Raw genomic sequence first — 47,245 nt, forward strand, 5'->3', positions numbered from 1 at the left:
CCGCCCCCGCGGCCCCCATCACGCTCGGCGGTGAGCGGTTGGGCCCCTGGGGGGCCCCCCCCCCCCCGGCGCGGGGGGGGGCCCCCCTACTTCTGCCCGGGCGGGCCCCCCCGGGGGGGTCCCCGGTCTGCGTCCCCCCCCCGGGTGCGTCCCCGTCTCCCGGCCGGACGGTGCGGCCCGGCTGTGGGCGTGCGCCGCACACACCGGTGCGGCGTCGCGTGCGGCTCAGGGGGCGCCCTCCGGTGAGGGCCGGGGCACGGCCCGGAAAAGGCGCCAGCCGCTGCCTTCCACTCGGGAAGGCAGCGGCTGGTTCGCCGACCGCGACTGTCGGTCAGGCGCCGAGCCGGAGCCGCTCCGGCTCCGACTGCGGCAGCGCCTGCGGGGCCTGGCCGTCGTTGGCGGCGCCCGAGTCCACCCGACGCGCGTACTCGTCGAGCAGTTGCTGAGCCTGGTCGTTGGCCTGGCTGAACCGCGCTACCAGGTCCGCGCCGCCGACCAGCACGTCGTGCATGGCCTGCACGGCCGTGCTCTGGACGGGCAGGAAGTTGCCCATCACCGCCCCCCGGGTGGCGGGGGAGTCGGGACTGGCCCGGAGCTGGTCGACGGCGGCCCGCTCGTGCGGGTTCCGGTCGTACCAACCCTCGCTGGCGAGCAGGGCGATCGACGCCTCGGTGGAGGGGACGAACGCCCGCCCGTGGTCATAGACGGCGCGGGCGTTGCGCGGGCTGTTCAGGAACTGCATGAGGGCCAGCGCGCCGTCCCGGGTCCGCTCGTCCAGCCCGTCGCGCAGCCACAGCGACTCGCCGGCGATGACGCTTCCCGAGTAGCCGGCCCGCTCGTTGTACGGCATCGGGCTCGCCTGCACGTGGAACCCGGCCCGCCGGGCCGCCCGGACGATGGGACCGGCCTCGACCGAGGTGCTGATCATCATCGCCGTGTCCCCGGCGGCGAACGTCTCCATGCAGCCCCACCAGTCCGACGACTTGCCGGTGTAGAGGTAGTGGCCGGCCCGGTGCAGGTCCCGCCACCAGGTCGCGTAGGCCAGCATCTCCGGGGACGTGTAGTGCACCTTCTCGCTGCGCCCCGACCTGCCGTTGTCGTGGTCGGCGGTCAGCCCGCCCTGCTGGGCCACAGACTGCTGGAACAGCCAGCCGAAGTTGGGCCAGGTGATCCCGCCACGGCGCGCGCCGTTCCGGCCGGCGACGGCGGCGCAGGCGGCCTCCACCTCCGACCAGGTGGCCGGCGGCTCGGTGATCCCGGCCGCGCGCAGCGCGTCCATGTTGGAGTAGAGCAGGAGAGTGGAGGTGTTACGTGGCATCGACCGCAGCTCGCCGCCGAACGTGTGGTAAGCGCGCATGTTGGCCACGATGTCGTCGAGGACCACCGGCTCGCCGAGGATCTCGTCCCGCCCGCCCACCGCCTCGGTCACCGAGGTGAAGAACGGCCGTCCCTCCGGGTCGCGGAGGTCCTGAACCTCCTGGAGATACGTGTACTGGTACGAGGCGATGTGCGGCGCCGTGCCCTCGCGTGCGGCCCGGGCCATCTCCCGGGGGAAGGCGCCCACGTTGACGGCCTCGACGACGGCCCGGTACTGCGGATGCCTGCGGTTGAACTCCTCCGCCTGTCTCCGGACCGGGTCGACGAGTTGTTGCCACATCGGCCAGCGGTTCAGCCAGAGCTTGATTGTGATCTTGTCGGCTGATTCATGCATCAGTCCTGCCACCTCAGGTCGGCGCCGGGGATATTCATAGGGTTCTCATGCTCTGCGCCGTCAGCAGCTGTCGCATCTCCTCGCTTGCCCCGGACCGTCCGCAGGCGGGCACGCGGGAAGAGGACCTTCCCCGGCACGGCGGGCCAGACTTCAGATCCGGAGGCCGGACCTGAAGTGGAGGACTCCGCCATGACCGCACCCGTTCTCGCGCCGGGCGCGCCGGTGCACCTGCTCGTCCGGCGCCGCGCCGAGGCGGCGCCGGAAGCCACCGCCATCTCGTGGGGAGACGAGGCCGTCTCCGCGCGCGACCTCGACCGGCACGCCGCACGGATCGCCGCCGCGCTGGCCGGCTTCGCCGGTCGCCCGGTCGCCGTACGGGTACCGGCCGGACCGGACCGGTACGCGGCGCTGCTGGGGGTGCTGCGCGCCGGCGCCGTGCTGCTGTGGTCCGGCACCGGGGCGGCCGGCGAGCGCGGTCGCGCCATCCTCGACGCGGTGCGCCCGGCCGCCGTGCTGACCGGCGGTGCCGGCGACGAGCTGAGCGACTGGCACACCGGGCGCACCGGTGTACCGCAGATCGATGTGACAGCCCTGCCCGACGCGACCGCGACCGAGCCGTCCGTTCCGCCCGGGGCCTGGGCCTACCTCGCGCACACCTCGGGTTCCACCGGCCGGCCCAAGGGCGTGCCACAGACGCATGCCGCACTGGCGCAGTTCAGTACCTGGTTCGCCACCGAGTTCGGACTGGCTCCGGGCGTACGGGTGGCGCAGTGGGTGGCCCCGGACCACGACCCCGCGCTGTGCGAGACGTTCGCGACGCTGGTGGCCGGCGCGGTGCTCTGCCCGGTGCCCGACCCGATCCGCGCCCACCCCGGCCGCCTGCTCGCCTGGCTGTCGGCGGAGCGGATCGACGTCCTGCAGACCGTGCCCAGCTTCGCCCGCCAGTTGCTGACCGAGAGCACCGAGCGGTCCCGGGTGCCCCTGCTCCTGCGTCGCCTGCTGCTCATGGGCGAGGCAGTGCCGGAAAGCCTGGTCCAGGGATTCCAGGCCGCGGCGCCCCGGATGGCCCTGGCAAACATCTACGGCCCGACCGAGACGGTCGCCGCCACCTGGCACCGGATTCCACGCGGGTTCCGGGGCACCGTGCCCATCGGGCGGCCGATCCCCGGCCGGGACGTGCTGGTCCTCGACGAGCGGGACCGCGACTGTCCGCCCGGAGTGGTGGGTGAGATCGTGGTCGGCAGTCCGTACGTGACCCCGGGCTATCTCGGCGACGACGCCGGTGGGCCGGCCTTCCGCCCTGTGCCCGGCCGTGGGCCGGGGCCCTGGTACCGGACCGGCGACCTGGGCCTGCGCCGCGACGACGGGCTGCTGGAGTTCCGGGGCCGCCGGGACCAGCAGGTGAAGATCCAGGGGCATCGGCTGGAACTGGCCGAGATCGAGTCGATTCTGCTCGAGCACGGCTCCATCGCCGAGTGCGCCGTGCTCGCCGTGACCGGTGCCGACGGCATCGTCACCAGGCTGACCGCGTACGTCGTGCCGCGGGAGGGGCCGGACCCGGCACGGTGGCGCGCGCACATGCGGCAGCGCTTCGGTGACGTGATGCTGCCGATGACGTTCCGGGTTGTGCCGCACGCGCTGCCGCGCAACGAGACGGGCAAGGTCGACCGCCGCCGGCTGACCGGACTGGACCAGCCGCCGGCCCCGGCCGACGGACAAGACAGCAGCTCAGGAGATGCGTCGCGGTGACCTGAGCGGCCAGAGTCACACCTAACGGCGTTCGGACTCGAGGAGAATCAATGGACACAGTCACCACGCTGCCACGAGCGGAGCTGCTGCGGCGTGCGGCCGAGCTCGGCCCGCTGCTGCGGAACAACGCACAGGCGTCGGAGGAGCAGCGGCGGCTCAGCATCGAGACGCTCGAAGCGCTGGGCGGCTCCGGCCTGCTGCGTATGCGGGTCCCGCGGAGCTACGGCGGCTACGAGTCCGACATGCGGACCGTCGCCGAGGTGCTGGCCGAACTCGCGCGCGGCGACGGCTCCGCGGCCTGGACCGCGTCCGTCTGGCTGATCAGCAGCTGGATGGTCGGGCTGTTCCCCGACTCCGTGCGCGCGGAGGTGTTCGCCGATCCGGACGTGCGGATCAGCGGCATCCTCAGCCCGACCGCCATGGCGACGCCGGTCGACGGTGGCTACCGGGTCAACGGCAAGTGGTCGTTCAACACGGGCTGCCTGCAGAGCGACTGGAACGTCAACGCCGCCGTCCGGCCCACCCCGGACGGCCAGTTCGAGCCCGTCATGGTCCTCGTCCCGATGAGCGAGCTGCAGGTCATCGACGACTGGCACACCACCGGCATGCGCGGCTCGGGCAGCGTCTCCACCGTGGCGGACAACGTCTTCGTGCCCGAGGACCGGGTGCTGCCGATGGGTCCGGTGATCGGCGGGGCGCACCCGCTGCAGCAGGACCCCTCGGCGCCGATGTGGCGGGCCCCGTTCATGCCGATCGCCTGCATGACTGTGGGCGCCGTCGCCTACGGGCTGGCGCAGGCGGCGCGGGACGCGTTCCTCACCCGGCTGCCGGGCCGCAAGATCACCTACACCGACTACGACGAGCAGAGCGCCGCGCCGCTGACCCACCTCCAGGTGGCCGGCGCGACGCTCCGGGTGGACGAGGCCGGCTTCCACATCCTGCGCACCGCCGACCGGATCGACGCGAAGGCGGCCACCGGCGAACCGTGGACGATCGAGGAGCGGGTCCAGGCCCGGCTCGACCTGGGCGCCGCGTGCCTGCGCGCCAAGGAGGCAGTCGACCTGCTGGCCGGTGCGAGCGGCGGAAGCTCGCTCCAGCTCGACGTGCCGATCCAGCGCATCGAGCGCGACATCAAGGCGCTGAACCTGCACGCGATCATGCACCCCGACACCAACTTCGAACTGTACGGGCGGGTGGCCTGCGGGCTCGCCCCCAACACCCAGTACCTCTGATCTCCTGCCAGGAGGAGCGACATGACCACTCAGCAGCAGCCGGCCACCGCGGACATCGCCGAACGGGTCGCGGCCATCTGGACGGATGTCCTGGGCGATCGGTCCGGCACGTTCTTCGAACTCAACGGGCAGTCCATCGCCGCCGTGCAGATCGCCGCGGCGGTCGAGGAGCAGCTCGGTGTCACTCTCGACATCGGGGACCTGTTCGAGGACCCGGATCTGGAGACCCTGACCCGTAACATCCTGGCCCGCGTCGAGGGGTGACTGGGATGGCCGACCTGACCCACGTCACCCCGGCCGCTCCGCTGGACGACGTCGTGGCGATCCTGGAACGCGACGGGGCGGTGATCGTCGAGAACTTCGTCGACGGCGAGACCCTCGCCGGGCTCCGGGCGGACCTCGAGTCCGGCCTCGATGCGGCCGGCTACAGCGAGAGTGGTTACGACGGGCAGAAGACCAAGCGGCTGTCCAGCCTGTTCCACTGGTCGCCGCGTCACATGTCCACGGTGGTCACCCAGCCGCAGTACCTCGGTGCGGCCCGGCGCCTGCTGCAACAGCCCACGCACATGTGGATCGGCAAGGTCCGGATGGAGGTGACGCCGAACATCCAGGTCAGCTTCACCCAGGCGATCCGCATCGACCCGGGGCAGGGCCGGCAGCCGTTGCACCGCGACGACGCGATGCATCTGTGGCGGCATCCGGGCCCGCCGTGCCGGCTGCAGCTGATGCTGGCCATGACGGACTTCACCGCGGCGAACGGCGCGACCCTGGTCATCCCCGGCAGTCACCACTGGGACGACGAGCGGGCCCCGACGTACGCCGAGACGGTCCCGGCCGTCATGCCCGCCGGTTCCGCGCTGCTCTGGCCGGGCGGCGTCTACCACGGCGGCGGCGCCAACACCACTGACTCCTCGCGGATGAGCCTCTCCGTCGCGCTCGACCTGGGTAACCTGCGGCAGGAGGAGAACCAGTACCTCGCGGTCCCGCGGGAGACAGTGCAGACCCTGCCGGAGGAGGTGCAGCGGCTGCTCGGCTGGGACCGCTGCCCGCCGGGTCTCGGCCAGGTCGCGACCCAGGACCCGCATCTGTTGCTGGAGCGGACGCTGGAGGAACTCACCGCCCGGCCGCGCGGTGCGAATCCGTTGATGTAGGGCCGGCCGGGTCCCACCCGAACCGGTGGCGCGCCGGACATGAGCCGGTCCGTGCCGTCACCTGACGCAGCCGGTGCGCTCTGCGAGAGCAGGCGCACCGGCTGCGTCGTGTGATCCCGCCGGAGACGGCCACCGCCCCGGCCGGCCGGGGCCGGCTCACCGGCCCGCCGGCGTACCCGTCACGCTCTCGCCTGCGGTGCGTTCCCGCTCGGCGGCGTACGCGGCTTCGAGGCGCTCGAAGGCGCCGGGGCCGTGCCGCGGCTTCGGCGGCGCGCCCAGGTGGCGTACCCGGAGCTCGTCCATGAGTTCGTCGAGGAACGCCGGGCCCGCGTCGCGCATGAACTGCTGTCGGCTGCGGAGCGCGTCGTCGCCGCGGCGCCAGTCGAGCCCCCAGTCGCCGAGGGCGTAGAGGATCGGCAGGGTCTGGATGCCACTCTCGGTGAGGCTGTAGAGAGCGCGCTGCCCCCGCGCCGCGGTGCCGCGGGTGAGGATCCCCGCCTCGACCAGCCGCACCAGGCGGTCGGCGAGGATGTTCGACGCGATGCCCTCGACCGATCCGGTGAGCAGCGCCCTGAAGTATCGTCGGTCGCCGAAGATGACGTCGCGGAGCACGAGCATCGACCACCTGTCGCCGAGCAACTCGACGGCGGCGTTGATCGGACACCCGGATCGTTGTTGCACGCTTCCTCCTTGACAGGTATGTCGCTCTACATATAGTGGTTGCGGAACGCAACCGCTACCGGGAAGAGGCGATGATGGGCCGCTTCGTGTACTGGATGAACGTGTCCCTCGACCTCCGGATCGAGCAGGTGCCGGGTGACAACGGCGCCGGCGAGTGGCTGCGCATCGACGAGGAGCTGCACCGGGAGTTCAACGCGCGGGCGCGCGCACTCTCGATCATGGTCCAGGGTCGCGTCATGTACGAGATCATGGAGGAGTACTGGCCACGCGCGCGGGGGGACGAGTCGCTGCCGGACTTCCTGCGGGAGTACGGCGAGATCTGGACCGCCGCGCCCAAGGTGCTGGTGTCCCGCACCCGCCGCCACGCCGACCACAGCACCCGGATCATCGGCGGTGACGACGCGATCGAGCAGCTCGCCGACCTCCGCGCCACCACCCTCGGCACTCTCGGGGTGGGCGGCGCGACGCTGGCCACGCAGCTGCTGCGGGCGAGGCTGCTCGATGAGCTGCTGCTCTTCACCCACCCGGCGATCCTCGGCTACGGCCGGCCGCTCTTCGACGACTACGACATGCCCATCGACCTCGACCTGATCGAGCAGCGGTCGTTCAAGCAGGGCGTCACGATGCATCGCTACGCCGTCTGCGACGCGAGCGAGACGAGCCCCTGACAGCGCTCCACCGGGCCCGCCGGTCGGTCAACCGCCCGTTCCACCAGGCTGAACCGTTCTCGTGGCGAGGTCGAGGTCGGCGGCGCGGGCGAGCTGATCCCGGGTCCGGGCGTCGCTGAGAAGCGGCTCGTCGAACTCCCGGGAACCCGAACGGACGGCCGCCAGCACCCGGTCCAGGAACAGGAGCATGCTGTCGGCCGGCGGGAGCCGGTGCGACTCGGACGTGCCCCCGGCGTCCACCCGCACGGTGGGGGAGAGGTCCGGCGGCGCCGAGAACGGGCGCTCGAAGTCCACACCGACGCCGGGGCCCAGCAGATGGAGGGCGTTGCGGTAGCCCGTCGTGAAACCGAACTGTCCGACGAGCGTGCGGTCGCCCGGATAACCGGCCAGCACGCTGTAGGCGAGTTCCAGGCCGTCGGGGGCACGGTCGCCGACGATGACCTGGAGGCGGTCGGGCTCGGCATCCCACAGGACCCGGCCCAGGGACGCGAGGTAGGGGCCGGTGTCCAGCAGGGCTCCGCCACCCCGCGAACGGTCGTGGCGGAAGTCGGTGGCGGGCACCGGCGGGGTGAAGACCGCGACGGCCTTGGTGAACGTCGCGTCCAGCGCGCCCGCCCAGGCGAACATCGGATGGTACGAGTAGCAGGTCGCCTCGGCCAGGACCAGCGACGACCGCCGGGCCAGTGCGACGGCCGACCGCGCCTCGGTCAGGGTCGGGAAGGCGGGCTTGTCGACCACCACGTGGTGTCCCGACCGCAGGGCCCACGCGACGGCCTCGGCGTGCTCGCCGTTGGTCAGGGAGATGTAGACCAGGCCGGGCCTGCGGCCGGTCAGGGTACGCCAGTGCGTGCCGTCCCGGCGGCTCACCACGGTGATCGAATCGAAGGGAAGCGCCGCGGCGGCGGGCAGGACCCGCCGCTGCGCGAAGCGCGACCGGCCGATCAGGAGGAAGTCCACGCGACTCCTAGAGAAGGCAGGCCATCAGGCTGCGGGCCTCGACGTTCACGTAGTAGCCCGCCGACACCAGGCGGTCCAGCAGGCCCAGTGTCATCCAGCGGTGGGTGGGCGGCACGTCCACCTCCTGGCCGGGCCGCAGTTCGATGACCACGTGCCGGGTGTCGGCCCGCAGGAAGCGGCCGCCGTCCTCCGACTGCACCGAGCTGTGCCGGACCTGTGACACCGGAGCGGAGAGATACTCCACCAGCGGGGGAAGATCGGACGGGGTGCGGTAGTAACCGGGGGCCAGCTGGATGCTGGCGGCCAGCTCCAGCCGGTCCGTCAAGCCGGGCTGCACCAACGCCTGGACCAGGAACTCGAGCACGCCGCCCCGGCGCCGGCAGAGGAACGCGACCAGGTTGCCGGGCACCGGCTCCAGCATCGGCTGGGTCCAGCTGGTGACCTCGCGGCTGGTCGCGGTGATCTTGAGGCCGACGACGCGGAAGTAGCCGCCGTCGCGGTGCCGGATGCCCTCGTCGTCGGCGATCCAGCCGTCCAGGCCGGACAGGGCGGTGCGGTGGACGTCGAGCGTGTAGAGCTCCTTCTGGTCGATCAGCCAGGTCATGGCGTCGGCCAGGTCGGCGTCCGAGCGGCTGCGGCGGTGCGAGGCGACCACGGCCGCGTGGAAGTCGTCCTCGGGGTCCGGCCCGTTGCCGGCGTAGGAGATGCAGGCCAGCACCGTACGGGCGTTCATGTTCACGTGGCCGGCGGCCAGCTGTGCCCGAAGTTGCCCGAGGGTGAGCCAGGCGAAGTCGTCGAGGCGCGGCACGTCCACGTCCGGCGGAATCTCGACGATCATGTTGCGGTTCCGCTTGTGCAGGTACCACGACGCGTGTTCGGAGAGCAGCCGGTCGACCAGCACCCGGCCGCGCGAGGGGCGCAGGAAGTGTTCCAGGTACGGCGTGGGTCGCCCACCGTGCACGCGCTGGTAGTTGCTCTGCGTGGCCTGCACGGTCGCGGCGTACTGCACCAGGCTGCTGTTGCCGGGCTCCATCTTGACCTGCATGAGGAAGTGCGGCACGCCGTGGAACCGCTTGACCAGGATGCCCAGGATGCCGATGTCGGGCTGCACGATGATCGGCTGGTGCCAGGCGGGCACGGGACCGAAGTTGGTGCGGACCGCGAGGCCCTCCACGCTGAAGAAGCGACCCGAGGTGTGCGCCAGCCGGTCTGTCAGCCGCCATTCGGGCAGCGCCGACAGCGGCACCTCCGTCACCTCGTACGTGGCGGAGGCAGACCGCTGCTTCAGGAACAGGTCGGCGTCGACAGGCCCGTCGGTGACGAGCGCCGAGGCGAGGAACCCGGGTCGCATCAGATCGGCCCGGACAGCGAGGGCAGTGGGAAGACGAGCTTCCCGCCGGCGGCGACGAACTCCCGCTCCCGTTCGAGGAAGCCCTGCCGGTGCACCCAGGGCAGCACGAACAACTGGTCGGGGCGGCGGGACTTGGCCTCCTCCTCGGAGACGATCGGGATTCCGGTGCCCGGGGTGACCGCGCCGTGCTTCTCCTCGCTGACCTCGCCGATGCACGGCAGGTCGTCGGTGGTCAGGCCGCAGTACTGGAGGATCACGTTGCCCTTTGTCGACGCGCCGTACCCGACGGTGTGCAGGCCGGCCCGGCGCGAGCGGTCGAAGAACGCGCGCACCTGGTCGCGGTGCTCGGCGACGCGGCGGGCGAACGTCTCGTACGGCTGCTCGGTGTCGAGCCGCAGCGCCGCCTCACGCTGCCGGACGCGCTCGATGCCGGCGTGGTCGATCCGGTGCTTCGACGGGTCCTTGACCAGGGTGACGCAGAGGCTGCCGCCGTTCACGTCGGTGATCTCGGCGGTGGTCAGGGTGAGCCCGGCCCGTGCCGCCATCCACTCGATCTGGCGCAGCTGGTAGTACTCCAGGTGCTCGTGGCAGATCGCGTCGTACGCGGGAATCTCCAGCAGCGGCAGCGCGTAGCTCATCTCGATCATCCACACGCCGTCGTCGGCCAGGATGTCGCGCACCTCGGTCATGAAGCCCAGCGGGTCGGGCAGGTCGTAGAACATCGCGATCGCGGTGACGATCTTCGCCTTGCGGTCGCCGTACCGCTCGGTGAAGCCGTCCCTGGTGAAGAAGTCGGAGATCAGGGCGATGTCGTCCGGGTAGTACTGGCGCCACTTCTCGCCGGTCGGATCGACGCCCACCCGGGTGACGTGCGACGGGTACGCCTTGAGCAGGGTCCCGTCGTTGCTACCGATGTCGAGCACCAGGTCGCCCGGACTCAACTCGACCAGGCCGGTAAGGGCGGCCACCTTGCCGTTCAGGTGATTGATCATGAAGGGGCGGATGCTGGAGCGGTAGCCGTAATGCTCGCCGTACATCAGCGACAGGTCGGCGGTGTGCCGCATCTGCAGGAGTCCGCAGCCGCCCAGGTCACACCGCACAAGCTCCAGTGGGGCGATCTGTACGTCCTCGCCGGGCCGGGGGAAGATGCCGGTGAGTGCCTGCATCCCCAGGTCCAGCACCGGCACCAGATTGCGGTTGCCGCAGATCCGGCAGGCCGTGCATTCGGTGACCGTTCCGGTGCCGATGGTCATGATGCCTCCCATGGTGAGTGACGGGCGCTCAGCGGTCGCGGCGCGCCGGCTTGTCCGCTCAGACCGCCACGGCCGGGGTGCGCCGTTCGACCGCCGTGCGGAACAGCGAGGCCACCTGCTCGACCTCGGCGTCGGTGAGTGACTGGTGCAGGGGCAGCAGAAGGGTCGTCGCGGCGGCGGCGTCGGTGCCGGGCAGGCGGGCGTCCGAGCCGTACAGCGGAACGCGGTGCAGCGGTGGATAACGGAATGTCGTGTAGACGCCGTTCTCCAGCAGTTCCTCGGCGATGCCGTCACGCAGCGCCGGATCCACCTGGACCCAGTAGAAGTAGTGCGTGGACCGGTGTTCCTCGGGCGGCTGCGGGCAGAGCCGCACGCCCCGCAGGCCCGCAAGCGCCCGGTCGTAGGCGGCGCAGATGTCGCGGCGGCGCGCCACGAAGCCGGGCAGGCGGCGCAGCTGGACCTGGCCGATGGCCGCGGTCATGTCGTTTCCGATGAGCCGCTGGCCGACCTCGTGGATGGTCTGATCCCACCAGCGGCGCGGGTCGCGGGCCATCGCCGCGAAGGCGCCGCGGTCCTGCATGCCGTGGTAAGCCAGGCGGTGGGCGCGCCGGGCCATCTCCGGATCGCGCAGATAGATCATGCCGCCGTCGCCGGTGGTGATGATTTTGCGTGAGTCGAAGCTCCAGATGCCGACGTCGGCGAAAGTGCCGCACGCCTTCCCCGCCACCTGGGAATAGACCGCGCAGGCGGCGTCCTCGACGAGCGGGATGCCGCGCTCGCGGCACAGCTCGGCGATCCCCACGACCTCCCCCGGGTGACCGCCGTAGTGCAGGATCGTCACCGCCTTCGTGCGCGGGGTGAGGCAGGCGGCGATGTCCGCCACCGACGGGTTCAGGGTGTGCGGGTCGACGTCGCAGAACACCACCCGGGCGCCGGAGGCGGCGATCGTGTTGGCGTTGGCCACGAAGCTCACCGAGGGCACCACGACTTCGTCGCCCGGACCGAACTCGAGCAGCCTGGCGGTCAGCCCCAGCGCCGAGGTGGCCGAGTTGAGGAAAAGCAACGTCTCCGGCGGTACGCCGAGGTGCTCACCGAAGGCGCGCTCGAACTCCCGCGTCCGAGGGCCGTAGCCCAGCCAGTTGCTGTCGAATGCCTCGCCGACCGCCGCGAGCTCCTCGGCACCCACACTCGGCTGAAACACGTTGATCATGCGGCGTCCTTCCGGCCTACGTCCAGCAGGGCCTGCGCCTCGGCGGTGGCCCGGTGGAGCGGGCGGCCGGGTCAGTGCCTTCATGCTCGGCGACCACGGCCGGCGGGTGCATCTTCGTCGGTGCCGTCCGCGGCAGCACGTGAACACCAGGCCGGCACCAGGGCAAGCGAAGAGGTGCGACGGCTATCGCGCCGGTGATGGCATCGATGCGCAACCAGGCGTTCTTTCCCCACACCAATCGGGAGCATCACATGACCACGGTGGAAACCGATGTCCGAGTCGAGTTGAACGGCGAGACGCTCGACGTGCCGCAGGTGCGCCAGGTTGCCGAGGAGCACGTGCCGGTAGTCCTCGGCGAGCGGGTGCTCAGCCGCGCCGCCGCGAGCCGGGAGCAGTTCGAGGAGACCGTCCGCAGCAACGTTCCGGTCTACGGCGTGACGACCGGCTACGGCGAGATGATCTACATGCTCGTCGACACGGCCAAGGAGACCGAGTTGCAGACCAACCTGGTCCGCAGCCACAGCGCCGGCGTCGGTCCGCTGTTCGCCGAGGCCGAGGCACGCGCCGTGGTCGCCGCCCGGCTGAACGCGCTGGCGAAGGGCCACTCCGCGGTTCGTCCCGTGGTGCTCGAGCGCCTCGCGCTCTACCTCAACGAGGGCCTCACCCCCGCCGTACCGGAGATCGGCTCACTCGGCGCCAGCGGAGACCTGGCCCCGCTCGCACACATCGCCAGCACCCTGATCGGCGAGGGCTACCTGCTGCGCGACGGCGACAAGACGCCGACCGGGCCGGTGCTGCGCTCGCTCGGCATCGAGCCGCTGCGGCTGCGCTTCAAGGAGGGCCTCGCCCTCATCAACGGCACCTCGGCGATGACCGGTGTGGGCGCTCTGCTGGCCGAGTACGCGCTGGCCCAGGCCCGACACGCCGAGATCGCCGCCGCACTGGTCATCGAGACGTTGCAGGGTTCGATGAGCCCGTTCCAGCCGGAGGGCCACGACATCGCCCGGCCGCACGCCGGGCAGATCGCGAGCGCCGCCAACATGCGCACGCTGATGGCCGGCAGCAAGCTCACCGTCGAGCACGCCGACCTGCGCAAGCAGGTGGCCGCCAGCAAGGAGAACGGCAACGGCAACGGCGGCAACGTCTACCGCTCCGACGTCTACCTCCAGAAGGCGTACTCGCTGCGGGCCATCCCGCAGGTCATCGGCGCGGTGCGGGACACCCTGTCGCACACCCGGCTCAAGCTCGAGATCGAGCTGAACTCGGCCAACGACAACCCGCTGTTCTTCACCGGCAAGGAGATCTTCCACGGGGCGAACTTCCACGGTCAGCCGGTGGCCTTCGTGATGGACTTCCTGACCATCGCGCTCACCCAGCTCGGCGTCCTCTCCGAGCGGCGCAGCAACCGGCTGCTCAACCGGCACCTCAGCTACGGTCTGCCGGAGTTCCTGGTCAAGGGCGAGCCGGGTCTCAACAGTGGCTTCGCCGGTGCGCAGTACCCGGCCACCGCGCTGGTCGCGGAGAACCGCACGATCAGCCCCGCCAGCACCCAGAGCGTCCCGTCCAACGGCGACAACCAGGACGTGGTCAGCATGGGCCTGATCGCCACCCGTAACGCTCGCCGGGTGCTGCGGAACAACCACATCATCCTGGCCCTGGAGTTCCTCGCCGCCGCGCAGGCCGTGGACGTCTCCGGCCGCCGGGACCGGCTCAGCCCGGCCGCCCGGGTCACCTACGACACGATCCGGTCGCTCGTGCCGACCCTCGACGAGGACCGCTACATGGCCGACGAGCTCGAACTCGTCGCCGCCGAGCTGGAGCGCGGCACGCTGCTCAAGGCCCTCGACGACGCCGGCGTCCGCCTGAACTGACGGGAGAGTCTCATGACCGGCACGCGGACCGCGTATCGCACCTGCCCGCTCTGCGAGGCCGTCTGCGGCCTGCGCCTGACCCTCGACGGTGACCGGGTCACATCGGTGACCGGTGACAAGGACGACCCGTTCTCCAAGGGCTACCTGTGCCCGAAGGGCGCCACCCTGGGCCGCCTCGACGAGGACCCGGACCGGCTTACCGGCCCGATGGTCCGCGAGGGTGAGGCGTGGCGCCGGGCGGACTGGGACGAGGCGTTCGCGATCGTCGCCCGGGGGCTGGAGGGAGTCATCGCCGAGCACGGGCGGGAGGCCCTGTCGCTCTACTACGGCAACCCGACCTTCCACACCATGGCCGGCATCCTCTACCGGGGTCCGCTGGCCATGGCGCTCGGCACCCGCAACGTGTTCTCGGCGAGCACCGTCGACCAGATGCCCAAGCACGTGGCGTCCGGGCTGATGACCGGCGACCCGTGGGCGGTGGCGGTGCCCGACCTCGACCGCACGGACCACCTGCTGATCATCGGAGCCAACCCGGCGGTGTCGAACGGCTCGCTGTGCGCCGCGCCGGACTTCCCGGGGCGGATGCGGCGGCTGCGCGAGCGCGGCGGGCGCATCGTGGTGCTCGACCCGCGCCGCACCCGGACCGCCGAGCTGGCCGACGAGCATGTGTTCGTCCGGCCCGGCAGTGACCCGGCGCTGCTGTTCGCCATGGTGCACACGCTGCTGGACGAGGAACTGGTGACGATCCGGGTGCCGGTGGCCGGCCTCGACCGGCTGCGGGAGCTGGCCGCGCCGTTCACGCCCGAACTGGTGGCCCCGTTCTGCGGCGTCGACGCGGAGACCGTCCGGCGGCTCGCCCGGGAGCTCGCCGCCGCGCCCACCGCCGCCGTCTACGCCCGCATCGGCACCTGTACGGCCGAGTTCGGCACCCTCGCGCAGTGGTTGGTGGACGTGCTCAACGTGCTGACCGGAAACTTCGACCGGGCCGGCGGGGTGATGTACGCGAAGCCGGCCACCGCCGAGGTGCACAAGAGCCCCGAGCCGTTCACCGCGGGGCGTTGGCGCAGCCGGGTGAAGGGCTTCCCCGAGACCCTCGGGGAGTTCCCGGCCGCCACCATGGCCGACGAGATCGAGCAGCCCGGCCCCGGTCAGGTACGGGCTCTCGTCGTCGTCGCCGGCAATCCGGTGCTGTCCACTCCGGACGGCGGACGGCTCGACCGGGCGCTGGAGAGTCTCGACTTCATGGTGGCTGTCGATCCGTACCTGAACGAGACGACCCGGCACGCCCACGTCATCCTGCCGCCGCCGCGCACCCTGCAGATGGCGCACTACGACTTCCTCATCTCCACCATCCAGGTACGCAACTACGCCCGCTACTCCCCGGCGGTGGTGCCACTCGACGCCGGGCAGCGCAGCGAGGCCGAGATCCTGGAGCGGCTCACGCTGATCGCGATGGGACTGGGCGCGCAGGCCGACCCGTCCGGGCTGCCAGAGCAGATGCTGGGCCAGCTCCTGTCGGCGATCCCGGTGACGACCCGCGCCGAACTGGACGGCGAGGACGGCCCGGATCTGCTGCTCGACGCCATGCTGCGGATGGGCCCGTACGGCCTGACCCGCCGGAAGCTGCTCGACCACCCGAACGGGATCGACCTGGGCCCGTTGGAACCCCGGCTGTCCGAGATCCTCAAGACGCCGTCCGGGCGGGTCGAGCTCGCCCCCCAGCCGCTCGCCGAGGACACCGGGCGGTTGCGGGCGGCGATGATCCGCCCGCCCGCGCCCATGGTGCTGATCGGACGCCGGCACCTGCGCTCGAACAACAGCTGGATGCACAATGTGCCGACGCTCACCGGCGGCACCAACCGCTGCACCCTGCAGATCCACCCGGACGACGTGGCCCGGCTCGGCCTCGGCGAGCGGGCACGGGTCAGCTCGGCCTCCGGCGAACTGGAGGTCGAGCTGGAACCGACCGACACGATCATGCCCGGGGTGGTGAGCCTGCCGCACGGGTGGGGGCACCGGCGTACCGGCCAGCGGGTGGCCGCCGGTCGGGCCGGGGTCAATGTGAACGAGCTGACCGGTGGTGCCGTGGACGTGCCCTCCGGCAACGCGGTCTTCAACGGTGTGCCGGTCGCCGTGGCGCCGATCGGCGGCTCAGTAAGCGGCTCAGTAAAGCAATCTGGAAGATCTTAGGCCGCGATCGACGACCATAGACTCCCGCTCACCTAACCGAGTGGGGGGAACAGCGATGAGAAGACGGGCGATCCTGGTCGCGGGCGGATCGGTGGCGGGCGCGGTGATGCTGTCGCGGGGGGCGGCGGCGACCACCAGCGGGCCGGACGCGTCAGCCGCGGCCCACCACCACGCGCACGGTCCGGCCGGAGCCACCGCGCGCAAGGCGACGACGCTCAGCGTCACGCCGTTCCAGACGCGCATGCCGGTGCCGCCGGTCGCGGTGCCGAAGCGGCAGACGGCGGACTGCGACGAGTACGAGGTCCTGGTGCAGCCCGCCCAGCTCGAACTGGTGCCGGGTATCAGCACCGCGGCGCTCACCTACGGCGGCGGCTGGGTGGGCCCGACCATCTACGGCCGCACCGGCCGGCCGGCCAAGGTGACCTTCCGCAACAACCTCGACACGCACACCAACGTGCACCTGCACGGCGGCCACGTGAAGGCGATCGACGACGGGCACCCGATGGACATGATCCTCCCGGGTGCCGCCAGGACCTACTACTACCCGAACAACCAGCGCGGGGCCACGCTCTGGTACCACGACCACGTGCACGGCGACGAGGCCGAGCACACCTACCGCGGGCTGCACGGCTTCTACCTCGTCAACGACCCGGCAGAGAAGGACCTGGGGCTGCCGACCGGCTCGTACGACGTGCCGATCATGTTCACCGACGTCCAGATGGACACCGACGGTTCACTGATCTGGGGCTTCCCGAACGAACGTGACCTCGTCGTGGTCAACGGGAAGGTCAAGCCGTTCTTCCCGGTCGCCGCCCGCAGGTACCGGTTCCGTGTCCTGAACGCGACGAACGAGGGCAAGTACACGTTCAGCATCGACAAGGGGAAGATGTGGCAGGTCGGCTCGGACGGCGGTCTGCTGCCCGCGCCGGTGGCCCGGACCTCGCTGACCCTCAGCTCGGGCGAGCGGGCGGACCTGCTCGTCGACTTCACCGGCCTGCCGGTCGGCACCTCGGTGGTGCTCAGTGACGCCGTCAAGGGACCGGTGCTGCGTTTCGACGTGCGCTCCACCGCCGCCGATCCCAGCCGGTTCCCGCTCCGGCTGCGCCCGCTGCCCACGCTGCCCGTGGCCACCAAGCAGCGTGAGGTTCACCTGGGGTTCGACTTCAGCCAGGAGCCGCCGTACCCGATGGTCAACGGGAGGTCTTACGACCCGAACCGGGTGGACTTCAGCATCAAGCGTGGCACGACCGAGATCTGGACCGTCTACAACGACGACGTCGAGGCCGGCATCGACCACAACTTCCACCTGCATCTGACGCAGTTCCGGGTGCTGGGCCGCACCGGCGCGCCGATGACCGCGGACGACGCGGGGCTCAAGGACACCGTGCTGATCCCGGCCGGAACCTCGGTGCGGCTGCAGGCCACCTTCACCGACTACCTGGGCCGGTACGTCTACCACTGCCACTTCCTCGAGCACTCCAGCATCGGGATGATGGCGCAGATGGAGATCGTGCCCTGAGCCGGGCGGCGCCGGCGCGGCGCTGAGCACCGGCGGAGATGCCGTGCTGGCCACCCCGATGTGACGCTGTCGGCATGACCGTCATCTCGAACGTGGTTGCGCCGTCCGCATCCCCGTCCGCCCCGACCGAGTTGACCGAGTTGACCGAACGAGCCCGGGCCATGGTGCCCGGGCTCGTTCCACGACAGCGTGACGACGGCGGTCGCCGGCTGGTCGGGGGTACGCCCGCCCGGCCGTCCCGGCGTGGCGGAGCACGGCGATGACCGGGCCGCTGACCGGGGACGAGTACGTCGAGAGCCTGCGCGACGGCCGCGAGGTGTTCCTCTACGGCGAGCGGGTCAAGGACGTCACCACCCACCCGGCGTTCCGCAACCCGGTACGCATGACCGCCCGGCTCTACGACGCGCTGCACGATCCGGCCCAGCGCGACGTGCTGACCGCGCCCACGGACACCGGATCGGGCGGCTTCACCCACCCGTTCTTCCGCACCCCGCACACCGTCGACGACATGATCGCCGATCAGCGTGCCATCGCGGCCTGGGCGCGGATGAGCTACGGCTGGATGGGGCGCAGCCCCGACTACAAGGCGTCGTTCCTCGGCACGCTCGGGGCCAACGCCGGCTTCTACGCGCCGTACAGCGACAACGCGGAACGCTGGTACCGGGAGTCCCAGGAGAAGGTGCTCTTCTGGAACCACGCGATCGTGCATCCGCCGGTGGACCGTAACCGGCCGCCGGACCAGGTGGCCGACGTCTACATCCGGGTGGAGCGGGAGACGGGCGAGGGTCTGATCGTCAGCGGCGCCAAGGTGGTCGCCACCGGGTCGGCGCTGAGCCACTACAACTTCATCGCCCACTTCGGCCTGCCGGTGCGAAAGAAGGAGTTCGCGCTGATCGCCACCGTGCCGATGGGCGCGCCCGGCGTGAAGCTGATCTGCCGTCCGTCGTACGGGGCGAACGCCGCCGCGGTCGGCACACCGTTCGACTACCCGCTCTCGTCGCGGCTCGACGAGAACGACACCATCCTCGTGCTCGACCAGGTGCTGGTGCCGTGGGAGAACGTGTTCGTGTACGGGAACCTCGGCAAGGTGCAGATGTTCGCCGGCCAGTCCGGCTTCTCCGAGCGGTTCACCTTCCACGGCTGCACCCGGCTCGCGGTCAAGCTCGAGTTCCTCGCCGGCCTGCTCGCCAAGGCCCTGGAGCTGACCGGCACGAAGGACTTCCGCGGCGTGCAGAGCCGGCTCGGTGAGGTGCTCGCGTGGCGCAACCTGTTCTGGGGGCTGTCGGACGCCGCCGCCCGCAACCCGGTGCAGTGGAAGAACGGCGCGCTGCTGCCCAACCCGCAGTACGGCATGGCGTACCGCTGGTTCATGCAGATCGGTTACCCGCGGGTCAAGGAGATCATCCAGCAGGACGTGGCCAGCGGGCTCATCTACGTCAACTCCAGCGCCGACGACTTCCGCAACCCGGAGATCCGGCCCTACCTCGACCGGTACCTGCGCGGCTCGGACGGCTCGGACGCCGAGCAGCGGGTCAAGGTGATGAAGCTGCTCTGGGACGCGACCGGCACCGAGTTCGGCGGCCGCCACGAGCTCTACGAGCGCAACTACGCCGGCAACCACGAGAACACCCGGGTCGAGCTGTTGCACGCGCAGACGGCGACCGGGCTGGTCGACGGCTACAAGGCCTTCGCCGAGCAGTGCCTCGCCGAGTACGACCTGGACGGGTGGACCGCCCCCGACCTGTGGACGCCGGAACGCTGACGGGACCGGTCCGACGCACGCCGGTGCGGTCCGGCCCCGCGCCCGCCCGGCCCCGCCGTCAACCGGCCAGCCAGCGCAGCACCGGCTGCCCGGACTGCTGCTCGGCCTCCCGGTAGCGGGGCAGGATCGAGTCGGTCACCGCCCCGCCGGTCAGCCTGAACAGCGCCGTCGAGAGACTCAGCTGGCCGAGCCGCGCGGCGCCGACCGACACCGGCACCCCGGCGGCGGCACACACCTCGGCGACGCCGGCGCCGTCGTGGACGGCGTCCAACAGCAACAGATCGAGCGGCGAGACCACATACGACGGCAGCAACGCGCCGCAGAGGTGGTCGAGCAGCCAGGTGATGACCTCGTCGCCCGGCCCGCGTGGCAGGTCGAGCTCGCGATACCGGCCGGTCAGGACCGCCACCTCGGCCTCGGCGATGCGGCGCCGCCCGCCGGCGACCAGCGCGGCCAGCCCGGCGACGCCGAATTCGCGGTAGAGCAGCGTGGCCTGCCGGATGTGCGCGGAGCGCAGCCTCGGCGATGCGGGGCAGTGCCGGTCGTGGACGAGGATCGACCGTAACGCCGTGCGCGGCACGACCGCGGCCGCCGCGTAGCAGAGCCCGAGGACGTCGGCGAGCCCCTGCTCCAGCCCCCGGTCGGATCCGTCCGGCCCGACGTCCGCGGCGGCGTGCACCAGCCTGCGCGCGGCCCGGGTGATGCTCAGGAACGGCCGCAGCCCGGACAGCCGCAGGTAGGCACCGGGCTCGAGCCGGTGCCGGGCGGCCTTCGACGGGCCGATGGAGATGGACGTGCGCTCAGACGCGGCGTACGGATCCGGCAGAACCGACCCGACCGTGACGGTCATTCCGGCCACGTCCAGGCCGGCCGCCGTGAGCCGGTCGCGCAGCGGTCCCGCCGCGGCGAGCACCGCGTGCTCCGTACCGCTGCTGCCGAGGGCCAGCGGCGCGTCCGCCAGCTCGCGGAGCTGGGCGGCGGTGAGCCGGCGGGCGGCGGCGGCGTCGTCCGCGCACTCCCCGCTGTCGCCGTCCAGCGACGCGCCGGCCCGGCGCAGCAGGTCGATCGCCTGCCTGGCCGGCACGACGTCGTCCAGGGGCAGGTGGGGCTCGACACCGGAGAGGAAGGCCTCTACGTTCGCGAAGCGGCAGGGTGCCAGATGGATGCCGGCGAAGAGCCAGTCCCGCATCGTTTGCGTCATCAACGCCTCTTTCAGGTTATTTCCCTTGGATTGTGACAAGATCGGCGCGCGAATCAACTCGCATCGTGCTCTCTGCCGGGCGAGCACGCGCGGCGGAGACCGGTGGCACCGGGTGGTCCTCCAATCGTGCGTTGAACCCGCCGTCTGCGCTGCCCCGACGGCAGGCGCGTTCCCGGGGGACCGGGCACAGAGTTGGGCCCGTCGTGCGGGGGGAAGCACGACGGGCCCGGTTCGGGACGGCGGGGCTCAGCCCGACTGTGCGAGCGTCGGCTGACGCGGCCGGTCGACGGGGGCGCTCCGGGCGAAGGCGCCGCGCAGCACGCGCCACAGCGTCGCGGGGCGCATCAGCGCCTGTGGGGTGTCGACCATGCCCGCGGCCCGCAGGTACGCCGTGGTGACCTTCGGGTCCCGGGTCGCGGCGACCTGCACGAGCCGCAGGTAGCGCTGCACCATCCGCATCTTGAGAGACCGGTGGCCGGGCACGTCCGGGAAGTTCAGGTCGACCGTCGTGGTCATCTCCCACGGCGCGTCGATGCAGTCGCGGGCCAGGTCGCGGAAGTACGCGGCCGGGTCGGGTTCGCCGTGCGCGCTCAGGTGGCGCCGGATCGTCAGGGCGGCGACCGCGGCCACCGTCATGCCCTGCGCGTACACCGGGTTGAAGCTGGTGACCGCGTCGCCGGTGACCAGCAGGCCGGCCGGCAGGCGGGACATCCGCTCGTAGCGCCGGCGCAGCGTGACGGGATAGTGGAAGGGGACGGGCTCGTCGATCGGGCGGGCCGACTTGAGGGCGTCGGCGATGTCCGGGATCGCCAGCGACCGGATGAAGTCGTAGAAGCCCTCCTGGTCGGTCGGCGGGTGGTCGCCGAGCAGGCCGTAGGCGGTCAGTTCGACCTTGCCGTGGTCGGTCTGGGTGAAGATCGCGCCACGCGGCGAGGCGGGGTACGCCACCGGGATGATGGCCAGGTCGCCGTGCCACGGGTCGTCGTCCAGTTCGTAGTGCTGGGTCACGTATCCGAGGTTGATCTTGATGCGCTCCTCGGGGACCCGCTCGTAGCCGAACCGCTCCAGCATGGCCGGGGTCCGCGAGCCGCGGCCGGTGGCGTCGACGACCAGGTCGGCCTCGATCACCTCGTCCCGGTCGTTGTCCAGATCACGCAGCCGGGCGCCGGTGACGCGGGCACGGTCCGGTGTCGTCTCCAGCTCGACGATGTCGCGGCGCTCCAGGAACCGCACGCCGGACAGCTGCTCGACGCGCTCGCGCAGGTGACGTTCCATCAGCGGGGCCGTGGCGGGCACCGCGATGTAGCCGATGTCCTCGCGGACCAGCGGCCGCCCGTTGAAGTACCACCGGCACGAGCCGGCGTAGTCGCCGGTCGGGCAGCCGTCCGCCACGAGTCCCTCGATGAAGCCGGGGAACAGTTCCTCGGTCACCTGGAGGCCGCGGACGTGCATGGCGTTGATGTGCTTGCCCTGCGGGCGGCCGCGACGCGGTCCCCGCTCACCGACCAGCTTGTCCCGGTCGACGATCAGGACCTCGTCGTACCGCTCGGTCAGCACTCGCGCGGCGAACAGGCCGGCGTAGCTGCCGCCGAGCACCAGCGCCCGGCGTGGATTCTTCCCCATGGGTGGCTCCACCCTTTCTCTGTGCGATGCGGCTGCTTGACGGTCAGCCGGGCATCCTGCTCATCGGCGCGGAACCGAGCAGGCCGCCGTGCACGGCGAGGTCTGGCCGGTGATGCGGGCCGAGCGGGACGGCAGGAGGAACAGCACGGCTCGGATACGTCGGCGGGCCACCGAACGGGCCACCCGACCTGGCTGCGGAACACCCTCAGCCATCGGGATGAGCGTCGCAGTCAGACGGGCGGGCTCACATCTCCCCGCTTGCCCTCATCCGGCACGATCCGGCCGGTGGTCGCACGGGCCGCCGCGAACGCCGCCCAGGCGGTCAGCTCGACCAGTTGCGCGTCGTCCGACCGGCACTGTGCGACCAGTTCCGGGGTGACCCGGTAGGACGCGTACGCGGTCAGCAGCGCCACCCGCCCGGCCGGCCGGTCCGCCGCGGGCAGTTGCTGGACCGCCTCGTCCAGCCACGCCCTGGCGCTGATCCCGGGCCCCGCGAAGCCCGGATCAGCCAGCCGGGCCTCGACGAGTTCGCGCACCCGGGCCGGGACGCTCCGTTCGCCGGCTGCGGCGATGGCGGCGCCGGCGCGGTTCAGCGCCTGGGCGATGTGCGGCACGGTCGCGGCCCAGGCGGTGCCCGCCAGCGGGCCGGCCTCGGGCAGCAGGTCCAGCGACGAGCCCGCCGCGACCTCGACCCGGCCGAGCCGGCCCAGCACCGACGCCGCGGTGCGCCGCAGGACCCGTTCGGCCGGCCTCGGCACGGCCGGCAGCGGTGAGTCCCGCAGGAACACGTTGACCATGCGGTTGATGTAGTGGAAGACCAGCACCACCCCGACCAGCTCGGCCCGTTGCTCCGGTGGGAACGGCTCCGGCCCCTCGCCGGTCCGCGCCCAGCGGACCAGGGCGCGCAGTCGGGGCTCGGTCACCTCGTCGGTCCCGCCGGCCGCGATGCGGGCGGAGTCCGGCCCGGCGAGCAGGCCGGTCAGCGCGGCGCCGTGCACGTCCAGGCAGTACGGGCAGCGGTTGGCCACCGAGACGGCCGCGGCGACCGCCTCCTTGTCGGCGCGGCTCGCCCGGCCGGACACCACCAGGGTCTCCCGCAGGATGCTCCAGCAGGCGGCCAGCACCGGTGGCGCCGGGGCGTGCAGCGCCACCGGCGGGGCCAGCATCCCGAAGTCCGTCTCGACCTGGCGGTAGACCAGCGCGACCGGTTCGGGGGCGGTCTCCGGCGGCACCGGCCGGACGTAACGGATGTGGGCCGGCGCGATGCGTCGGGTCGCCGCTCTCAGCAGTCTTCCCATCGTCGTCCTTAGTCGAGTGCGTATGCGATCTCGGTGAGGTAGCGGCCGTAGTCCGAGTGGGGCATCTCGGCGCCCAGCTCGTAGCAGGCCTCGGCGTCGATGAAGCCCATGCGCAGGGCGATCTCCTCGAGGCAGGCCACCCGGACCCCCTGCCGCTCCTGGATCACCTGCACGTACTGGCTGGCGGCGAGCAGGCTGGCGTGCGTGCCGCAGTCCATCCACGTGTAGCCGCGGCTCAGCGGTACGAGCCCGGCCCGGCGCTGCCGCAGGTATTCCTGGTTGACGTCGGTGATCTCCAGTTCCCCGCGATCCGACGGACTCAGGCCGGCGGCGATGCTCACCACGTCGTTGTCATAGAGGTAGAGGCCGGTGATCGCCTGGTTGGAACGCGGCCGCCGGGGCTTCTCGAAGATCGAGACCAGCCGGCCCTCCGTGTCGGTCTCGGCGACGCCGTAGCGCTCGGGATCCGAGACCGAGTAACTGAACAGGGTGCAGCCGTCGACCGAGCGGGCCTCGTGCTGCAGCAGGTTGTAGAAGCCGGCGCCGTGGAAGAGATTGTCGCCGAGGATCAACGCGGACCGGTCGTGTCCTATGTGACCGGCGCCGATGAGGAACGCCTCGGCGATGCCGCGTGGCTCCTTCTGCTCGGCGTAGCTGAGGTTCAGGCCCAGCCGGGATCCGTCGCCCAGCAACTGGCGCATGTGCGGGAGCACATCCGGGTTCGAGATGATCAGGATGTCCCGGATGCCGGCCAGCATGAGTACTGAGAGCGGGTAGTAGAGCATCGGTTTGTCGTAGACGGGCAGCAACTGTTTGGACGTCGCCAGCGTCAGCGGGTACAGCCGCGTACCGGTGCCACCGGCGAGAACAATTCCCTTCACCATCGGGTCCGTTCGTCGAGTCGACATCTGCCGGAAAACCAGTATGTGGCGGGCCGGCAGACCCCCAGGTCTCCTGGAATGCGGTGCGCGCAGAACCCCGGCGAGCGGCCCGGCTGTTCGCACTCTCAGAGGCGCAGCCCGCTGGGAAACGGCGTGATACTCCACTTCACCGGGCCGTTCGGGCTCCGCTCATCCAGGAGGTCGGTAACAGTGACTGTCGATCAGGACACGGATATTCTGGCGGGATTCCGGTCCGATGACGCCAACTTCAAGTTGACGCTGTGGGATCCACGGAACAACGGAGTGCGGTACCTCAAAGCACTGCTGTACAGCGTCAGCGGCCGGCTGAGCCCGCAGGACCGCGAGCGGCTGCGCAAGACCCGGAACCGGGACGTCGGCGATCCGATCACCGTTCGCCACGACGGCGACGAGATCGACATGGACTACCTGCGGGCCGTGCAGGAGGTCGGTTTCCTCGCGGAACGGGTGCGCCTGGCCGGTGCGCGAATCGTCGAGATCGGCGCCGGATACGGCCGTACCTGCCACGCGTTGATGGCCAACCACGACGTCGCGGAGTACCACATCGTGGAGCAGGAGCCCTCGCTGCGGCTGGCCCGCGCCTACCTGCGCGCGGTGCTCGAGCCCGCGCAGTACGCCAAGGTGTCCTTCCACGCGGCCGCGGACGCCGGGCGGACGTTCCCGCGTGACGTCGACCTGGCGATCAACATCGACTCGTTCGCCTGCATGCCGCCGGAGGTGGTCCGCGGCTACCTGGGTCTCGTCGACGAGCGGAGCCAGGCGTTCTACGTGAACGGCCCGGTCGGCAAGTATCTGGACAAGGCGCTGGACGACCACTCGCAGGGCACCGAACAGGTGGCCTCCGCGCTGCGCGCCGGGCTGCTGACCGAGGTGATCGACATCTTCGACAGCGAGGCCGTGCGTAAGCAGTCGCGCCGGTTCGTCTCGGCCTACACGCCGGGGGACCGCTGGGAGTGCGCCGCCGAGGCGAGCACTCCAGTGTGGAGCCACTACTGGCAGGCGCTGTACCGTTCCTCCAGCGCGCGGCAGGCCGCGTAGCCCGGGAGCAGGCCGGCGTCCAGCGCTTCGGCGAGACTGGGCGCCGCCTGGTCCCGCGGCGAGAGGATGGGATCGATGTCGGCCGGGATCGGGAGCGCGAGCTGCGGGTCGAACGGCGCGAGCGCGAGTTCGTTCTCCGGCCGGTACTCCAGCGACAGCAGGTAGTTCATCACGGTGTCGTCCTCGAGTGCGACGAAGAGATGACCGACCCCGAACGGCAGGTACAGCGCCGGACACCGCTCCTGGTCAAGCTCCACGGCGTCGTACCGCCCGAACGTCGGCGAGCCCACCCGGAGGTCGACGATGATGTCGAGGGCGCGGCCGTGCAGGCAGTAGACGTACTTCGCCGTGCCGGGCGGGGTGACTGTGTAGTGCAGGCCGCGTACCGCGCCGCGGCGCGAGACGCTGAAGTTGACCTGGGCCACCGGAAACAGGGGACGTCCGAATGCCGACGACCGGAACGGCGTACGGAAGACGCCGCGCTCGTCCGGAAAGGCCGGCGTGTCGAACGCGAGGGCACCGGCGACCAGCTTCCTGGGTGCGGATGGAATAGTCACGGCACCAGGGTCGCCGAGTCGCCGGCGCCGGTCCACTTCCGGGTTGCGGCCCGGGCGTCACCAGCAGTTCGAGGGACCGTGACCAGCCACTCCGGCCGTCAGCGGAACGTGCGCATGGGCACGCTGCGCCACGATCTCCATCGCCAGCTTGCGGACGTCCAGCAGGGCCAGCAGGACCGGTGGGTCGAGCGGACCGGCGCTGTTGAACTCCAGCGCGGAACGGACCACCGAGCGCGGTGCGACGGTGATCGGGCCGAGGCTGGCCACCGACACCGACTCGTTCACGTTTGCCTGGTAGCCGTCCGGATGGCCGCATGATCCCGGCACCGCCTGGGCCAACAGATGCCAGGTGCCGCTGGGCACGTCGTCGAGCTCGAGATGCGCCGGGTCGGCGAGCACCGTACAGCGCACCGGGCGGCCCTGCGGAATGCGTTCGGGGAAAAGGCCGGCGAAGACCAGCCGCGGCTGGCCGTCCTGTGGCATCCGGATGCGGCACTCGACGCGACCACCGGCCGACGACGTGGTGTGGGCGTCTGTTTCCGTGACGATCTGCCGCGCGAATCCGGACTGGAGCCGGTATTCGGTGGGGGACATGCCCACACTACGGCTGAACCGGGTGCTGAACGTGCCGACGCTGTTGTAGCCGACCCGCTGGCTGATATCGGCGATCCGCAGTGGGGTCGAGACCAGCAGTTGCTGGGCGTGCTGGAGCCGCAGTGCGGAAAGGAAACGGCCGGGGGAGATGCCGGTGACCCGCTGGAAAACGCGCGTGAAGTGGAATTTGCTGAACATGGCCGAGCGGGCCATGTCGTCAATCGTCAGCGGTTGGCCTAGATTGTCGCGCATTGTCGTCACTGCGCGTTTGACGGCTATCTCAATTTCCTGTTCCATTGCGCCCATTCCGGCCAATTCCGAATGCTGGCGGCCTTGTGATGTCCGTCGCTCTTCCCCGAGGCTATCTCAGGGCGGGAGCGGGCGCAATCCGCCGCGCCATCAGTTTCCCGACGCCGAATCCACGCCGGGGTGCGGCACGTGGATGTCCTGGCCGGGGCCCCTCGCCGGGTGGCGGAATGTAGATAGTGGAACGCACTGCTGCGTACTGAGAATCAGTTGTCGAACATCGCCGGAACCCAGTCGAATCCGAAATAGCGGGTAGAGCCGGGCGGATGTGGCCGGGGGTGCTCCCGTGCCGACCCGCCGGGCCGGCGGCCCTGACTCAGGCGGCGCCGGCGTATTCCTCGGCGGGCCGGTTCTGCTCGGCCAGCCGGCTCAGCGCGTAGGTGCGGACGTCGAGCAACGCGAGCAGCACCGGCGGATCGAGGGCGCGGCCCGGCCGCAGCACCAGCTCGGTGGAGATCGGCTTGCCCGGCCGGATGACGATCGGCCCGGCGGTGGCCACGGCGACCGGCCGGTCGGCGTGATCGCGGTACGAGCCGGGTGGGCGCCGGTCGGCCGAAACCGACTGCGCGAGCAGGTGCCACCGGCCCAGCGGCGCGTGGTTGAAGGTGATGTGCCGCGAGTCGCGCAGCACCGCGCAGCGGACCGGGCGGCCCTCGGGGACGCGCTCGGGAAAGAGGCCGACGAACGTCAGGGTGTTCTCCGTGGGGCCGGCGGGGTGCACCACGCAGGAGAGGCTCGCGTCGCTCAGGGCCACCCCGTCGGAGTCGGTGCGGATCTCGCTGGCGTAGCCGGCGCGCTGCCGGAAGGTGGTGGGTGACATCCCGACGCTCCGGCTGAACCGGGAGCTGAACGTGCCGACGCTGCTGTAACCGACGCTGACGCTGACGTCGGCGACATTCATCGGCGTCGAGACGAGTAGTTCCTTGGCCCGCTGGAGGCGCAGCGCGGAGAGGAAGCGACCCGGCGACACCCCGGTGACCCGCTGGAACAATCGTGTGAAATGAAACTTGCTGAACATGGCTGCGCGAGCCATGTCATCGACCGTCAATTGTCCACCGAGGCGCTCGTGCATCGCCTCGATGGCGCGCAGAACTGCCTTCTCCGACGTATCCTGCATTCTTCCCCCAGGGCTGGGCCGCGCCGCAACAATGAGATTCCGGCCTTCTCGGCCGATCCGTCACGGCGAGCGGTGGAATGCGCACCGAACAGCGCACCCCCACGTTCATGTGTCGCCAGGCTAGCCACGGCCGAGTTGGGCGGGCAACCGGATAGGCCGTCCCGCCGGGCCGAGCGCAATATTGAAGTAGCAATTGGATACCGGAGATACCCGATCACAGCTCTCCGCCGGGAAATTCTTTTCCAGAATTGCTTCCCTCGTCCGGCACGCGGGATTTTCGCGTTCGATCTGCTGATACTGGCCACACCGGCGGAAGGAGCAGCCATGATCGTCGGCCGAGTCGCAGCCTCAGTCGTGCAACGTCAGGTACGCCATGTCACACCGGTCTCCGCGCTCTCCGCGAGCGGTCTGGTCGAGCAGGTGTACCAGCAGGTGGCGGACGAGATGCGCCTGGTGATCCCACCGGCGCTCATGCATTCACCGTCCCCCCGCGCGCTGGCCGCCTACTGGACCCTCATGCGCGAGCCGGTGCTGGCCAGCGGCGCCGCCGACCGGGCCTCGAAGGAGGCCGCCGCGACCGCTGTCGCGGTCGCCACGATCTGCCCGTACTGCGTCGACATGCACTCGGTCAGCATGTACGACCTGGCCGGCGAGTACGACGCGGACCAGCTCGCCGCCGACCGCGTCGACGACATGCGCGACCCCCGGCTGCGTGAGATCAGCCAATGGGCGCGGGGCGCGCAGGAGGCGCCCGACGGACTCGGGGTGCCGGCCTGGCTCACCCCCGCGCAGAGCGCCGAGCTCATCGGCACGGTGACCGCGATGCACTACCTGACCCGGATGGTGAACGTCTTCCTCTCCAGCTTCCTGCTTCCGCCCGGCCTCACCGGGCGGGCACGGCAGCGCATGAAGCAGGGGGTGGGCCGGCTGCTGCGCGACACGTTGCGCGCGCACCGCGAGCCCGGCCGCTCCCTCGACCTGCTGCCGGACGCGCCGCAGCCCGCCGACGCCGGCTGGGCGGCGGGCAACCCGTTCATCGGCGGTGCGCTGGCGCGGGCCGCCGCGACGTTCGACGCGGCCGGCGAACGGTGGCTGTCACCCGAGGTCCGTGCCGTGGTGCGCGAGCACCTCGACGGCTGGCGCGGCGCGGACACCGGCATCTCCACGGCGTGGTGCGAGGACCTGCTCACCCCGCTCGGCCCGGCCGACCGGGCGGCCGGACGGCTCGCGCTGCTCACCGCGGTGTCGTCGCACCAGGTGGGCGACGGGGTCGTCGCCGAGTTCCGGCGTCACCAGCCCGGAGACGAGGCGCTCGTGGAGGTCACCGGGTGGGCGGCCTTCGAAGCCGCCCGTCGCATCGGAGCCCGGCAGCGTCTCGCCGCACCCCGCACACCAGGAGACGCGCCGGCCGGGAATCGCATAACACGATGAAGTCTCACCCACACACCGCGTGAGGGAGTTTCCCGATGCCCACAGTCCTCGGTTCGTTACGCCGGATGGCCCTGACTCCGTCGTTCCACGACGTGAGTTTCGCCGGGCGCGGATTTCCGGTCACGCCCACCGACGCCACCCGCGCCCTCGAAGCCATCCCGCAGGCCGTCGTCTGCGGCTTCGAGTGGGGCATCGAACTGCGGGACCAGTGGGGCCTGGAGCGCCGGCTCGACATGGTCGACGCCGAGCTGCGCGGCTTCGCGTACGAGGGCGCGACGATGGCGTTGACCGTGCGGGACGCGATGGCGGGCGGCCGGGGAACCCGTACCCGGGAACTGCTGCGCGGACCGGGTGTCCCGCACACGTTCCTGACCTACATCGGCATCGGGTTCGCGATGGCCCGCCTGCCGCGTCCACTGTGGCGCGGTGTCCTACCCGACCTCACCGGCACGCCCTACTTCCCGACCATGAGCTGGCTGGCCGTCGACGGCTACGGCTTCGACCGGGCCTACTTCGACACCCGTAGCGTGGTGGAGCGCCAGCGCCGTCCGGCGCCGTACCCGTGGCAGGGCCGCGCCGACTACTTCCCCCGCGCGGTCGACCAGGGCATCGGGCGGGCGCTGTGGTTCATCCACGGCGGAGTCCCGCAGCACGTCGACGCCGCGGTGCGCGCCTTCGCCGCCGAGCGGCACGCCGACCTGTGGAGCGGTGTCGGCCTCGCGGCCACCTTCGCCGGCGGCTGCGACGAGACCGGTCTGGCGGTGCTGCGGCGGGCGTCCGGCGAGCACTGGCGGCACCTGGCACAGGGCGCGGTGTTCGCCGCCAAGGCCCGCGACTTCTCCGGCTTCGTGCCGGAACACTCGGCGAGCACGCTGCACACGCTGACCGGCCTCACCGTGTCGGCCGCGGCGACGCTGGCCGACGACATCAGCCTGAGCCGAGCCGAACCGACAGGCCCGCCCGACTACGAGTCCTGGCGGCAGCAGATCCGCGACCACCTCGATGCGCTCGCCCTCTCCCACCCCCCAGCGGAGGCCGTGACATGACAGCCTGGCACAACCTGCGACGGCGCGTCCTGACGCCGGACATCTCGGAGACCAAGGTCGCCGTCCGCGGCTTCCACGCCAAGTCGGCGGAGGCCGTCGACCGGCTGGAGACCGTCGGCAGGTCCTTCCTGACCGGTTACGGCGCCGCCGCGGCGACCGGCCGGCCGGCCGACGTCGAGGCCGAGCTCAGGCAACTGCCCGAGCTCTACCGCGGTTTCGCCTACGAGGGCGCCGGCATGGCCATGGCCGTGCTCGACGGCCTGCCCGTCGGACGCGGCGGGCACGTGCGGGCGCTGCTCGACGGGCCGGGCGCCGACCACGTCTACATGGTGTACGTCGGGGTCGGCTGGGCGATGGCCCGCCTGCCGAGGTTCCGCTGGTCCACGCTGTACGGCCCGGACCCGCTGCTGCGCTGGCTGCTGCTCGACGGCTACGGCTTCCACCAGGCGTACTTCAAGACCCGCCAGTACGTCCACGAGCGGTACCAGGCGCCCCGGGCCCCGGCCGTCGTGCCCGGCCCGGCGTGGCACACCAACCAGGTCATCGACCAGGGCATCGGCCGGGCGAGCTGGTTCGTCTGCGGCACCGACCCGGAGCGGGTCGCCGCGCTGTTCGCCACCTTCCCCGAGGAGCGCCGGCCGGACCTCTACAGCGGAGCCGGCCTGGCCGCCACGTACGCGGGCGGCGTCGACCGCGCGGAGCTGGAGTGCCTCGCCGAGGCGGCCGGCCCGTACCGGGGTCAGCTGGCCCAGGGGGCCGCGTTCGCCGCGCAGGCCCGGCTGCGTGCCGGTCTCGTCGTCCCGCACAACGAACTGGCCACCGAGGTGCTGTGCGGCACGGACGTGGCCACGGCCGCCGCCGCCACCGACCACGCCCGCGAGGGCCTGCCCGCCGACGGCGCAGTGCCCGCCTATGCGACCTGGCGTCAACGCATCGCCGACGCGTTCTCGGCACACACCGGGGTGGAACGGCGCCGCTGACCCCGTCTCGTGCGCCCCGTCCGCCCGTCCATGTGAGGAGCCCCGATCGCCCATGTCCAGAATCGCGCTGGTGGGAATGGCGTGCCGATATCCCGACGCCACCACCCCCAAGGAACTCTTCGACAACGCCATCGCCGGCCGCCGGGCGTTCCGCCGGCTGCCGGACGTCCGGATGCGGCTGGAGGACTACTGGGACCCGGATCCCCGTACCCCGGACCGCTTCTACGCCCGTAACGCGGCGGTCATCGACGCGTACGAGTTCGACCGGATCGCGTACAAGGTGGCCGGCAGCACGTACCGTTCCACCGACCTGACGCACTGGCTGGCTCTCGACGTGGCCGCCGGAGCCCTGGCCGACGCCGGCTTTCCGATGGCCGAGGGCCTGCCCCGGGAGCGCACCGGCGTGATCGTCGGCAACACGCTCACCGGCGAGTTCTCCCGCGCCAACCAGCTGCGGCTGCGCTGGCCGTACGTGCAGCGCACGGTGACCGCGGTGCTGCGCGAGCGTGGGTTCGCCGACGAGGACCTGGACGCTCTCCTCGACGACCTGGAGCAGACGTACAAGAGCCCGTTCCCGGCGGTCGACGAGGACACCCTGGCCGGCGGCCTGTCCAACACCATCGCCGGGCGCATCTGCAACCACTTCGACCTGCAGGGCGGCGGCTACACGGTGGACGGCGCGTGCTCGTCCTCGCTGCTCTCGGTGGCCACCGCCTGCAAGGCGCTGGCGGACGGCGAGCTCGACGTCGCGGTGGCCGGCGGGGTGGACCTGTCGGTCGACCCGTTCGAGGTCATCGGGTTCGCCAAGACCGGGGCGCTGGCCACCGGCGAGATGCGCGTCTACGACCGCGGCTCGAACGGGTTCTGGCCGGGCGAGGGCTGCGGCATGGTCGTGTTGATGCGTGAGAGTGACGCGCTGCGCGGCAACCACCGCATCTACACCACGATCGCCGGCTGGGGCATCTCCTCCGACGGGCGCGGCGGCATCACCCGGCCGGAGACCCGCGGCTACCACCTCGCCCTCAACCGGGCGTACGCCCGCGCCGGCTTCGGCATCGAGACCGTGCCGCTGTTCGAGGGGCACGGCACCGGCACGAAGGTGGGCGACTCCAACGAGCTGACCGCGCTCAACCAGAACCGGCTGGCCGCCGACCCGGGCGCCGCGCCCGCGGTGATCGGGTCGGTCAAGGCGATGATCGGGCACACCAAGGCCGCGGCCGGTGTGGCCGGGCTGATCAAGGCGTCGATGGCGATGCACAACGAGGTCATCCCGCCGACCGTCGGCTGTGTCGACCCGCACGAGGTCTTCGAGTCGCCGAACGCCGCGCTGCGCGTCGCGCGTCGGGCCGAACCGTGGCCGGACGACCGCCCGGTGCGCGCCGGCGTGACCGCGATGGGCTTCGGCGGCATCAACACGCACCTCGTCCTGGACCGCGGCGAGCCGGTGCGCAAGGTGCGCTACGGGAGCCGTACCCGGGCCATCGCGGCCGGCGCCCAGGACGCCGAGCTGCTGGTGTTCGACGCGCTGACCCCGGCCGAGCTGCGCGAACGGCTGAAGCGGGTGGCCGACTTCGTGCCGTCGATCAGCTACGCGCAGCTCAGTGACCTGGCCGCGACCCTGCACGGCGAGCTGCGGGAGCTGCCCTGGCGGGCGGCGGTCGTGGCGCACTCCCCGTCGGACGCGACGAACCGGTTGAAGGCGGTGGTCGACGCCCTGGACGCCGGCGAGCCGCAGTTGTTCGCCGACGGGGGTCGTACCTGCTTCGGACAGATCGGCGACGGGGAGATCGGCTTCCTGTTCCCCGGGCAGGGCTCCGGCAAGGGCACCAGCGGTGGCGCGCTGCGCCGGCGCTTCGCCGAGGCCGACGAGGTCTACCGCGCCGCCGCGCTGCCCCGCAGCGGCGACATGGTCGCCACCGAGGTGGCCCAGCCGCGCATCGTCACCGGCTCGATCGCCGGCCAGCGCGTGCTGCGGACCCTCGGCCTGGAGGCGGTCGTGGCGGTCGGGCACAGCCTCGGCGAGCTGACCGCCCTCCAGTGGGCCGGGGCGATGGACGACGAGACCGTGCTGCGCCTGGCCGCCCTGCGCGGCCGCACCATGGCCGAGCACAGCTCCTCCGGCACGATGGCCGGTCTGTCCTGCGGGCCCGAGCAGGCCGAACGGCTGATCGCCGGACTGTCGGCGGTCGTCGGCGGGCACAACGGACCCGGACAGACCGTGATCAGCGGCAGCGTCGAGGCCGTCGAGCAGGCCTGCCGGCGGGCCGAGGAGGCAGGCGTCGCGGCGACCCGGCTCGCCGTCTCCCACGCGTTCCACTCGTCGCTGGTCGCCGAGGCCGCGGGCGCCTTCGGCGGCCTGTTGCGCCGGGAGTCCTTCGGCACACCCGACCGGCGCGTGGTCTCGACGGTGACCGGTGAGGAACTGCCCACCGATACCGACCTGGCCGACCTGCTCACCCGGCAGATCACCGAGCCGGTGCTGTTCGCCCAGGCGGTCGCCGTGGCCGCCAAGAACGTCGACCTGCTCATCGAGGTCGGCCCCGGCCGGGTGCTCAGCGGCCTGGCGAGCGGCGTGGTGGACGTGCCGGCGGTCGCGCTGGACACCGACGACGAGTCGTCGGTCGGCCTGCTGCGGGTGCTCGGAGCGGCCTTCGTGGTGGGGGCCACCGACGTCGACCCCGCGCTGTTCCACGGGCGGCTGGTGCGCCCGCTGGCGGTGGGCACGGAGTTCAGCTTCTTCGAGAGCCCGTGCGAGGCCGCGCCGCAGGTGCCGGCCCGCAACCGCGGCGGGATTCCGGCGGCGCCGTCCAGCACGCCGGAGGCGCAACCCGTGTCCGGCCCGGCCGGTGAGTCGGTCGCCGACCTGCTGCGCCGGATGACGGCGGAACGGGCGGAACTGCCGCCCGAGCTGGTCGACATGAACAGCCGGCTGCTCGACGACCTGCACTTCAGCTCGATCACCGTGGGCCAGATGGTGAACCGGGTGGCGCAGAGCATCGGCATCCCGCCGAGCCGTACGCCCGCCAACTTCGCCACCGCCACCCTCGCCGAGCTGGCCGAGGCCCTCGAAGGACTGCGCGGGTCGGAGACGGTCGAGGGCGTCACCGAGGCCGCGCCGATCGTCACCGGCGCCGCCGACTGGGTGCGGTCCTGGCGGGTCGACCTCGACGAGCGCGACGTGCCGGCGGCGGCCGGCGTCGAGCAGCGCGGCAGCTGGCAGGTGCACGCCCCGGCGGAGCACCCGCTGGCCGAGCCGCTGCGGGCCGCGCTCGAGCGCGGCGACGTCGGCGGCGGCGTTCTGGTCCTGCTGCCGACCGACTGCGAGGAGGCGGATCTGGCCGAGGCGCTCGCCGGGGCCCGGGCCGCGGTGACGGGCGCCTCCGGTGGCCGGTTCGTCCTGGTGCAGCACGGGCGGGGCGCGGCAGGTCTGGCCAAGACCCTGCACCTGGAGGCGCCGCACATCCGCACCACTGTCGTACACATCGCGCCGGAACCCGACGCGGTGGACCGGATCGTCGCCGAGGTCGCCGGCACCACGAGCTTCACCGAGGCGTGGTACGAGGCCGACGGCACCCGCCGCGTGCCGGTGCTGCGCCCGTTGCCGGTGAGCGCGGAGCGCACCGAGGCGGCGCTCGACGAGTCCGACGTGCTGCTGGTGACCGGCGGCGCCAAGGGCATCACCGCCGAGTGCGCCCTGGCCATGGCCAAGGACAGCGGTGCCCGGCTGGCCCTGCTCGGCCGCTCCGACGCGGCCACCGACCCGGAGATCTCGGCGAACCTGGCCCGCATCGCCGAGCAGGGCGTCACCGTCCGGTACGCGCGGGCCGACGTCACCGACCCGGCCCAGGTGCGCGCGGCGGTCGAGTCGCTCACCGCGGAACTCGGCGGTCCGGTGACCGCGGTGCTGCACGGTGCCGGGCGCAACGAGCCGACCGCCCTCACCGGCGTGAACGAGGACCTGGTCCGTCGCACGCTGGCACCCAAGGTGGACGGCCTGCGCAACGTCCTCGACGCCGTCGGCGGCGGTGGGCTCAAGCTGCTGGTCGCGCTCGGCAGCATCATCGGCCGGGCGGGGCTGCGCGGCGAGGCGCACTACTCGATCGCCAACGAGTGGCTCGACGACCTGGTCACCCGCTACGGCGCGGACCACCCGGACTGCCGCGCCCTGGTGCTGGAGTGGTCGGTCTGGTCGGGCGTGGGCATGGGCGAGCGGTTGTCAGTGGTCGAGACGCTGGCCCGCGAGGGCGTCACCGCCATCACCCCGGACCAGGGCCTGGCGATGCTGCGCCGGCTGCTCGCCGACCCGTCGGTGCCGTCCACCGTGGTGATCAGCGGCCGGACCGAGGGCATCCACACGGTCGAGCGGGAGAACCCGCCGCTGCCGCTGCTGCGCTTCGTGGACCGGCCGCTGGTGCGCTACCACGGCGTCGAGCTGGTGGTGGAGACGGAGCTGAACGCCGGCACCGACCCGTACCTCGCCGACCACCTGCTCGACGGCAACCTGCTGTTCCCGGCGGTGCTGGGCATGGAGGCGATGGCGCAGGTGACCCGGGCCCTGACCGGCTGGACCGGAGCGCCGGCGATCACCGACGCCCGGTTCGAGCGGCCGATCGTGGTGCCGCCGGGCGGCAGCACGACGATCCGGATCGCCGCGGTGCGCACCGACGACGACGCGGTCGACGTGGTGATCCAGAGCGAGGAGACCGCGTTCGCGGCCGACCACTTCCGCGCCCGGCTGCTCCGGCGCGACACCGGCCCGGCCGGCGGCGCCCCCGACCAGGTCGGCGAGGGGATGCCGCCGGTGGCCCTCGACCCGGCCGTGGACCTCTACGGCGACGTGCTCTTCCAGGGCGGCCGGTTCCAGCGGCTGCGCGGCTACCGGCGGGCGCAGGCCCGGGACGTGGACGTCGTGGTCGAGGCGCTGCCGCAGACCGACTGGTTCGCCGCCTTCCTGCCCGGCGCGCTCGTGCTCGGCGACCCGGGCGTGCGGGACACCCTCATGCACGGCAACCAGGTCTGCGTGCCGGACGCGACGCTGCTGCCGGTGCGGGTGGACGAGCTGCACCCCGCCGGTGACCGGCTCGACCGGGCCGGTGAGCTGCGCTACTGCGCCACCGAGCGCAGCCGGGACGGCGACACGTACGTCTACGACATCGCCCTGCGCGACGCGGACGGCTCGGTCATCGAGCGCTGGACCGGACTGCACCTGCGGGCGGTACGCAAGCGCGACGGGCGCGGCCCGTGGGTGCCGGCGCTGCTCGGGCCGTACCTGGAGCGCACGATCGGCGACCTGGCCGGCATCCGGGCGGCGGTGGTGGTCGAGCCGGACGACCCGGGCGACGACACCGGCGACCACGTCGGCACGCGGCGGGTACGCACCGCCCGCGCGGCCTGGCGGGCCGTCAACCGCCCGGTGAACGTCCGGTACCGCCCGGACGGGCGGCCCGAGATCGACGGGAACCTGACGCTGACCGCGTCGCACGGCGCCGGTCTCACCCTGTGCGCGGTGGGGGAGGGGCAGCTCGGCTGCGACGTCGAGCCGGTCACGGCCCGGACGGAGGACGACTGGCAGGGGCTGCTCGGCCGGCACCTCGACCTGGCCCGCCTGATCGCCGAGACGTGCGCCGAGCCGCTGGACGTGGCGGCCACCCGGGTCTGGTCGGCGATCGAGTGCCTGCGCAAGGCGGGCGCCTCGGCCGACGCCCCGCTCACGCTCGCCGGAACCGAACGCGCTGGCTGGGTCACCCTCGCCTCCGGCGACATCCGTATCGGCGCCCTGGCGGCGACGGTACGCGGCGGCGCCGCCGAGCCAGTGGTCTTCGCCGTACTCGCAAAGGAGGGCCAGTGAAGTACTTCGAGTATCGCCACACCGTGGGCTTCGAAGAGACCAACCTGGTGGGCAACGTCTACTACGTCAACTACCTGCGGTGGCAGGGCCGGGCGCGTGAGCTGTTCCTCAAGGAGCGTGCCGCGGAGGTGCTCGCCGATCTGCAGGACGACCTGAAGCTGTTCACGCTGAAGGTGGACTGCGAGTTCTACGCCGAGATCACCGCGTTCGACGAGGTCTCCATCCGGATGCGCCTGGTCGAGCTCGGTCAGACCCAGCTGCAGTTCGGCTTCGACTACGTGCGGCTCAACCCGGAGGGCGGCGAGACGCTCGTCGCCCGGGGGATGCAGCGGGTGGCGTGCATGCGCGGCCCGAACAACCGGACCGTGCCGTCGCGGGTGCCGGAGGCGCTGGTGCGCGCGTTGGAGCCGTACACCCATCAGTTGGCGAGGGCCCGCTGATGACCGAGCTGCAGACCGAACGCGAACCGGTGCCGCAGGTGCAGGACACGGCCCTGCTGCGGCGCACCTTCGGCTCCTTCGCGACCGGGGTGACGGTGGTGACGACCGGCGGCGACGAGCCGCACGGCATGACGGCGAACAGCTTCACCGCGGTGTCGCTGGAACCGCCGTTGGTGCTGGTCTGCGTCGACCGCAACGCCAACATGCACAGCGCCATGGTGCGGGCGGGCACCTTCGGGGTGTCGGTGCTCAGCGCCGGTCAGGAGAAGGTGGCCCGGCACTTCGCCGGGCGCCGGCCGATCGGCGTCGCGGAGTTCGCCGACACCGACTGCCTGCGGGGCGCCTGGTGCGACGCCCCACTGATCGCCGGCGCGGCCGCGCACTTCGAGTGCGAGCTGTGGCGCACGTACGACGGCGGCGACCACAGCATCTTCGTCGGCCGGCTGCTCAGCATGGCGGGCCGCAGTGACGAGGACGTACTGGTCTTCCTGCGCGGCCGGTTCGGGCGGATCGAGTGCGACGCGGCCGACCGGAGGGCGGCATGACCGCCGCCTTCACGCCCACCGACACCCCGTCGCGGGGGCGCGCCCTGCCGGGGCCGTCCCGGCGGTCGGCGCTGCGGCTGCTCGCCCAGATGAACCGCGACCGGCTGGCCATGATGACCGGCGCCGCACGGGAGTACGGCGACGCCGCCCGGCTGCCGGTCGGGCACAAGGCGCTCTACTTCTTCAACCATCCCGAGACTGCCAAGCACGTGCTGGCCGGCAACGCCGCCAACTACCGCAAGGGCATCGGCCTGGTGCACGCCCGGCGGGCGCTCGGCGACGGCCTGCTCACCAGCGAGGGCGAGCTCTGGAAGGAACAGCGCAAGGTGATCCAGCCGGCCTTCCAGAGCCGGCGGATCGCCGAACAGGCCGGGGCCGTCGCGGCCGAGGGAGCCCGGCTGGTCGACCGGTTGCGGAGCCGGATCGGCGCCGGCCCGGTGCAGCTGGTCGACGAACTCACCGGCCTGACCCTGGGCGTGCTCGGCCGCACGTTGCTCGACGCCGACCTGCACGAGTTCGACGGGATCGGCACCGACTTCGCCCGGGTGCAGGACCAGGCCATGTTCGAGCTGGAGACGCTCAGCATGGTGCCGATGTGGATCCCGCTGCCGCACCAGATGCGGTTCCGCAAGGCGCGGCAGCGCCTGGAGGTCGTCGTCGAACGCCTGGTGGCCGAGCGACGCGCGCGCAGGACCGACGCCGACGACGTGTTGTCCCGGCTCATCGTGTCGGCCGACCGCGAGGCCGACCCCCGCACGGGGCGGATGCGCCTGCGCGACGAGTTGGTGACGCTGCTGCTGGCCGGGCACGAGACCACGGCCAGCACGCTGAGCTGGAGCCTGCACCTGCTGGACCGGCACCCGCAGGTCTGGCAGCGGGTGCACGACGAGGCGGTCGAGGTGTTCGGCGGCCGGGCTCCCGAGTACGACGACCTGCGGCGGCTGACCTACACCTCGGCCGTCATCTCCGAGGCCATGCGGTTGTTCCCGCCCGTCTGGCTGCTTCCCCGGATCGCGATCGAGGACGACGTGGTGGGCGGCTACCGGGTGCCCGCCGGAGCGGACGTGCTCGTCTCGCCGTACACCCTGCACCGCCATCCGGCCTTCTGGCCGGAACCGGACCGGTTCGACCCGGAGCGCTTCCTCGGCGACGCCGGGACGGACCGGCCGCGGTTCGCCTACATCCCCTTCGGAGCCGGCCCCCGCTTCTGCGTGGGTAACCACCTCGGTCTGCTCGAGGCGGTTCTTGTGCTCGCCCTGCTCTGCCGCGACCTGCGGCTGACCGGGCTTCCCGGCCGACCGGTCGTCGCCGAACCGATGCTGTCGCTGCGCATCCGCGGTGGACTGCCGGTAACGGTGCAGGCCGCCTGACCCCTGAATGGAGAGCCTCTTGTCAACGCCCACGATCGGACGGCCACGGCGGATGTTGCCGGCCCTGTTCGCGATCCTGCTGGTCGCCGGCCTCTACGCCATCGCCCGCGCACCGTCCGCATCAGCCTCGGAGCGGGCCGAGATCTCGTCCCGCTACCAGTTCACCGAACTCCCGATCGCCCTCCCGCCGGGTCTGCCGAACAACAACGTCCGCCGGGTGAACCAGGACTACCAGCACATCCGCTCCTGGATCTCGTCGGTCGGCGCGAGCATCGCCGTCAACGATCTCACCGGGGCGGGCGTCCCCCAGGACCTCTGCCTGGTGGACACCCGCAGCGACTCCGTCATCGTCACCCCCGTACCCGGAACCGGGACCCGGTATGCGCCGTTCGTGCTGGATCCCGCGCCGCTGCCCAGCGGCCCGGGGGTCGCGCCGATGGGTTGCACGCCCGGTGACTTCAACCAGGACGGTCGGATGGACCTGCTGACCTACTACTGGGGTCGCACGCCGATCGTCTTCCTCAACAAGCAGGCCGGCGCCTCGACGTCGCTCAGCAAGGCGGCCTACCAACCGACCGAGCTGGTGCCCCAGTCGCCCTCCGCGGACGGCAGCTACCACGGCCCGCTGTGGAACACCAACGCGGTGGCGGTCGCCGACTTCGACGGTGACTCGCACCCTGACATCGGGGTGTTCAACTACTTCCCGGACAGCGGGGTACTCGACCCGGACTCCCCGCGCAACGTCGAGATGAACCACTCCATGTCCCGGGCGAAGAACGGCGGTGGCGCGCACGTGCTGCGCTGGACCGGCGCCACCGGCGGCGACCGGCCCTCGGTGAACTACCAGGAGCAGCCCGGCGCCGTGCCGCCGAAGCTGGCGTCCGGTTGGACGCTGGGAGCCGGCTCTGCGGACCTGGACGGCGACCTGCTGCCCGAGCTGTACCTGGCGAACGACTTCGGCAACGACCACCTCCTGCACAACGTGTCCACCCCCGGAAAGATCAAGTTCGCCGGTACGGAGGGACGCCGCGGCGCCATGACGCCGAAGTCGATGGTGCTCGGCCACGACTCTTTCAAGGGCATGTCGATCGACTTCGGCGACCTGATGGGCACCGGCCGGTTCGACATGTTCGTCAGCAACATCACGACCCCGTGGGGCATCGAGGAGAGCAACTTCGTCTGGCGCAACAACGCCGCGAACGAGCAGGAGGCGGGCCGGAAGCTCCGCAAGGGCATCGCCCCGTACGACCAGAAGGCCGCCGAGCACCAGATGGCCTTCACCGGCTGGGGCTGGGACGCCAAGATGGCCGACTTCGACAACAGCGGGCGCCTGGCGGTGGTGCAGGCGGACGGCTTCGTCAAGGGCACCATCAACCGCTGGCCCTGGCTGCAGGAACTGGCCATGAGCAACGACCTCATGTTGCAGAACCCGCACATGTGGCCGAAGGCCGAGCCCGGTGACGACATCGCCGGACACCAGAAGCTGGCGTTCTGGGCGCCGGGCAAGGACGGCAAGTTCCTCAACGTCAGCGAGGACCTCGGCCTCGCGGTGCCGGTGCCGACGCGCGGGATCGCCGTCGGTGACGCGGACAACGACGGTGGCCAGGACTTCGCGGTGGCCCGCCAGTGGGACGCGCCCGTCTACTACCGCAACGCCAAGGCCGGCAAGGGGAACTTCCTCGGGCTGCGGCTCTTCCGCCCGGCGCTCGGCGACGACCGGGCCCGTACGCCCGCGTACGGCGCGCAGGTCTGCATCAAGAGGGCCGACGGCCGGATGCAGATCTCGCAGCTCGACGGTGGCGGCGGGCACAGCGGCCGCCGCAGTTTCGACGTCTTCTTCGGGCTCGGCGACGCCGGCTCGCAGCCCGTCGAGGCCACCGTCAAGTGGCGTGACGCCAACGGGGTCGCCCGCAGCCAGACGCTCGACCTCACCAACGGGTGGCACGACGTAATGCTCACCGAGCAGGCAACGGAGGTACCAGGACGATGACCGACACCGAGGTTCGGACCGCGACGAGGACCCGGCCGGCAGAGCCGCTGGTCTCACCAGCCGCGGCCTCCGGAGAGGCGGCGCGTGAGCCCGCCCGCGTCGACTCCGCCGACCCCCGCTACAAGGCGCTGCGCAACTTCGCCATCTCGATGAGCGTCTTCAACATCCTCGGCTACACAGTGCTCGGCTTCGAGCAGCCGTGGCTCTGGCCGCTGCTGGCCCTGGCCGTCGGCTACACCGCCGAGATCGCCATCGAGTCGGTGGCGGCGTGGGCCAACGGCCGCCGGCCGGAGTACGCCGGCAACGGCGCGTGGGGCATGTACACCTTCCTGCTGCCCACCCACATCACGGCGCTGGCCTGCAACATGCTGCTCTACGCCAACGTGCACTTCTGGCCCATCGCGTTCGCCGTCGTGGTGGCGATCGGGCAGAAGTACGTCTTCCGTGCCCCGATCAAGGGACGGATGCGCCACTTCCTGAACCCGTCGAACTTCGGCATCACGATCACCCTGCTCGCCTTCTCGTGGGTGAACATCGCGCCGCCGTACCACTTCACCGAGTCGGTGCCGGACGCGATCTCGTTCATCGTCCCGTTCGTCATCCTCACGGCGGGCACCGTGCTGAACGCCATGCTCACCAGGAAGGTCCTGCTGATCATGGGCTGGGCGGGCGGCTTCGTCATCCAGGCACTGGTACGGCACTGGATCTGGGACGTCTCGCTGTGGGGCGCGCTGGTGCCGATGACCGGTGTGGCCTTCGTCCTGTTCACCAACTACATGATCACGGACCCGGGCACGACGCCCTCGACCGGCCGCGCGATGTTCATGTTCGGCGCCTCGGTGGCCACCGTCTACGGCATCCTGATGGTCTTCAACGTGGTCTACACGCTGTTCTTCGCGGTCACCATCGTGTGTGTCATCCGCGGCCTGTACTGGTGGGTGCGTTCGTACCGGGAGAGCCGCCGGCCGCAGCTGGCCCCGGCCCTGGCCTAGGCACGCCGCCACGCCGACCAGTGTGGGCGTCGCCGCCGTACCCGTGACGGCGGCGGCGCCCACGCCGTCGCGCCCGAGCCCGGCCCCGGCCGGACGCTGAGGGCGCTTTTCAGGAGATGCCCCGGGTTCGGGCGTGAGGCCAGACTGGGCCCGGTCGCGTCGTCCGGGTGACACCCGGCCGCCCGGCACCGCCAAGCCGCCGGGCGATCGCGGATGCCCCGGAGCCCGAACTCACCTGGCGTTCAAGCGGGAGGCGTTTATGAGCATCGTCGACGTGAGGCGCAAGGCCTTCCACCATCTTCTGGTCAGCACCGTGCTGGTCTCGATCATCAACGTCACCGTCTGGTTCGGGGTCACCTTCTATGTGTACGTGCAGACGCGCTCGGTGTTCGCCACGGGAGTGATCTCCGGGCTCTTCCTGGCGATGTCCGCGCTGACCGGCATCTGGTTCGGCAGCCTGGTCGACCGCCATCCGAAGAAGACGATGATGCAGGTGTCGTCGGTGGTGTCGCTGGTGCTGTACCTCGTGGCCTTCGTGATCTACGAGACCGCGTCGCCGGAGTCGTTCACCGACCCGACCAGCGTGGTCCTGTGGACGCTGGTGGTGGTGCTGATGTTCGGCGTCGTCACGGGCAACATCCGCCTGATCGCACTGCCGACGCTGGTGACGGTCCTGATCCCCGAGGAGTCCAGGGACCGCGCCAACGGCCTGATCGGTGCCACCATCGGGGTGGTCGGCGTCGTCACGAACGTGATCAGTGGCGTGCTCGTGGCGGTCGACGGCATGTTCTGGGTGCTGGTCCTGGCCCTGGTGGTGCTCGCCGCCTCCGTGGCGCACCTGCGCCTCGTGCCCGTTCCCGAGCGCGCGGCCACCGACACCCGTCCGGGTGAGCCGGCCTCCCACGGGCCGGCGCCCGACGTGGCCGTGCCGGGCGGCATGGTGGATCTGCGGGGCACCATTCGGGTGATCGGCCAGGCGTCCGGGCTGGGTGGCCTGATCGTCTTCTCGGCGTTCAACAACGTTCTCAGCGGCGTGTTCCTGGCGCTGATCACCCCCTATGGACTGACGCTGATGTCGGTCCAGGCGTGGGGGTTGCTCTGGGGTGTGCTGTCCACGGGCTTCATCGTCGGCGGGCTGATCATCGCCCGGACCGGCCTGAGCAGGAACCCGGTGCGGTTGCTGCTCATCGTGAACCTCTGCCTGTGGGCGGTCACCCTGCTGTTCCCGGTGCGGTCCTCGATCATCCTGCTGTCCGTGGGCATGTTCATCTACACCCTGCTCCAGCCGTACGCGGAGGCCTCCGAGCAGACGATCCTGCAGAAGGTGGTGCCCTACGAGCGGCAGGGGCGCGTCTTCGGCTTCGCGCAGAGCGTCGAGCAGGCCGCCTCACCGCTGGCCGCGTTCCTGGTCGCGCCGATCGCCCAGTTCCTGGTCGTCCCGTTCATGACCGACGGCGCCGGTGCCCGGGCGATCGGCGGCTGGTACGGCACCGGCACCGACCGCGGCCTCGCGCTCATGTTCATGCTGAGCGGCGTCGTCGGCCTGATCGTCACCGTCCTGGCGATGCTGAGCCGTTCGTACCGACAGCTGAGCCGGCGTTACACGCAGTCCCCGGCGGCTTCCGCCGAACTGAGTCCCACCGGGCAGCGGTGAGACGAACACGCCGCCGGTGTGTATTCACCGGCGGCGTGTTCGGTCTGGTCGAAAGGGACGTCAGGAACGGTCGCGCGGGCAGTTCTGATAGACCGCGAGCACCCAGTCGTCGTTCTCCTTGACGAGGATCCACGACGCCCGGATCGCGTTCTCGGGCGCCAGTTCCTCGGCGCCGGCCTCGATCACCCCGCCCTCGGTCAGCAGCGCCACGGCGCCGGGACCGAGCGGCCGGATCGCGATCGGCGTCCCGGTGACCGTCGTACCGCGGTAGGGACCGGCGTACGCGTTCGTCATGAACTGCCTGATGGCCTCGCGTCCCTGAACGAGGACGCCGGGCAGGATCAGCGTCCCGTCCTCGGCGAACAACCGGGCGAAGGCGTCGGCGTCGTGCTCACGCCACGCGTTGACCATGCGCGCCGGGACGGCGGCGATGGCGGCCTGTTCGGTGGATGCGGTAGTCGAAGTCATCGGCTCTCTCTTTCTCGACGAGACGGCGGAACGGCCGTCCCCATCGTGTCCACATCCGTGCCCGCGTAGCGCCTTCACGCGTGCGCAGCATCGTGCCGCAAGCCCAGAGATGACCCCGAACGGCGCAGCGAATGAACATGAGAATTCGATTCGACGTTCGCAGAAAGGCGGTGCAGGGATGCCACCGGAATCCACGCGGTTGACCGATTCCGAGGTGATGACGCTCGAGGCCTTCGCGGACACCATCATCCCCGGAGAGCGGCGGCACGCCACCGACCGAGCCGTCGCCGGCGCGGCCGACGGCGGGGGCGCTGTCGCGTCCGGCGCCGTCGATCTGATGGCGTCCGAGGAGGGCGGCCTCGGCGGGCTGCTGCCGACGCTCGTGATCGGGCTCAACGACCACGCGCAAGCGTACGCCGACAAGCACGGCCTGACCCTCGACGACAGCGTTCCCGCCTTCGTCGCCCTGGACTTCGACGACCGGACCGCGTTGGCCGCCGAGCTGATGGCGCCACGCACCGACGAGCAGGACCTGTGGGTCCCGCTCGCCATGTTCAGCGTGATGGCCTGGGACACCGGTGCCTCCGTGCACACCACCGAGGCCCTGGCCGCCGGCCACCCGGGCCTGACCACGATGGGCTTCAACGGGCCCGACGCCGACGGCCTGTGGCGCTTCCCGGACTTCTCCTACCGCCGGGTGCTCGCCTCCCCGCACCCGCACACCACACCCTCGGGAGATCCCGCATGACAGGTATTGAGACCACCGACGTCCTGGTGATCGGCAGCGGCTTCGGTGGCGCGATCCCGGCCTACCGGCTCGCTGCCGGCGGCGCCCGCGTCGTCGTGCTCGAACGCGGTCCGTGGCTCACCGGCGAGGAGTTCGAGCACGACTTCAAGTTCGGCAGCTCGAGCACCCGGGCCTTCGAGTTCACCATGGGCGACGGCATGAACATCCTCGGTGGCAACTGCGTCGGCGGCGGCAGCGTCGTCTATTTCGCGGCCATGCCACGGGCGCCCCGGTACGCCTTCGAGCGGCTCGGCGGCGCGGGACGGCGGTTGTGGCCGAGCAGCATCAACCGTGCCGAGCTCGATCCCTGGTACGACATGGTCGCCGAGTCGCTGCCGATCACCCGTCAGGACTGGAACGACGTCACGTACTCCGGGGGCCTGTTCGGGGCGGCGTGCGCGCACGCGGACCGTACGGCCAACCCGGTGCCCGCCGCCATCGACCGGGACAAGTGCACGAACTGCAACTGGATGATGTCCGGCTGCCGGTTCGACGCGAAGCGCTCACTGCTGCTCAACTACCTGCCCGGGGCGCTGGCGCACGGCGCCCGGATCCGGCCCCTGCACGAGGTGCAGCGCATCTCGCGCACCGACGACGGCTACCGGGTGCACTTCAACACGGTGGACGAGGTGGACTACCGCAACGTCACAGGCAGCGGCGCGATCGACTGCAAGGTCGTGATCGTCGCGGCCGGCGCGGCGGCGACCCCGGCGATCCTGCAACGCTCCGAGGACGACCTCGGCGAGATGCCGGCCGCCGTGGGCCGGTACTTCTCGGGCAACGGCGAGCGGCTCAACACGGCGGTCGTCGACGAGAACCGGGTGCGCGAGGTGCTCGGTCTCTCCCGCCCCGACGGGCGGGCCTACGAGGGATACCAGATCGGCAAGGGCCCGGTCTGCGCCAGTTGGGACCGGCTCGACGGGAACCTGCCGGAGTTCCACCGCTACTCGCTGGAGCAGCTGTACTTCCCGCCCGGATTCGGCACGATCCTCGCTCAGGTGCGTGACGCCACCGGGCCCACGTGGTTCGGCGTCGAGAAGAAGGAGATGCTGCGCCGCTGGCAGTCGTGGCTGACCATCTTCATCATGTCCGAGGACGACAACGAGGGTGTCTTCGGCCCGCCGCCGGAGACCGGCAACGCCGACCGGGTCTCGCAGCAGATGCTCAGCCGCGGCCCCCTGCGTTACGACCCGACGGCGAACACCCGGGCCGCCTGGGCGCGGGCCGACGCGGACGTGCGCGACATCCTGGAGCGTGACGGCCTGGCCAAGGTGATGCCGTGGAGCAACGAGGTGATCGGGGCCTACACGGTGCACCCGTTGTCGTCCTGCCGGATCGGCGACGACCCGCAGACCTCCGCCCTGGACGACACGCACGAGTTGCGCAACCACCCCGGCATCTTCGTCACCGACGGCTCGTCGGTGCCCGGTGCGTTGACCGTCAACCCGGCCTTCACCATCGCGGCGCTGGCCGAGCGGGCGGTGCCCCGGATCGTCGAGGCGGTCGCCCGGCGCGGCGTCGGGGTGCGGTACGTGGCCGAGCCGCCGGAGGCGCGCACCAGCAGCCGCCGTCCTCTCCTCGCCCAGGCGTGAAACGGCCGGGTCCGCCTCGACGGACCCGGCCGCGTGGCGGGGGGGGGGGGGCCCGCGCGGCCGCGCGGGCCCGAGGCCATGGGGGGGGCCGTGATTTGGGGAAAGCCCGGAGCCCGGCGCGTCAGCCGCACCCCCCGGGACGG

General features: G+C 71.4%; 36 protein-coding genes. 22 read left to right on the plus strand and 14 right to left on the minus strand.

Going from position 1 to position 47,245, the window contains the following annotated elements:
• Positions 1–331: 331 nt before the first annotated feature.
• On the minus strand, positions 332–1,711 hold the full coding sequence (locus AB0D28_RS25220) for an extracellular solute-binding protein (protein ID WP_357389594.1): 1,380 nt from the start codon (positions 1,709–1,711) through the stop codon (positions 332–334).
• 189 nt (positions 1,712–1,900) lie between these two features.
• On the opposite strand from AB0D28_RS25220, the gene AB0D28_RS25225 reads away from it, so the two are divergent.
• From AB0D28_RS25225 to AB0D28_RS25240, 4 genes are read left to right on the plus strand one after another with little or no spacing between them, the layout of a single operon-like run.
• Positions 1,901–3,460 carry an amino acid adenylation domain-containing protein gene (locus AB0D28_RS25225; RefSeq protein WP_357389596.1) on the plus strand — a complete coding sequence of 520 codons (1,560 nt, stop codon included), beginning with the start codon at positions 1,901–1,903 and terminating at the stop codon, positions 3,458–3,460.
• A 50-nt stretch (positions 3,461–3,510) separates the two neighbouring features.
• On the plus strand, positions 3,511–4,692 hold the full coding sequence (locus tag AB0D28_RS25230; RefSeq protein WP_357389598.1) for an acyl-CoA dehydrogenase family protein: 1,182 nt from the start codon (positions 3,511–3,513) through the stop codon (positions 4,690–4,692).
• A 21-nt stretch (positions 4,693–4,713) separates the two neighbouring features.
• On the plus strand, positions 4,714–4,956 hold the full coding sequence (locus tag AB0D28_RS25235; RefSeq protein WP_357389600.1) for a phosphopantetheine-binding protein: 243 nt from the start codon (positions 4,714–4,716) through the stop codon (positions 4,954–4,956).
• Between the two features lie 5 nt (positions 4,957–4,961).
• Positions 4,962–5,843: a phytanoyl-CoA dioxygenase family protein gene (locus AB0D28_RS25240; protein WP_357389602.1), complete on the plus strand. Its 882-nt coding sequence runs from the start codon at positions 4,962–4,964 to the stop codon at positions 5,841–5,843.
• A 156-nt stretch (positions 5,844–5,999) separates the two neighbouring features.
• Here the strand turns inward: AB0D28_RS25240 and AB0D28_RS25245 are convergent, their stop codons facing one another.
• A complete protein-coding gene (locus AB0D28_RS25245; protein ID WP_357389604.1) occupies positions 6,000–6,524 on the minus strand; it encodes a helix-turn-helix domain-containing protein in 525 nt (174 codons plus the stop codon).
• A gap of 35 nt (positions 6,525–6,559) precedes the next feature.
• Between AB0D28_RS25245 and AB0D28_RS25250 the strand changes: the two genes are divergently transcribed.
• Positions 6,560–7,192 (plus strand): dihydrofolate reductase family protein, encoded by a 633-nt coding sequence (locus AB0D28_RS25250; RefSeq protein ID WP_357389606.1) that lies wholly within the window; start codon positions 6,560–6,562, stop codon positions 7,190–7,192.
• A 27-nt stretch (positions 7,193–7,219) separates the two neighbouring features.
• Here AB0D28_RS25250 and AB0D28_RS25255 read toward each other — a convergent pair whose 3' ends face one another.
• The 4 genes from AB0D28_RS25255 to AB0D28_RS25270 are packed head-to-tail and all read right to left on the minus strand — an operon-like array spanning position 7,220 to position 11,963.
• The gene (locus AB0D28_RS25255) at positions 7,220–8,149 is read right to left on the minus strand and encodes a Gfo/Idh/MocA family oxidoreductase (protein WP_357389608.1); all 930 of its coding nucleotides are present in this window, start codon (positions 8,147–8,149) and stop codon (positions 7,220–7,222) included.
• Between the two features lie 7 nt (positions 8,150–8,156).
• Positions 8,157–9,500, minus strand: coding sequence for an NDP-hexose 2,3-dehydratase family protein (locus tag AB0D28_RS25260; protein ID WP_357389610.1), 1,344 nt, complete (start codon positions 9,498–9,500; stop codon positions 8,157–8,159).
• Complete coding sequence (locus tag AB0D28_RS25265) at positions 9,500–10,753, minus strand: class I SAM-dependent methyltransferase (protein ID WP_357389612.1); 1,254 nt, start codon at positions 10,751–10,753, stop codon at positions 9,500–9,502. The genes AB0D28_RS25260 and AB0D28_RS25265 overlap by 1 nt, the downstream gene beginning before the upstream one ends.
• 58 nt (positions 10,754–10,811) lie before the next feature.
• Positions 10,812–11,963, minus strand: a complete 1,152-nt coding sequence (locus tag AB0D28_RS25270) for a DegT/DnrJ/EryC1/StrS family aminotransferase (protein WP_357389614.1) — start codon at positions 11,961–11,963, stop codon at positions 10,812–10,814.
• A gap of 251 nt (positions 11,964–12,214) precedes the next feature.
• Between AB0D28_RS25270 and cmdF the strand changes: the two genes are divergently transcribed.
• The 4 genes from cmdF (at position 12,215) to AB0D28_RS25290 (ending at position 19,305) form a co-directional block, all read left to right on the plus strand.
• On the plus strand, positions 12,215–13,834 hold the full coding sequence (gene cmdF / locus AB0D28_RS25275; RefSeq protein ID WP_357389616.1) for a tyrosine 2,3-aminomutase: 1,620 nt from the start codon (positions 12,215–12,217) through the stop codon (positions 13,832–13,834).
• Positions 13,835–13,846: 12 nt separating this feature from the next.
• A complete protein-coding gene (locus AB0D28_RS25280; protein ID WP_357389618.1) occupies positions 13,847–16,024 on the plus strand; it encodes a molybdopterin oxidoreductase family protein in 2,178 nt (725 codons plus the stop codon).
• Between the two features lie 55 nt (positions 16,025–16,079).
• Positions 16,080–17,543, plus strand: a complete 1,464-nt coding sequence (locus AB0D28_RS25285; RefSeq protein ID WP_357389620.1) for a multicopper oxidase family protein — start codon at positions 16,080–16,082, stop codon at positions 17,541–17,543.
• Positions 17,544–17,802: 259 nt separating this feature from the next.
• Positions 17,803–19,305, plus strand: coding sequence for a 4-hydroxyphenylacetate 3-hydroxylase N-terminal domain-containing protein (locus AB0D28_RS25290; RefSeq protein ID WP_357389622.1), 1,503 nt, complete (start codon positions 17,803–17,805; stop codon positions 19,303–19,305).
• A gap of 58 nt (positions 19,306–19,363) precedes the next feature.
• Here the strand turns inward: AB0D28_RS25290 and AB0D28_RS25295 are convergent, their stop codons facing one another.
• The 4 genes from AB0D28_RS25295 to rfbA all read right to left on the minus strand — a co-directional run bounded on the left by AB0D28_RS25295 (position 19,364) and on the right by rfbA (position 24,308).
• Complete coding sequence (locus AB0D28_RS25295; protein WP_357389624.1) at positions 19,364–20,506, minus strand: hypothetical protein; 1,143 nt, start codon at positions 20,504–20,506, stop codon at positions 19,364–19,366.
• Between the two features lie 246 nt (positions 20,507–20,752).
• Positions 20,753–22,129 carry an FAD-binding monooxygenase gene (locus AB0D28_RS25300; protein ID WP_357389626.1) on the minus strand — a complete coding sequence of 459 codons (1,377 nt, stop codon included), beginning with the start codon at positions 22,127–22,129 and terminating at the stop codon, positions 20,753–20,755.
• Between the two features lie 230 nt (positions 22,130–22,359).
• Positions 22,360–23,427 (minus strand): carboxymuconolactone decarboxylase family protein, encoded by a 1,068-nt coding sequence (locus AB0D28_RS25305; RefSeq protein WP_357389628.1) that lies wholly within the window; start codon positions 23,425–23,427, stop codon positions 22,360–22,362.
• An 8-nt stretch (positions 23,428–23,435) separates the two neighbouring features.
• The gene (rfbA, locus tag AB0D28_RS25310) at positions 23,436–24,308 is read right to left on the minus strand and encodes a glucose-1-phosphate thymidylyltransferase RfbA (protein ID WP_357389630.1); all 873 of its coding nucleotides are present in this window, start codon (positions 24,306–24,308) and stop codon (positions 23,436–23,438) included.
• A 78-nt stretch (positions 24,309–24,386) separates the two neighbouring features.
• Here rfbA and AB0D28_RS25315 point away from each other — a divergent pair, with 78 nt between their 5' ends.
• A complete protein-coding gene (locus AB0D28_RS25315) occupies positions 24,387–25,385 on the plus strand; it encodes a putative sugar O-methyltransferase (protein ID WP_357389632.1) in 999 nt (332 codons plus the stop codon).
• Here AB0D28_RS25315 and rfbC read toward each other — a convergent pair.
• From rfbC to AB0D28_RS25330, 3 genes are all read right to left on the minus strand, one after another.
• Complete coding sequence (gene rfbC / locus AB0D28_RS25320) at positions 25,337–25,936, minus strand: dTDP-4-dehydrorhamnose 3,5-epimerase (protein ID WP_357389661.1); 600 nt, start codon at positions 25,934–25,936, stop codon at positions 25,337–25,339. The genes AB0D28_RS25315 and rfbC overlap by 49 nt on opposite strands.
• A 63-nt stretch (positions 25,937–25,999) precedes the next feature.
• Positions 26,000–26,833 carry a helix-turn-helix transcriptional regulator gene (locus tag AB0D28_RS25325; RefSeq protein WP_357389634.1) on the minus strand — a complete coding sequence of 278 codons (834 nt, stop codon included), beginning with the start codon at positions 26,831–26,833 and terminating at the stop codon, positions 26,000–26,002.
• 325 nt (positions 26,834–27,158) lie between these two features.
• The gene (locus AB0D28_RS25330; protein WP_357389636.1) at positions 27,159–27,959 is read right to left on the minus strand and encodes a helix-turn-helix domain-containing protein; all 801 of its coding nucleotides are present in this window, start codon (positions 27,957–27,959) and stop codon (positions 27,159–27,161) included.
• Between the two features lie 324 nt (positions 27,960–28,283).
• Between AB0D28_RS25330 and AB0D28_RS25335 the strand changes: the two genes are divergently transcribed.
• The 10 genes from AB0D28_RS25335 (at position 28,284) to AB0D28_RS25380 (ending at position 44,255) form a co-directional block, all read left to right on the plus strand.
• Positions 28,284–29,390, plus strand: a complete 1,107-nt coding sequence (locus AB0D28_RS25335; protein ID WP_357389638.1) for a carboxymuconolactone decarboxylase family protein — start codon at positions 28,284–28,286, stop codon at positions 29,388–29,390.
• Between the two features lie 35 nt (positions 29,391–29,425).
• Positions 29,426–30,436: a DUF1702 family protein gene (locus AB0D28_RS25340; protein ID WP_357389640.1), complete on the plus strand. Its 1,011-nt coding sequence runs from the start codon at positions 29,426–29,428 to the stop codon at positions 30,434–30,436.
• Complete coding sequence (locus AB0D28_RS25345; RefSeq protein WP_357389642.1) at positions 30,433–31,416, plus strand: DUF1702 family protein; 984 nt, start codon at positions 30,433–30,435, stop codon at positions 31,414–31,416. The genes AB0D28_RS25340 and AB0D28_RS25345 overlap by 4 nt, the downstream gene beginning before the upstream one ends.
• Positions 31,417–31,468: 52 nt before the next feature.
• Complete coding sequence (locus AB0D28_RS25350; protein ID WP_357389644.1) at positions 31,469–37,264, plus strand: type I polyketide synthase; 5,796 nt, start codon at positions 31,469–31,471, stop codon at positions 37,262–37,264.
• Positions 37,261–37,704, plus strand: a complete 444-nt coding sequence (locus AB0D28_RS25355) for an acyl-CoA thioesterase (RefSeq protein ID WP_357389646.1) — start codon at positions 37,261–37,263, stop codon at positions 37,702–37,704. Before AB0D28_RS25350 ends, AB0D28_RS25355 begins: the two co-directional genes overlap by 4 nt.
• On the plus strand, positions 37,704–38,249 hold the full coding sequence (locus AB0D28_RS25360) for a flavin reductase family protein (RefSeq protein WP_357389648.1): 546 nt from the start codon (positions 37,704–37,706) through the stop codon (positions 38,247–38,249). Before AB0D28_RS25355 ends, AB0D28_RS25360 begins: the two co-directional genes overlap by 1 nt.
• Positions 38,246–39,619, plus strand: coding sequence for a cytochrome P450 (locus tag AB0D28_RS25365; RefSeq protein WP_357389650.1), 1,374 nt, complete (start codon positions 38,246–38,248; stop codon positions 39,617–39,619). The genes AB0D28_RS25360 and AB0D28_RS25365 overlap by 4 nt, the downstream gene beginning before the upstream one ends.
• Before the next feature lie 52 nt (positions 39,620–39,671).
• Positions 39,672–41,609, plus strand: coding sequence for a VCBS repeat-containing protein (locus AB0D28_RS25370; protein ID WP_357389663.1), 1,938 nt, complete (start codon positions 39,672–39,674; stop codon positions 41,607–41,609).
• Positions 41,606–42,601: an enediyne biosynthesis protein gene (locus tag AB0D28_RS25375; RefSeq protein ID WP_357389652.1), complete on the plus strand. Its 996-nt coding sequence runs from the start codon at positions 41,606–41,608 to the stop codon at positions 42,599–42,601. The genes AB0D28_RS25370 and AB0D28_RS25375 overlap by 4 nt, the downstream gene beginning before the upstream one ends.
• 259 nt (positions 42,602–42,860) lie before the next feature.
• The gene (locus AB0D28_RS25380; protein WP_357389654.1) at positions 42,861–44,255 is read left to right on the plus strand and encodes an MFS transporter; all 1,395 of its coding nucleotides are present in this window, start codon (positions 42,861–42,863) and stop codon (positions 44,253–44,255) included.
• A 60-nt stretch (positions 44,256–44,315) separates the two neighbouring features.
• Here AB0D28_RS25380 and AB0D28_RS25385 read toward each other — a convergent pair whose 3' ends face one another.
• Positions 44,316–44,723, minus strand: coding sequence for an SgcJ/EcaC family oxidoreductase (locus tag AB0D28_RS25385; protein ID WP_357389656.1), 408 nt, complete (start codon positions 44,721–44,723; stop codon positions 44,316–44,318).
• A 217-nt stretch (positions 44,724–44,940) separates the two neighbouring features.
• On the opposite strand from AB0D28_RS25385, the gene AB0D28_RS25390 reads away from it, so the two are divergent.
• Positions 44,941–45,471: a DUF5987 family protein gene (locus tag AB0D28_RS25390; protein WP_357389658.1), complete on the plus strand. Its 531-nt coding sequence runs from the start codon at positions 44,941–44,943 to the stop codon at positions 45,469–45,471.
• Positions 45,468–47,102: an FAD-dependent oxidoreductase gene (locus tag AB0D28_RS25395; protein ID WP_357389660.1), complete on the plus strand. Its 1,635-nt coding sequence runs from the start codon at positions 45,468–45,470 to the stop codon at positions 47,100–47,102. Before AB0D28_RS25390 ends, AB0D28_RS25395 begins: the two co-directional genes overlap by 4 nt.
• Positions 47,103–47,245 lie beyond the last annotated feature (143 nt).

The organism is Micromonospora sp. NPDC048169 (assembly GCF_040652815.1).
Lineage (GTDB): Bacteria > Actinomycetota > Actinomycetes > Mycobacteriales > Micromonosporaceae > Micromonospora.

Coding starts and splice junctions, on each gene's coding strand:
- AB0D28_RS25265 (WP_357389612.1), bottom strand. CDS start 10,753: ATGACCATCGGCACCGGAACGGTCACCGAATGCACGGCCTGCCGGATC.
- AB0D28_RS25260 (WP_357389610.1), bottom strand. CDS start 9,500: ATGCGACCCGGGTTCCTCGCCTCGGCGCTCGTCACCGACGGGCCTGTC.
- AB0D28_RS25325 (WP_357389634.1), bottom strand. CDS start 26,833: ATGGAACAGGAAATTGAGATAGCCGTCAAACGCGCAGTGACGACAATG.
- AB0D28_RS25395 (WP_357389660.1), top strand. CDS start 45,468: ATGACAGGTATTGAGACCACCGACGTCCTGGTGATCGGCAGCGGCTTC.
- AB0D28_RS25370 (WP_357389663.1), top strand. CDS start 39,672: ATGTTGCCGGCCCTGTTCGCGATCCTGCTGGTCGCCGGCCTCTACGCC.
- AB0D28_RS25220 (WP_357389594.1), bottom strand. CDS start 1,711: ATGCATGAATCAGCCGACAAGATCACAATCAAGCTCTGGCTGAACCGC.
- AB0D28_RS25230 (WP_357389598.1), top strand. CDS start 3,511: ATGGACACAGTCACCACGCTGCCACGAGCGGAGCTGCTGCGGCGTGCG.
- AB0D28_RS25290 (WP_357389622.1), top strand. CDS start 17,803: ATGACCGGGCCGCTGACCGGGGACGAGTACGTCGAGAGCCTGCGCGAC.
- AB0D28_RS25385 (WP_357389656.1), bottom strand. CDS start 44,723: ATGACTTCGACTACCGCATCCACCGAACAGGCCGCCATCGCCGCCGTC.
- AB0D28_RS25240 (WP_357389602.1), top strand. CDS start 4,962: ATGGCCGACCTGACCCACGTCACCCCGGCCGCTCCGCTGGACGACGTC.
- AB0D28_RS25235 (WP_357389600.1), top strand. CDS start 4,714: ATGACCACTCAGCAGCAGCCGGCCACCGCGGACATCGCCGAACGGGTC.
- AB0D28_RS25295 (WP_357389624.1), bottom strand. CDS start 20,506: ATGACGCAAACGATGCGGGACTGGCTCTTCGCCGGCATCCATCTGGCA.
- AB0D28_RS25360 (WP_357389648.1), top strand. CDS start 37,704: ATGACCGAGCTGCAGACCGAACGCGAACCGGTGCCGCAGGTGCAGGAC.
- AB0D28_RS25365 (WP_357389650.1), top strand. CDS start 38,246: ATGACCGCCGCCTTCACGCCCACCGACACCCCGTCGCGGGGGCGCGCC.
- AB0D28_RS25315 (WP_357389632.1), top strand. CDS start 24,387: ATGCGGTGCGCGCAGAACCCCGGCGAGCGGCCCGGCTGTTCGCACTCT.
- AB0D28_RS25300 (WP_357389626.1), bottom strand. CDS start 22,129: ATGGGGAAGAATCCACGCCGGGCGCTGGTGCTCGGCGGCAGCTACGCC.
- AB0D28_RS25340 (WP_357389640.1), top strand. CDS start 29,426: ATGCCCACAGTCCTCGGTTCGTTACGCCGGATGGCCCTGACTCCGTCG.
- AB0D28_RS25350 (WP_357389644.1), top strand. CDS start 31,469: ATGTCCAGAATCGCGCTGGTGGGAATGGCGTGCCGATATCCCGACGCC.
- AB0D28_RS25225 (WP_357389596.1), top strand. CDS start 1,901: ATGACCGCACCCGTTCTCGCGCCGGGCGCGCCGGTGCACCTGCTCGTC.
- cmdF (WP_357389616.1), top strand. CDS start 12,215: ATGACCACGGTGGAAACCGATGTCCGAGTCGAGTTGAACGGCGAGACG.
- AB0D28_RS25305 (WP_357389628.1), bottom strand. CDS start 23,427: ATGGGAAGACTGCTGAGAGCGGCGACCCGACGCATCGCGCCGGCCCAC.
- AB0D28_RS25330 (WP_357389636.1), bottom strand. CDS start 27,959: ATGCAGGATACGTCGGAGAAGGCAGTTCTGCGCGCCATCGAGGCGATG.
- AB0D28_RS25270 (WP_357389614.1), bottom strand. CDS start 11,963: ATGATCAACGTGTTTCAGCCGAGTGTGGGTGCCGAGGAGCTCGCGGCG.
- AB0D28_RS25375 (WP_357389652.1), top strand. CDS start 41,606: ATGACCGACACCGAGGTTCGGACCGCGACGAGGACCCGGCCGGCAGAG.
- AB0D28_RS25285 (WP_357389620.1), top strand. CDS start 16,080: ATGAGAAGACGGGCGATCCTGGTCGCGGGCGGATCGGTGGCGGGCGCG.
- AB0D28_RS25380 (WP_357389654.1), top strand. CDS start 42,861: ATGAGCATCGTCGACGTGAGGCGCAAGGCCTTCCACCATCTTCTGGTC.
- AB0D28_RS25335 (WP_357389638.1), top strand. CDS start 28,284: ATGATCGTCGGCCGAGTCGCAGCCTCAGTCGTGCAACGTCAGGTACGC.
- AB0D28_RS25345 (WP_357389642.1), top strand. CDS start 30,433: ATGACAGCCTGGCACAACCTGCGACGGCGCGTCCTGACGCCGGACATC.
- AB0D28_RS25390 (WP_357389658.1), top strand. CDS start 44,941: ATGACGCTCGAGGCCTTCGCGGACACCATCATCCCCGGAGAGCGGCGG.
- AB0D28_RS25280 (WP_357389618.1), top strand. CDS start 13,847: ATGACCGGCACGCGGACCGCGTATCGCACCTGCCCGCTCTGCGAGGCC.